46 protein-coding genes, 1 tRNA gene and 3 pseudogenes (2 of these 50 cut by a window edge) are annotated in these 57,671 nt (G+C 51.5%); 32 read left to right on the top strand and 18 right to left on the bottom strand.

The features are described 5' to 3' along the window. The 3 genes from LU633_RS18600 to LU633_RS18590 form a co-directional block, all read right to left on the bottom strand. On the bottom strand, positions 1 to 255 hold the 5' portion of the coding sequence (locus tag LU633_RS18600; protein WP_016190214.1) for a sulfotransferase family protein. It extends 795 nt beyond the left edge of the window; only the first 255 of its 1,050 coding nucleotides appear in the window; its start codon is at positions 253 to 255; its stop codon lies off the left edge, out of view. After that, the gene (locus LU633_RS18595; RefSeq protein ID WP_016190213.1) at positions 248 to 1,084 is read right to left on the bottom strand and encodes a TauD/TfdA family dioxygenase; all 837 of its coding nucleotides are present in this window, start codon (positions 1,082 to 1,084) and stop codon (positions 248 to 250) included. Before LU633_RS18595 ends, LU633_RS18600 begins: the two co-directional genes overlap by 8 nt. A gap of 159 nt (positions 1,085 to 1,243) precedes the next feature. Continuing rightward, complete coding sequence (locus LU633_RS18590; RefSeq protein WP_016190212.1) at positions 1,244 to 2,011, bottom strand: SDR family NAD(P)-dependent oxidoreductase; 768 nt, start codon at positions 2,009 to 2,011, stop codon at positions 1,244 to 1,246. A 662-nt stretch (positions 2,012 to 2,673) separates the two neighbouring features. Between LU633_RS18590 and LU633_RS18585 the strand changes: the two genes are divergently transcribed. The 8 genes from LU633_RS18585 to recD all read left to right on the top strand — a co-directional run bounded on the left by LU633_RS18585 (position 2,674) and on the right by recD (position 16,552). Further along, entirely contained in the window at positions 2,674 to 3,123 is a 450-nt protein-coding gene (locus tag LU633_RS18585; protein ID WP_016190211.1) for a prepilin peptidase-dependent protein, read from the top strand. Then, positions 3,114 to 3,665, top strand: a complete 552-nt coding sequence (locus LU633_RS18580; RefSeq protein ID WP_040465320.1) for a prepilin peptidase-dependent protein — start codon at positions 3,114 to 3,116, stop codon at positions 3,663 to 3,665. Before LU633_RS18585 ends, LU633_RS18580 begins: the two co-directional genes overlap by 10 nt. Beyond that, the gene (locus LU633_RS18575; protein WP_040465319.1) at positions 3,662 to 4,084 is read left to right on the top strand and encodes a DUF2509 family protein; all 423 of its coding nucleotides are present in this window, start codon (positions 3,662 to 3,664) and stop codon (positions 4,082 to 4,084) included. The genes LU633_RS18580 and LU633_RS18575 overlap by 4 nt, the downstream gene beginning before the upstream one ends. Next, entirely contained in the window at positions 4,077 to 4,373 is a 297-nt protein-coding gene (locus LU633_RS18570; RefSeq protein ID WP_016190208.1) for a prepilin-type N-terminal cleavage/methylation domain-containing protein, read from the top strand. Before LU633_RS18575 ends, LU633_RS18570 begins: the two co-directional genes overlap by 8 nt. Before the next feature lie 341 nt (positions 4,374 to 4,714). Then, the gene (gene recC / locus LU633_RS18565; protein WP_016190207.1) at positions 4,715 to 8,083 is read left to right on the top strand and encodes an exodeoxyribonuclease V subunit gamma; all 3,369 of its coding nucleotides are present in this window, start codon (positions 4,715 to 4,717) and stop codon (positions 8,081 to 8,083) included. Between the two features lie 203 nt (positions 8,084 to 8,286). Next, positions 8,287 to 11,175: a pitrilysin gene (gene ptrA, locus LU633_RS18560; protein WP_016190206.1), complete on the top strand. Its 2,889-nt coding sequence runs from the start codon at positions 8,287 to 8,289 to the stop codon at positions 11,173 to 11,175. Beyond that, complete coding sequence (gene recB, locus LU633_RS18555) at positions 11,172 to 14,708, top strand: exodeoxyribonuclease V subunit beta (RefSeq protein WP_016190205.1); 3,537 nt, start codon at positions 11,172 to 11,174, stop codon at positions 14,706 to 14,708. Before ptrA ends, recB begins: the two co-directional genes overlap by 4 nt. Then, positions 14,705 to 16,552, top strand: coding sequence for an exodeoxyribonuclease V subunit alpha (gene recD / locus LU633_RS18550; RefSeq protein ID WP_016190204.1), 1,848 nt, complete (start codon positions 14,705 to 14,707; stop codon positions 16,550 to 16,552). The genes recB and recD overlap by 4 nt, the downstream gene beginning before the upstream one ends. Positions 16,553 to 16,583: 31 nt before the next feature. Here the strand turns inward: recD and LU633_RS18545 are convergent, their stop codons facing one another. From LU633_RS18545 to argA, 3 genes are all read right to left on the bottom strand, one after another. Then, positions 16,584 to 17,021, bottom strand: coding sequence for a hypothetical protein (locus LU633_RS18545; protein WP_016190203.1), 438 nt, complete (start codon positions 17,019 to 17,021; stop codon positions 16,584 to 16,586). Continuing rightward, on the bottom strand, positions 17,018 to 17,722 hold the full coding sequence (locus LU633_RS18540; protein ID WP_016190202.1) for a hypothetical protein: 705 nt from the start codon (positions 17,720 to 17,722) through the stop codon (positions 17,018 to 17,020). Before LU633_RS18540 ends, LU633_RS18545 begins: the two co-directional genes overlap by 4 nt. Positions 17,723 to 17,886: 164 nt before the next feature. Next, a complete protein-coding gene (argA, locus tag LU633_RS18535) occupies positions 17,887 to 19,230 on the bottom strand; it encodes an amino-acid N-acetyltransferase (RefSeq protein ID WP_016190201.1) in 1,344 nt (447 codons plus the stop codon). 224 nt (positions 19,231 to 19,454) lie between these two features. On the opposite strand from argA, the gene amiC reads away from it, so the two are divergent. Next, complete coding sequence (amiC, locus tag LU633_RS18530; protein WP_040465318.1) at positions 19,455 to 20,684, top strand: N-acetylmuramoyl-L-alanine amidase AmiC; 1,230 nt, start codon at positions 19,455 to 19,457, stop codon at positions 20,682 to 20,684. An 86-nt stretch (positions 20,685 to 20,770) separates the two neighbouring features. On the opposite strand, the gene LU633_RS18525 is transcribed toward amiC, so the two are convergent. Next, positions 20,771 to 20,847 (bottom strand) — tRNA-Met (locus LU633_RS18525). Between the two features lie 204 nt (positions 20,848 to 21,051). Here LU633_RS18525 and mltA point away from each other — a divergent pair. Further along, entirely contained in the window at positions 21,052 to 22,194 is a 1,143-nt protein-coding gene (mltA, locus tag LU633_RS18520; RefSeq protein ID WP_016190199.1) for a murein transglycosylase A, read from the top strand. A 53-nt stretch (positions 22,195 to 22,247) separates the two neighbouring features. Next, positions 22,248 to 23,048 carry a tRNA cyclic N6-threonylcarbamoyladenosine(37) synthase TcdA gene (gene tcdA, locus LU633_RS18515; RefSeq protein WP_016190198.1) on the top strand — a complete coding sequence of 267 codons (801 nt, stop codon included), beginning with the start codon at positions 22,248 to 22,250 and terminating at the stop codon, positions 23,046 to 23,048. On the opposite strand, the gene csdE is transcribed toward tcdA, so the two are convergent. Together csdE and csdA are read right to left on the bottom strand one after the other, a co-directional pair. Continuing rightward, positions 23,049 to 23,492 (bottom strand): cysteine desulfurase sulfur acceptor subunit CsdE, encoded by a 444-nt coding sequence (gene csdE / locus LU633_RS18510; RefSeq protein WP_082103764.1) that lies wholly within the window; start codon positions 23,490 to 23,492, stop codon positions 23,049 to 23,051. A gap of 2 nt (positions 23,493 to 23,494) precedes the next feature. Continuing rightward, positions 23,495 to 24,700 (bottom strand): cysteine desulfurase CsdA, encoded by a 1,206-nt coding sequence (csdA, locus tag LU633_RS18505; protein WP_016190196.1) that lies wholly within the window; start codon positions 24,698 to 24,700, stop codon positions 23,495 to 23,497. Positions 24,701 to 24,910: 210 nt separating this feature from the next. Here csdA and LU633_RS18500 point away from each other — a divergent pair, with 210 nt between their 5' ends. After that, positions 24,911 to 25,108 (top strand): YgdI/YgdR family lipoprotein, encoded by a 198-nt coding sequence (locus LU633_RS18500; protein WP_016190195.1) that lies wholly within the window; start codon positions 24,911 to 24,913, stop codon positions 25,106 to 25,108. 88 nt (positions 25,109 to 25,196) lie between these two features. Here the strand turns inward: LU633_RS18500 and tnpA are convergent, their stop codons facing one another. After that, entirely contained in the window at positions 25,197 to 25,634 is a 438-nt protein-coding gene (tnpA, locus tag LU633_RS18495) for an IS200/IS605 family transposase (RefSeq protein ID WP_046371975.1), read from the bottom strand. A 446-nt stretch (positions 25,635 to 26,080) separates the two neighbouring features. Between tnpA and LU633_RS18490 the strand changes: the two genes are divergently transcribed. The 3 genes from LU633_RS18490 to rlmM are packed head-to-tail and all read left to right on the top strand — an operon-like array spanning position 26,081 to position 28,537. After that, a complete protein-coding gene (locus LU633_RS18490) occupies positions 26,081 to 26,998 on the top strand; it encodes a transcriptional regulator GcvA (RefSeq protein ID WP_016190193.1) in 918 nt (305 codons plus the stop codon). A gap of 50 nt (positions 26,999 to 27,048) precedes the next feature. After that, positions 27,049 to 27,444, top strand: a complete 396-nt coding sequence (locus LU633_RS18485; protein ID WP_016190192.1) for a DUF423 domain-containing protein — start codon at positions 27,049 to 27,051, stop codon at positions 27,442 to 27,444. Beyond that, on the top strand, positions 27,437 to 28,537 hold the full coding sequence (rlmM, locus tag LU633_RS18480; protein ID WP_016190191.1) for a 23S rRNA (cytidine(2498)-2'-O)-methyltransferase RlmM: 1,101 nt from the start codon (positions 27,437 to 27,439) through the stop codon (positions 28,535 to 28,537). Before LU633_RS18485 ends, rlmM begins: the two co-directional genes overlap by 8 nt. A gap of 34 nt (positions 28,538 to 28,571) precedes the next feature. Here the strand turns inward: rlmM and xni are convergent, their stop codons facing one another. The 3 genes from xni to queF form a co-directional block, all read right to left on the bottom strand. After that, positions 28,572 to 29,336, bottom strand: a complete 765-nt coding sequence (gene xni, locus LU633_RS18475) for a flap endonuclease Xni (protein WP_016190190.1) — start codon at positions 29,334 to 29,336, stop codon at positions 28,572 to 28,574. Between the two features lie 42 nt (positions 29,337 to 29,378). Continuing rightward, the gene (ppnN, locus tag LU633_RS18470) at positions 29,379 to 30,737 is read right to left on the bottom strand and encodes a nucleotide 5'-monophosphate nucleosidase PpnN (RefSeq protein WP_016190189.1); all 1,359 of its coding nucleotides are present in this window, start codon (positions 30,735 to 30,737) and stop codon (positions 29,379 to 29,381) included. Positions 30,738 to 30,927: 190 nt separating this feature from the next. Next, positions 30,928 to 31,773 (bottom strand): NADPH-dependent 7-cyano-7-deazaguanine reductase QueF, encoded by an 846-nt coding sequence (gene queF, locus LU633_RS18465; protein WP_016190188.1) that lies wholly within the window; start codon positions 31,771 to 31,773, stop codon positions 30,928 to 30,930. A 142-nt stretch (positions 31,774 to 31,915) separates the two neighbouring features. Here queF and syd point away from each other — a divergent pair, with 142 nt between their 5' ends. From syd to LU633_RS18445, 4 genes are all read left to right on the top strand, one after another. Beyond that, positions 31,916 to 32,491, top strand: a complete 576-nt coding sequence (gene syd / locus LU633_RS18460) for a SecY-interacting protein (RefSeq protein WP_040465418.1) — start codon at positions 31,916 to 31,918, stop codon at positions 32,489 to 32,491. 552 nt (positions 32,492 to 33,043) lie between these two features. Then, complete coding sequence (locus LU633_RS18455) at positions 33,044 to 33,367, top strand: YqcC family protein (RefSeq protein ID WP_016190186.1); 324 nt, start codon at positions 33,044 to 33,046, stop codon at positions 33,365 to 33,367. Then, positions 33,367 to 34,146: a tRNA pseudouridine(65) synthase TruC gene (gene truC, locus LU633_RS18450; protein ID WP_016190185.1), complete on the top strand. Its 780-nt coding sequence runs from the start codon at positions 33,367 to 33,369 to the stop codon at positions 34,144 to 34,146. Before LU633_RS18455 ends, truC begins: the two co-directional genes overlap by 1 nt. A gap of 21 nt (positions 34,147 to 34,167) precedes the next feature. Continuing rightward, complete coding sequence (locus tag LU633_RS18445) at positions 34,168 to 34,617, top strand: flavodoxin (protein WP_016190184.1); 450 nt, start codon at positions 34,168 to 34,170, stop codon at positions 34,615 to 34,617. 43 nt (positions 34,618 to 34,660) lie between these two features. Here LU633_RS18445 and LU633_RS18440 read toward each other — a convergent pair. From LU633_RS18440 to LU633_RS18425, 4 genes and pseudogenes are all read right to left on the bottom strand, one after another. Beyond that, positions 34,661 to 35,764, bottom strand: a pseudogene (locus tag LU633_RS18440) (UxaA family hydrolase); the annotation flags it as partial. A gap of 151 nt (positions 35,765 to 35,915) precedes the next feature. Beyond that, positions 35,916 to 37,130, bottom strand: a complete 1,215-nt coding sequence (locus tag LU633_RS18435) for an IS91 family transposase (protein ID WP_046371879.1) — start codon at positions 37,128 to 37,130, stop codon at positions 35,916 to 35,918. Between the two features lie 8 nt (positions 37,131 to 37,138). Next, positions 37,139 to 37,279 (bottom strand): hypothetical protein, encoded by a 141-nt coding sequence (locus LU633_RS18430; RefSeq protein ID WP_161796965.1) that lies wholly within the window; start codon positions 37,277 to 37,279, stop codon positions 37,139 to 37,141. A 316-nt stretch (positions 37,280 to 37,595) separates the two neighbouring features. After that, positions 37,596 to 38,105, bottom strand: a pseudogene (locus LU633_RS18425) (UxaA family hydrolase); the annotation flags it as partial. 506 nt (positions 38,106 to 38,611) lie between these two features. Here LU633_RS18425 and LU633_RS18420 point away from each other — a divergent pair. The 6 genes from LU633_RS18420 to LU633_RS18395 all read left to right on the top strand — a co-directional run bounded on the left by LU633_RS18420 (position 38,612) and on the right by LU633_RS18395 (position 45,582). Beyond that, entirely contained in the window at positions 38,612 to 39,955 is a 1,344-nt protein-coding gene (locus LU633_RS18420) for an MFS transporter (protein ID WP_016190181.1), read from the top strand. A 10-nt stretch (positions 39,956 to 39,965) separates the two neighbouring features. Continuing rightward, positions 39,966 to 41,303, top strand: a complete 1,338-nt coding sequence (locus LU633_RS18415; protein ID WP_040465316.1) for an enolase C-terminal domain-like protein — start codon at positions 39,966 to 39,968, stop codon at positions 41,301 to 41,303. Positions 41,304 to 41,330: 27 nt separating this feature from the next. Beyond that, positions 41,331 to 42,671, top strand: coding sequence for a glucarate dehydratase (gene gudD / locus LU633_RS18410; protein ID WP_016190178.1), 1,341 nt, complete (start codon positions 41,331 to 41,333; stop codon positions 42,669 to 42,671). Positions 42,672 to 42,688: 17 nt separating this feature from the next. After that, entirely contained in the window at positions 42,689 to 43,459 is a 771-nt protein-coding gene (garL, locus tag LU633_RS18405) for a 2-dehydro-3-deoxyglucarate aldolase (RefSeq protein WP_016190177.1), read from the top strand. A gap of 22 nt (positions 43,460 to 43,481) precedes the next feature. Further along, positions 43,482 to 44,366 (top strand): 2-hydroxy-3-oxopropionate reductase, encoded by an 885-nt coding sequence (gene garR, locus LU633_RS18400; RefSeq protein ID WP_016190176.1) that lies wholly within the window; start codon positions 43,482 to 43,484, stop codon positions 44,364 to 44,366. A gap of 70 nt (positions 44,367 to 44,436) precedes the next feature. Beyond that, positions 44,437 to 45,582, top strand: a complete 1,146-nt coding sequence (locus tag LU633_RS18395; RefSeq protein WP_016190175.1) for a glycerate kinase — start codon at positions 44,437 to 44,439, stop codon at positions 45,580 to 45,582. 42 nt (positions 45,583 to 45,624) lie between these two features. Here the strand turns inward: LU633_RS18395 and barA are convergent, their stop codons facing one another. Continuing rightward, on the bottom strand, positions 45,625 to 48,351 hold the full coding sequence (gene barA, locus LU633_RS18390; RefSeq protein ID WP_016190174.1) for a two-component sensor histidine kinase BarA: 2,727 nt from the start codon (positions 48,349 to 48,351) through the stop codon (positions 45,625 to 45,627). Positions 48,352 to 48,463: 112 nt separating this feature from the next. Between barA and LU633_RS18385 the strand changes: the two genes are divergently transcribed. The 7 genes and pseudogenes from LU633_RS18385 to eno all read left to right on the top strand — a co-directional run. Continuing rightward, entirely contained in the window at positions 48,464 to 48,853 is a 390-nt protein-coding gene (locus tag LU633_RS18385; protein WP_046371973.1) for a TRAM domain-containing protein, read from the top strand. A gap of 56 nt (positions 48,854 to 48,909) precedes the next feature. Further along, positions 48,910 to 50,232 (top strand): IS4 family transposase, encoded by a 1,323-nt coding sequence (locus tag LU633_RS18380; RefSeq protein ID WP_046371972.1) that lies wholly within the window; start codon positions 48,910 to 48,912, stop codon positions 50,230 to 50,232. A gap of 14 nt (positions 50,233 to 50,246) precedes the next feature. After that, a pseudogene (rlmD, locus tag LU633_RS18375) lies at positions 50,247 to 51,228 on the top strand (23S rRNA (uracil(1939)-C(5))-methyltransferase RlmD); the annotation flags it as partial. Between the two features lie 13 nt (positions 51,229 to 51,241). Further along, the gene (relA, locus tag LU633_RS18370) at positions 51,242 to 53,470 is read left to right on the top strand and encodes a GTP diphosphokinase (RefSeq protein WP_016190172.1); all 2,229 of its coding nucleotides are present in this window, start codon (positions 51,242 to 51,244) and stop codon (positions 53,468 to 53,470) included. Between the two features lie 201 nt (positions 53,471 to 53,671). Next, positions 53,672 to 54,454, top strand: a complete 783-nt coding sequence (gene mazG / locus LU633_RS18365) for a nucleoside triphosphate pyrophosphohydrolase (RefSeq protein WP_016190170.1) — start codon at positions 53,672 to 53,674, stop codon at positions 54,452 to 54,454. Positions 54,455 to 54,665: 211 nt separating this feature from the next. After that, positions 54,666 to 56,303 (top strand): glutamine hydrolyzing CTP synthase, encoded by a 1,638-nt coding sequence (gene pyrG / locus LU633_RS18360; RefSeq protein WP_016190169.1) that lies wholly within the window; start codon positions 54,666 to 54,668, stop codon positions 56,301 to 56,303. A gap of 76 nt (positions 56,304 to 56,379) precedes the next feature. Further along, on the top strand, positions 56,380 to 57,671 hold the 5' portion of the coding sequence (eno, locus tag LU633_RS18355; protein WP_016190168.1) for a phosphopyruvate hydratase. The gene runs 4 nt beyond the window's last position; only the first 1,292 of its 1,296 coding nucleotides appear in the window; it begins with the start codon at positions 56,380 to 56,382; its stop codon lies beyond the right edge, outside the window.

The following is a 57,671-nucleotide window of genomic DNA, read 5'->3' as shown; positions in this document are numbered from 1 at the left end:
ACAGGCGGGATGTTCATGCTGTAAACTTTTAAGCCCATTCTGAATTTCATCGCCACGTATTCCCTGTTTGCTCCAGTTTATGCCTGAAAGACGGTATTCGTTGACGAATGCCACCATTCTGGACAGCGTTTTCTTACTGATTGTCCTGGTGCCCAGATCCGCCTGCATCTGCAGCTGAAGATGCTCCCTCGGACATATCAGCCAACCTTCCCAACATGCCGTCAGGGCGGATTCCGCAATTGAAAAATTATTCATACTCTCTCCTCGATGACGTCACCAACATTGGGGCCTGAGTGAATAAACCACGCAGTAGTGTTCTTGGGTTACCGGGATCGTCAATATAAGCCTGACGCCCGTGAGATAATTTATCGTTGCGAAGAATCAGGGCTTGTCCTTTCATCAGAGGAAATTCCAGATAATAACGGCTGCCCGGCGTTGCCAGATGCGAAAGATATTCAACAGCCTCGACAGCGCGGGGATTAATCGTGCGTGAATAATCCCAGTCAGCCGTGGTATCGAGCGTAAATCCACCAATAAATCCCCCATTTTCATCGGGACGAAATAGGGGACCAATATGAGAATATTCTTTTCCAGAATGGGTCCACGTTGAACGTCGCCGGAAAATATTTTCTTGCAGTAAGATATCAGCCAAATCAGCGTGTCTGGCCTTTAGCTGTTGAAAGGCGGAGGTACTGTCAAATAAAACGGTCGTGCCACCCTGTGCTGCATGTTGTTTACAAAGAAGAATCGACGTTTTAATACTGCCAATGGGAATATAAGAACCATCGGTATGAAGAGAAAGGCGAGTGGTGCTGTTAAAAACCTCATGCGTACCCTGTGCCAGCCCACCAATTTGATTAATTCCCGAATCTCGTACACCTTCTTTGTGCTCCAGGTAATTGAAATCCGACTGATAAATCTGACCTAATGAATAAAGTGTGGACATTTTTTGGAAGTCGGATTCATCATATTTCCATTCACTGCTGACGACGGCAAAGCGGTGGTTTACAATATGTGAAATCACTGCCCGTTCATCCTCACAGTCAATAACTTTTGGTGACCATCCATCAAAGCAACTTTGCATCAGAATTATTCCTTAATTAAAGTAACTGAACAGGCTCATAAATAAATATTGTTGTCACGCGGCCTGTAATACAGCTCGCCTTCATCCGGCGTTGTTGAGCACGCTGAGAAAAATTACAAGCCTAGGATAATGACATGCTGCAAGGGCGTCAGATGGCACTCATTCCCCGTCAATCACCAGGATTTGGCCTGTTATATATTTACTGGCATTGGAGGCAAAAAGAATGGCGGCACCTTTCAAATTTTTATCATCGCCAATACGCCCGGGCGGCGCTCTCTGTGCTAAAAAATCCGTGCCGAGCCGACTGAAAAGATTACGCGGCATCGCAGAGGGGAAAAAACCGGGAGCCAGCACATTCACGGTAATATTAAACTCACCCCATTCACCCGCCAGAGCGCGGGTAAAATTCACCATTGCCCCTTCGCTGGTGCTATAGGCGATACCCTCCAGCCAGCTGGGTATATTTCCTTGTAAACCCGCGACGGAAGCGACATTAATAATTTTCCCACAGTTACGTGGGATCATCCTGCGCTTACCGATGATTTGCGTCAGTAAAAAATGGCTGCGAATATTGAGGTTCATCATGCGGTCCCGCCCTTCAACGGTATGATCCTCCGCCGTTGCGCCAGAGACTATTCCGGCATTATTAACCAGAATATCTATTTTTCCTGTTTTCGATATTGCTTCCTCAGAAAGGTACTCTGTATTGCCATTAATCGTATTATCAGCCACAATCCAGTCCGCCTCAATGTTCATTGACGAAAGATGCGACTGTGTTTTTCGTAATTCGTCATGATGGTGGGCGGAAATAACGAGATGGGTGTCTTGAATATCCAGCGCTTCGGCAATGTGTAGCCCTAATCCACGTAACCCACCGCTTATTAACGCTGTTTTCCCTGACAGATGAAAAAAGTATGGTGTGTCCATGTCTATCCTTTTAAGTACCGTTTGAAGTACAGAGATTTTTTTGGGTAAATTGCACGTAAGTATAGAAGCTATTACTTAATTAACTCAGGTGAAAACAGGTTTTTATTAAAGTATAGCCAGTTTTTTTAATGGAAAAGTTTTGTCTGACGAGATTTTCAGCTAAGTGCCAGTCTGTAGTGATATTAAAAATAATAAAGTATTTCTTGATAAGAATTTTCTGAATTTGTTTTTTTATTTAAAAGGAAATGAAAATAACATTGATCGACTGAATATTTCACATGACCGATAAAAATGGCCCGGTAAGCATTGTTTAATAATTACAAATAGCAGCGTCACCTCTCTATTGCTCTGGCCAGATTGAGAGGAATTATGTGTCTGAATGCGCTTTTGCTCGTATTTTCATATCAGAGCTAACTTTTGGCACTTCTTTATGAAAATAGATATTGAAATTATCTTATCTTCGCTGTCATACCCCCCTGAAATTATCCTTATCCTGCTGTAATATTCAGAGAAAACTGTTAACAAAAAGCATTTCGCAATTGTGACAGCCGCCGCATTGATTTTTCTTCTGTTTTCTTATTATCGCGATCCTCTGTAAACGGCCACGCAAAACTGTGATTACTCACTCGACGTTTTTGCTTAAAAATCTCAAATTGAAGGCCATGAAAAAGTTAAACGGATTCACACTAATCGAATTACTGATTGTAATAGTGATAGCCAGTGCGCTGACGTTAACGGCGGTCAGCGGCTGGCAACACTGGCAGCAGCGACAGCGGCTCAATGCCAGTGCAAGGCAGCTTCAGCATTTTCTGTTGCAGTTACGTAACGAAGCAAACTGGCACAATCAGCAGGCGCTGTTATGGCAGCGGCCTGGTAAAATATGGTGCATAGGCAGTGGGCCATTTCCCGCAACGTGTTCAGCGCAACGGCAGGTATTTATCACTCAGTGGCCGGAGATTCAGCTGGATTCACTGACCGAAGGCATGGGGTTTTATGGTCGTCGCAATGTGGCCAGAGCAGGCAGGATTATTATTTCTAACGACGCTGGAGAACGTCATCTGATCGTTTCATCTCGCGCCAGAGTGCGTATTTGTGAGAGGTTGTGCCAGTGAAGCATTCAGGCTTTACTTTGCCGGAGATACTGATTGCGTTGGCAATCACCAGCGTGCTTTTGTTGGGCGCGGCCCGGTTTGTGCCGCAGTTACAAATTGCCGATTTACGTATGCTGATGATGCTACAGCTGAATGAGGAACTGCGACTGATAATGGGAACCCTGGAAAAAGCGGTGCGTCGGGCAGGCTACTGTCGTGGAGAGTGTGGCGAGGGCGCGTTGAGCATTGTGCAACAGAGCGGAACCTGTCTGCTGCTTCGCTGGGATGAAAACAGCAATGGCAAATGGGAAGACGTCGAAAACCAGAATAGTGATTACTATGGCTATCGATTGCGTGAAGGTTCTCTGGAGGCGCAGCGCGGCGTGGACAGCTGCACCTCATCCGGGTGGGAAAAACTGAACGATCCTTCTGCAATTACCATCACGGCGTTTCAGGTTTTACGGGTTAACAGGCAAATTCGTTTGAAACTCAGCGGTACTGCACTGGCTTTTCCTCAGTCGTCCGTCACCCTTGAAAGCTGGGTAACGGCAGAAAACTTATGATACTCAGGGAACGGGGGGGCGGAGCGATGATCATGGTAATCATGCTGTTGCTGATGTCAGCAGCAATGCTTAACGCGACGAGAAAGCAAATGGAAGGTGCACTCAGCCTGCTGGCAGGGGAACGAATTTTTTATCAACAGTCCAGCCAGGCCACGTCAGCGATGAACTGGGGAGGGCAACAGCACTGGTCCGCATTAACGGGATGGCAATGTAAAAAAAATGAAGCTTCAGGCTGGCGCGCCTGCCTGCTGCAACAGAATCATCAGCCTGCACTGGTTCGCGCCGACAGCGGTGAAAATACCCTTGCATTCTGGCAGTGGATGGAGCGAAGCGAAGCGGGTGAGTTGAAAAAAGTTCCTCATGGCTGGTTGGATTTTTGTCCGCTTGCTGAAGAAAAATGGTGTCAGCCCGATGACTAGCCAACAGGGTTTCAGCCTGCCAGAAACGCTGGTGGCGCTGTTGCTGTTTACTCTCAGCTTTACCGCCTTGCTGAATTATCAGCTTATGTTAGCCAAAAACGCTCAACAACAGCTGCAGCAAAGAGAAGCCTGGCGACGCGCATGGCTGCAATTTGAAGGCTATCAGAGCGCTGACTGGCAAATGTCACTGAGCCAGCGCAGCGAGCAGGGCTGCATTATGCTTACATCCGGCGCGGTGAGCAATGAAGGTAAGTACGCGGTATTGTCGCGATTGCATTGCGAAAACTGAAAACAACAAAATTTTACACACAAATTGCGTGGAGCAGGAAGCTGACGCTGGGTTGAAAAAAATCAACGACGTTATTCTGTCAGCGGCAGGTGATTGATACACCGATCATAAGATAGAGCAGCCTTTACAGGCTACTGAAAGCAATGTTTATCATAAGGTTGGCAATATTGAGCCGGGATTTTCATCGATTGCTGGTGGGCGAGGAGGGACGATAATGAAATCGGCGTACGGTGCTAAATGTCCACATTCATACGTTTACGGGGCGTACCCTGACGTTTGCAATGATTCCCGGACGGGGTAGAGTGTCCGCCTGATGCTATTCCCGGGGAACAGGAGTAAAGATGTTTACCATTTACCATTCAAATCAGCTGGATATCCTTAAATCGCTGGCAGCCTGGCAGATTGAAAATCAGCCACTTCGGGATCCCTTCCAGTCTGAGGTAGTACTGGTGCAAAGTCCGGGGATGGCGCAGTGGTTGCAAATTACCCTGGCAGAGCAGTTTGGTATTGCTGCCAATATTTCCTTTCCGCTTCCCGCCTCCTTTATCTGGGATATGTTTGTTCGCGTTTTGCCGGATATTCCTGATGAAAGCGCGTTTAACAAACCTGCAATGAGCTGGAAACTGATGGCGCTGCTGCCTGATATGCTGGCCCGCGGTGAATTTGCTATGCTGCAACATTATCTGAACGATGACAAAGACCGGCGCAAGCTGTTTCAGCTGGCTTCACGTGTGGCGGACCTGTTTGACCAGTATTTAGTGTATCGCCCTGAATGGCTTAACAGCTGGGAGAAAGGACAGACTATCGAAGGGCTGGGCCAAGCACAGCAGTGGCAGGCGCTTTTATGGGCAAGGCTGGTTGAATACACCCGAGAACTTGGCCAACCCGCCTGGCATCGTGCAAATCTTTATTCGCGCTTTATTACTTCTCTGGAAAAGAGCCAGAAGCGGCCTGCTAACCTGCCGGATCGCGTTTTCATCTGTGGTATTTCTGCACTGCCTCCGGTGTATTTGCAGGCCTTACAGGCGCTGGGGAAGCATATTGATATTCATCTTTTATTCACTAACCCCTGTCGCCAATACTGGGGGGATATCCAGGATTATGCTTTTCTGGCGAAATTACAGGGGCGACGACGTCAACATTACCGCACCAGGGATGAAAGAGCATTGTTTCGCCAGTCCGATGTCGCAGGGATGTTTAATGCGTCTGGCGAACAGCAACTGAGTAACCCACTGCTGGCATCCTGGGGAAAGTTGGGACGTGATAATCTTTATCTGTTGTCGCAAATGGCGTGTCAGGAGATTGATGCTTTTGTTGAAACAGAACCGCTGAATTTGTTGAAAACCTTACAGCGCGATTTACTGGAGATGGAAGATCACACGGTTATTGGCCTGACGCCGGAAGAGTGGCAAACAAGCCGTAAAAAACGGTTATTGCATGCTGACGATCGTTCCGTCAGCATTCATCTTTGCCACAGCCCGCAACGTGAAGTTGAAGTGTTGCAGGACAGACTGTTGACAATGATGGCGCAGGATCCCGCGCTTTCACCGCGCGATATCATTGTGATGGTGGTAGATATCGATGCCTACACGCCTTTTATTCAGGCTGTATTCGGCAATGCCCCGCTTGAGCGCTATTTGCCCTTTGCCATTTCTGATCGGCGGGCCAGTCAGGCCCATCCTGCCTTGCAGGCTTTTCTCACCTTGTTAACTCTGCCAGACAGCCGTTTCACCTCAGAAGAGGTACTGGCACTGCTGGAGGTGCCTTCGATAGCCGAACGGTTTGCCATTGATGAAGAGGGGCTACACCGGCTCAGGCACTGGACTGGTGAAGCCGGCGTACGCTGGGGATTGGATGACGATACCGTCAGGGAATTAGATCTGCCTGCTACCGGGCAACATACCTGGCAGTTTGGTTTGTCACGGATGCTGCTGGGCTATGCCATGAACAGCAAAGCAGGCTTGTGGCAGGGGGTCCTGCCTTACGACGAATCAACCGGGCTGATTGCGGTGCTGGCCGGAAATTTGGCGGAGTTCCTGATGCGTCTGCGGCGCTGGCGTCAACAGTTGACCGAAGCGCGCCCGCTGGAGAACTGGCAGCCGCTCTGTCGTGAGTTACTTAATGACTTCTTCACGGGAGATGCGGAAACCGAAGTCGCACTGGCACTGATTGAAGAACAATGGCAGCAGGTCACTGGCTACGGCATTCAGGCTCGCTATCAGGAGGCGGTTCCATTAACGCTTTTACGTGACGAGCTGACATCTCGTCTGGATCAACAACGAATCAGCCAGCGCTTTCTTGCCGGGCCGGTTAACTTCTGCACGCTGATGCCAATGCGTTCGATTCCCTTCAAAATGGTTTGTCTGCTGGGTATGAACGATGGAGTGTACCCGCGCACGCTGCCGCCGTTGGGATTTGATCTGATGAGCGAACAGCCCAGAAAAGGCGACAGAAGTCGTCGTGACGATGACCGCTACCTGTTTCTTGAGGCGCTCAATTCGGCGCAGCAGCAGCTTTATATCAGCTATATTGGCCGGACTATTCAGGATAATTCGGAGCGTTTTCCTTCCGTGCTGGTCAGTGAACTGGTTGCCTATATCAGCCAGAGCTTTTGCCTGCCCGGGCATCAGGATCTTGATGTGGATGCCAGTGCAGCGGCGGTAGAAAAACATCTGCAACATTTGCACAGCAGAATGCCCTTTGCCGCAGAAAATTTTGTTGCGCAGGCTGAATATCAAAGCTTTGCTTCAGAATGGCTGCCCGCAGCAAATGGGGATGGTGTATCGCATTCTCCATTTATGCAGCCGCTGCCCGCACTGGATATCGGTGAACTGAATTTTGAACAGCTCGTTAGATTCTGGCGCCATCCGGTACGGGCTTTTTTCAGCCAGCGCTTAGGGGTCAGTTTCCATATGCCGCTTCCTGAACTGCCTGATACGGAACCCTTTGCGCTTGATAATCTCAGCCGCTATCAAATCAACAGCGAGCTGCTTAATTCTCTTATTAACGAGCTGCCCGCTCAACTGTTTTACAACAGGCAGCGTGCGGCAGGAGCATTGCCTTATGGTGCCTTTGGGGAGCTTTTCTGGCAGGAGCAGCTGACGGACATGGCGGCGCTGGCAGAGCAGGTAAGAGCACGCCGTAAAACGCCCGACAGCCTTGAAATTAACCTTCAGATTGATGGTTTACAGCTTAATGGCTGGCTGGCGGCCGTGCAGGAAGACGGACTGCTTCGCTGGCGGCCAGGAAAACTGAATTTCACTGACGGCCTGACACTCTGGCTGGAACATCTGGTTTATTGCCTTTTGGGCGGCAAAGGGGAAAGCCGCATGCTTGGGAGGGAAAAAAGTCAGTGGTGTTTCCCCCCCCTTAATACGGAACTTGCTGGTAACTGGTTGAAACGTTATATCGCAGGTTACCGACAGGGAATGTGTTCGCCTCTGCTACTGCTTCCCCGTTCAGGAGGTGCCTGGCTGGAAAGCTGTTTTGATAAAAAAACGCTTACGCTATTTGATGATGAAGCCACCCAGGCGAAAGCGCGTATCAAGCTGTTGCAGGCCTGGCAAGGAAATATGCAGATGGAAGGTGAAGGAAGCGATCCTTGTCTGGCCCGGCTTTTTCGCACGCTGGATGAAGCCACTCTTCAGGTGATAACCGATAACACGAAGGCCTGGCTGCTGCCGTTGCTGGAGCTCAATGACATCGAATGAGACATCCTGTAGTATTTGTCACTTTATCACTTTATCACTTTATCACTTTATCACTTTATCACTTTATCACTTTGTCACTTTGTCACTTTGTCACTTTGTCACTCATTCGCTACCTTTCAGCGCGTTTCGTCGGCGTTTGTAGTGTGAACTATCGGTGCTGTCCGGCATTGTGGGACCAAGAAAGAGATTATTGAGGAGTTTGAATGCGTTATTTTGCCGCCTGGTTTACCGCTTTAATCCTTCTTGCCACCGGCTGGAGCCAGCTGGTTCAGGCTCAGTCTGGTTGGCAAGTACTCCCTGACACTGTTCGTAAAAGCGACAGGGACCCGCGTCAGTACCAGGCGGTTCGTCTTGACAACGGTATGACAGTGCTGCTGGTTTCCGATCCTCTTGCCAGCAAATCGCTTGCTGCTCTGGCTATCCCGGTTGGTTCGTTAGAAAACCCGCGCAATCAGCAGGGGCTGGCGCATTATCTGGAACATATGCTGCTGATGGGTTCTGAACATTATCCGGAACCCGATAATCTTGCTGAATTCCTTAAAAAGCACGGTGGGATCCATAATGCCAGCACGGCGTCTTATCGTACGGCATTCTATCTTGAAGTCGAAAACGATGCGCTGCAGCCCGCCGTTGACAGACTGGCTGATGCCATTGCTGCGCCACGCCTCGCCCCGGTCAATGCCGATCGTGAACGTCATGCGGTCAATGCCGAGCTGACAATGGCGCGCTCCCGTGATGGACTGCGCATGGTTCAGGTGGGGGCAGAAACGCTTAATCCTCAGCATCCTGCATCGCTATTCTCCGGCGGTAATCTGGAAACGTTAAAGGATAAGCCGGACAGCAATTTACACGATGCGCTCAAGGCGTTTTATCATCGTTACTATTCGGCCAACCTGATGAAAGCGGTCATTTACAGTAATAAACCGCTGGAAGCACTGCAAAAAATAGCGGTGACTACCTTTGGCCGGGTGGAAAACCGCAACGCTACCGTGCCCGAAATTACCGTGCCTGTGGTAACAGATAAACAAAAAGGGATCATTATTCATTACGTGCCAGCACAGCCGCACCGGCAGCTGAGAATTGAATTTCGTATTGATAATAACAGCGATCAATTCCGTAGTAAGACCGATACCCTGATTGCTTATATGATTGGTAACCGCAGCAAGAATACCCTCTCTGACTGGCTGCAAAATAACGGCCTGGCCGATTCCATTGATGCAGGGGCAGATCCGTTGGTTGACCGTAACGGCGGCGTCTTCTCCATTTCGGTATCCCTCACGGATAAAGGGCTGACCGAGCGCGATCGCGTGATCGCCGCAGTGTTTAGCTATCTGAACTGCTTACGCACAGGGGGAATAGATAAGCGATATTTCGATGAAATGGCCCATGTGCTGGATCTGGACTTTCGCTACCCTTCAATCACACGCGATATGGACTACATTCAATGGCTGGTGGATACCATGCTCCGTGTACCGGTGACGGACACGCTGGATGCCGGTTACATTGCGGACAAATTCGATCCGCAGGCGATTCAGGCAAGACTGGATGAAATGACGCCCCGCAACGCAAGGTTCTGGTTTATCGGTCCTAATGAGCCGCATAACAAGATGGCCTATTTTGTTAATGCCCCCTATCAGGTTGATACCATTTCTGCACAACGCTTTGCTGACTGGCAGGCCGAAAGTAACAAAATATCGCTTTCTCTCCCGGTGCTTAATCCCTGGATACCCGATGACTTCACATTGATTGCGCCACAGCATCAATACGATCACCCGCAAGCATTAGTTAGCGAACCAGGGCTTAAGGTGTTTTACATGCCCAGCCAGTTTTATGCCGACGACCCCAGGGCGAACATTACGCTTTATTTACGTAATCAAGCGGCAAGGAGCACGGCGAAGAATCAGGTCTTGTTCAGCCTTAATGATTACCTGGCAGGGCTTGCGCTGGATGAGTTAAGCTCGCAGGCTTCCGTGGGCGGCATTGGTTTTTCCACCAGCCAGAATGATGGTGTTGCCTTCAACGTCAGCGGTTTCACCCAGCATCTGCCTGAGCTGATGAAAGCGTTGCTTAAAGAGTATGCCCACTTTCAGGCAACTGAGGCGCAGCTTGAACAGGCCAGATCATGGTATCTGGAGCGGCTGGATTCCGCAGAGAAAGGCAAAGCGTTTGAAGAGGCTATTCAGCCCGCACGGCTTCTGTCGCAAATCCCTTATACCCAACGTGATGAACGGCGCAGGCTGTTAAAGAGCATTACCCTGCAGGATCTTAATGCATACCGGCAGATGCTGTTGCAAAACGCCACCCCTGAACTGCTGGTGGTGGGCAATATGACAAAGGAAAGTAGCAAGACGCTGGCCAGTGATATCAAAACGCAGCTTGGCTGCCAGGGTGAAAGCGGATGGCGCAGCAGTTACCCTGACGTGGATAAAAAAACCTTTGCGAATATGCAAAAAGCGGGAAGCAGTACTGACTCTGCGCTGGCGGCGCTTTACGTGCCTGCTGGCTACGATGAGTATGCCAGCATTGCCAGCGCCGCGCTGCTCAGTCAGATTGTTCAACCATGGTTCTATAATCAATTGCGCACGGAAGAACAGCTTGGCTATGCGGTGTTTGCTTTTCAGATGTCGGTTGGGCGGCAGTGGGGTATAGCGTTCGTATTGCAAAGTAATGTGAAGCAACCTGCTTATCTGCTACGCCGTTTCGACGCGTTTTATCCAACAGCAGAGCAGCGCCTGCGTGCCATCAGTAAAGAGGATTTTGCGCAGTACCAGGCGGCGATGATTAATGAGCTTAGGCAGCGTCCACAAACCCTGGATGAAGAGGCAGGTCGATTCGCCAAAGACTTTACCCGGGAAAATTACCGCTTTGACAGCCGGGCAAAAGTGATTCATCAAATCGAAGCGCTGTCGCCGGAAAAGCTGGCAGCATTTTTTCATGATGCGGTCATCGCACCTCGCGGGCTGGTTCTGCTGTCGCAGATCTCCGGGAGTCAGCATGGGAAGGAAGATTACGCTGTGCCAGCAGGGTTCACGACTTGGCAGGATGTCTCCAGCCTGCAACAGTCCCTGCCCGTAAAAAGTGATAAGCCATGACGCAAGCCGCCTGCCGTCTGGACCCTATGACGCTTCCGCTGCAAGGCGTAAGGCTGATTGAAGCGTCGGCAGGAACAGGGAAGACCTTCACCATCGGGCTGCTCTATTTAAGGTTGTTATTGGGCCTGGGCGGTGAAGCCGCCTTTTCACGTCCGCTGACGGTGGAAGAAATCCTTGTGGTGACCTTTACCGAAGCCGCCACCGCAGAACTGCGTGGTCGTATTCGCCAGAATATCCACCAGTTGCGTATCGCCTGTGTGCGCGGTCATACCGCTGACAGCATGCTGGCCCGATTAATGCAGGAACTGGATGACTTGCCCAGGGCGGCCGCTCGCCTGCTGGCTGCTGAAAGGCAAATGGACGATGCGGGGATTTTTACTATCCACGGCTTCTGCCAGCGCATGCTCAATCTCAACGCATTCGAGTCGGGAAGCCTGTTTGAACAGCGGTTGATTGAGGATGAAGCGCCGTTACGCAGGCTGGCGATTGCGGATTTCTGGCGGCGTCATTGTTATCCGTTATCTTTGCCGGTTGCCAGAGTTATCGCTCAAATGTGGACGGGTCCTGAACAGCTGTTGGCTACGCTCTCTCCGTGGCTCAACGGTGAGGCACCTGCATTAAAATACGCACTCGATTTACAGGAAAGTTTTCTCCAGCGGCATGAGAAAATTGTTGCCTGCATCGATCAGATGAAAGCCAGCTGGCGGGCAGCAGGTAACCTGCATGATTTGCTGGCCGGATCGGGCGTTGATAAGCGAAGTTATAACAGTAAGCACTTACCTGTCTGGCTGGAAAAACTCAGCCAGTGGGCGCAAAGCGAAACGGAAGATTATGGTTTGCCCGCGGAACTGGAACGGTTTGGCCAGCAAACCCTGGTGGAGAAAACCAAAAAGGGCGAGCCGCCGCGCCATCCGGTATTTGAGCAGGTGGATCGTTTTCTGGCCGAGCCGCTGTCTTTTCGCGACCTGGTTATCGCAAGGGCACTGAGTGAAATTCGTGTTGCGACTCAAAAAGAAAAACAGCGCCTGGCGCTGATGGGTTTTGACGATTTGTTGGGCAGGCTGGACAGCGCGTTGCAGCAGGCTGGCGGAGAGGCGCTGGCCTGTGCGATTCGCCATCGGTATCCGGTGGCATTAATTGATGAGTTTCAGGATACGGACCCGCAACAGTACCGTATCTTCCGTACGCTATATGGCCAACAGGCCGGGCATGCACTGCTGTTGATAGGCGATCCCAAACAGGCCATTTATGCTTTTCGCGGTGCAGATATTTTTACCTATATGCGCGCGCGCAATCAAGTCAGCGCCCACTACACGCTTGAAACTAACTGGCGCTCCTCACCACCGATGGTTAACAGTGTTAATCAACTCTTTAGCGGCCAGGCCGTTCCTTTTATTTTCAGTGAAATTCCGTTTATTCCCGTTCAGCCAGCCGAAGCTAATTCAGCATTACGCTTTGTGCTTGAAGGGGAGGAACAGCCGGCATTACGCTTCTGGTTACAACCCGGTAAAGGCGTGGGAGTAAGCGATTACCAACACTTTATGGCGAGGCAGTGTGCGGCTGATATCTGCCACTGGCTCACCGCAGGGCAAAACGGGAAGGCACTGCTTGGTAATGGAGAAGACCTGCGCCCGGTGCAGGCTTCTGATATCACTATTCTGGTGCGTAGCCGTACAGAGGCCGCGCTTATGCGTGAGGCGCTCAATAATCTGCGTATTCCTTCTGTCTATCTTTCTAACCGTGACAGCGTGTTTACGACGACTGAAGCTCGTGAAGTGCTCTGGCTGCTTCAGGCCGTACTGGCACCGGACCAGGAAAGAATTTTACGCAATGCTTTGGCGACCAGCATTTTTGGTTTGGATGCGCTGGCGTTGGAAACGCTGAGTCAGGATGAACGTCAGTGGGATGCCCTGGTCGATGAATTTGACGGGTACCGCCAGCGCTGGCTAAAGCGTGGCGTGCTGCCAATGCTGCGTGACATGATGTTCAGGAGGAAAATTGCCGAAAACTTACTGGCTTCTGAGAGCGGTGAGCGTCGACTGACGGATCTCCTGCATCTTGGAGAATTACTGCAGGAAACGTCAATAAAGCTGGACAGTGAACATGCACTGGTGCGCTGGCTGGCGCAGGAGGTCGCACAGCCTGACGGACAGTCTGCCAGCCAGCAGCTGCGGCTGGAGAGCGATCGCCATCTGGTGCAAATTGTTACCATCCACAAATCCAAAGGGCTGCAATATCCGCTGGTCTGGCTGCCTTTTGTTGCCAACTTTCGCGAGGCTGGGCAGGGCATTTATCATGATAGGCAGAGCTTTCAGGCGCTGCTGGATCTGCGTGAAGACGAAGAAAGTCTCGAGCTGGCTGAACAGGAGCGGCTGGCGGAAGATCTTCGCCTGCTTTACGTCGCACTGACCCGATCGGTATGGCACTGTAGCGTCGGTATTGCGCCCTTGGTGAAAGGTAACAGGAAGAAAGAGGGGGTGAGCGATCTGCACCACAGTGCGTTGGGCTATCTGGTGCAGCAGGGTGAAGCAGTGGACGCCGACGCCCTGCGTCAACAGTTGCTGTCAATGAGTAATGGTGTGCTGGCGGTTACTTTAGCGGAAGTACCTGATGCTCGCGTATGGCGAACTGGTGAACCGTCTTTATCAGCCCTGCGTAGTCAACAAATGTTCCGTAATCTGCGAGATGACTGGCGGGTAACCAGCTATTCGGGATTGCAGCAGCATGGCCACACATCCACCTTTGACCTGTTGCCCCGTCTTGATGTGGATGCCGCCGGAGAAGCCCGTGGGCTGCAGGATATTCAGCTGACGCCACATCACTTCCCACGGGGTGCCGCACCCGGAACCTTTCTTCATGGTCTGTTTGAACAGATTGATTTTACTCAACCCATAGATGAAAAGTGGTTGAGCGAACGGCTGATTGCTGGGGGGCATGACATCGTCTGGCTGCCGACTATCATGTGCTGGATTACGCACGTATTGCAAACTCCGTTAAACGAGAGCGGGGTCAGTCTGGATAAACTGGCACCTGCCTGCTGCCAGGTAGAGCTGCAGTTTTTTCTGCCCATTCAATCGCTGCTCAGTGCAGAAAAGCTCGATCGTCTGATACGACATTACGATCCGCTTTCTGCGGCCTGTTCGCCGCTCAACTTTCAGCAGGTACAGGGCATGTTAAAGGGGTTTATCGACCTGGTTTTTCGCTGGCAGGGAAAATATTACCTGCTGGACTATAAATCCAACTGGCTGGGGGAATCGGCGGCGGATTACACCCCGGAAGCAATGACACAGGCCATGTGTGCTCATCGTTACGATTTACAGTATCAACTTTACACCCTCGCACTGCACCGCTATCTGCGTCACCGACTGGTGGATTATGACTACCAGCAGCATTTTGGCGGGGTGATCTATCTTTTCCTGCGTGGTGTTGAGGGGATAACCAGTGGTAATGGCGTCTGGCATACCCGGCCGGATGCCGGATTTATTGCCGAACTGGATGCACTTTTTTCTGGTAACGAAGAGAAAACCTTATGAGCAGGATGGTTGAACTGTTAAACATCGCCTGCGAACGGCGAGTGCTACGGGCGCTTGATGTACAGTTTGCCAGACTGATTGCGGGTGATGAACGACCCGCCCTGATGCTTGCTGCTGCCTGGGTGAGTGCCGGAGCAGGTGAAGGCCACGTTTGCCTGCCGCTGGTGCACTTCACCGAACAGCAGCTGTTCGCGGGACGCTATCCTGAACTGGCAAGGCAGATCTGGTTTGAGGCGGGTGAACCTGACTGGCAAACGCTGCTGCCTCAGGAAGAGGCGGTCGGCGATGGTTCCGGTCCCACCCCGCTGGTTCTCTGGCAACAAAGGCTTTATCTGCACCGCATGTGGCAGTCAGAAGGGGAAGTGGCACATTTTTTTGCCCATGACACGCCCGTTAGCCTGCAAAATCCCGAACGACTGCGTGCAATCCTCGATGATTACTTTGGTGTGCAGTCAGACAACGGGCAGAAAATCGCTGCAGCGGTGGCTATCACTCGACAGATTGCGGTCATTTCAGGCGGACCCGGCACGGGTAAAACCACCACCGTGGCGAACCTGCTTGCCTCACTGCTGGAACTTTCCGGCGAAAAACTGCGAATCTGCCTTGCTGCGCCTACCGGCAAAGCGGCGGCCCGTCTGACGGAATCGCTGGCTAAAGCGCTAAAGGCGCTGATGGTCAGTGAGGCAACCAGGCAACAGCTTTTAACTGAAGCCACGACCTTACATCGCCTGCTTGGCGTGCTTCCCGGCAGTCAGCGAATGCGTTATCACGCCGGTAATCCACTGCATCTGGATTTGCTGGTGGTGGATGAGGCATCTATGGTGGATCTGCCGATGATGGCGAATCTGATTGCTGCCCTGCCTTCCCGGGCCAGGGTTATTTTTCTGGGTGATCGCGATCAGCTGGCGTCGGTGGAAGCTGGGGCGGTACTTGGCGATATTTGTCGCTGTGCGGAAGTCGGTTATAGCCCTGCACGCGCACAGGAACTGAGGCTGCTGACCGGGTGTGATGTTGCGGCAAACGATGTGCAGCAGGCTGGCGTGCATGACAGCATTTGCCTGCTACGCAAGAGCTTTAGGTTTGGTGCATCGTCCGGTATCGGGCAAATGGCACAGGCGGTAAATGCCGGAGACAGTCATCAGGTGGACCGGCTGTTTGCCGCCGGATTCACGGATATTGAGCGATTTTCGCTGCAAACTGGCGAGCAGTACCAGTATTTGCTGGGTGTTTGCCTGGCGGGTTACCAGGAATATCTGTCGCTGTTACGAAATAAGGTCCAACCAGAGCAGGCGATTGAAGCATTTGGACGTTTCCGCTTGCTTTGCGCGCTACGTGAAGGCCCCTTTGGCGTTATCGGGCTGAACGAGCGTATCGAAGCTTTTTTGTCCCGGCAGCGGCTTATTCAGCGTGCACCGGGCATCGGCGGAAAGTGGTATGCGGGACGTCCGGTGATGATCTCCCGTAATGACAGTGCGCTGGGACTGTTTAACGGCGATATTGGCATTACCATGTACAATGATGAGGAAAAACTGAAGGTCTTTTTCCCTCTGGCGGATGGCACAATCAAGGCGGTGCAGCCGGTCCGCTTACCCCCTCACGAGACGGCTTTTGCCATGACCGTGCATAAATCCCAGGGTTCTGAATTTGATCATACGCTGTTGGTTCTGCCTGACCAGTTTACGCCGATACTAACGCGAGAACTGATTTATACCGCCATTACCCGCGCCCGCTCAAAGCTGACACTCTTTGCTGAACAGACGGTGTTTAATCAGGCGGTCAAAATACGCACATTACGCCGAAGCGGTTTGATAGCGCGTCTCAACCTGTCGGAAAATCAGCAATAGCGGGTCTGAACGGACCCGCTATTAGCAGGATTCAGTTGCGCGGTGGCGGTGGCCTTCGATATAGCTGAACGCCGACCGTGTCTGGTGAAGAGTAAGTATAAAGTGTAACGATATCTTCTTCAGATTTGTCAGACAACCAGCATTCCGCTTCAATATCACAATGTGTCTGTGGCTCGTATCCAGCTGATTTGAGATAATGACGAATGTTCTGCGTGTCCCGAGTTCCATAAAATCTGATGCCGTAGACGAAAGCCTGTGGACCGCTGATATTTCCAAATTCGAAGGAGTAGTCGTTGGTGATGCGGGGCATATTTTTCAGCAGTTCGGGTGTGTAAAAATCGTATTCTCTTTTATCCTGCTGTCGGTAATATGCGCTTTCGGCAAAACCTATTTTTAGCCACGGCCAGCCGTAAAAATACAAAACGCCTCCGACAGCAGCCATAGCGAGCAGCAGCATACATTTTTTCACAGTCCCATCCTTCCGTTACCTGTACCTGCGATGGCAAATGTTTTAATGCGACCGGGCGGAATAACGTTACCGGATAAAAAATCGTTATAGGGGGATACGGCACGCATAAACGGTGGGAGTTCACCCAGGCGCGGTCTTGCAGAAGGACAGATTTCGGGGTCTGGAAACAGCAGTGGTCGGAAAGTGGTGTTTTTCCACTGGCCGATTTTACCGTAATGATCCCAGCGTTTTAGCGCGTCTGCTTTGCTGACCGGACGCAATATTTCGAAAGGAATGTGGGGATAAACAACGCGGTAGAATCCCAGTAAATCAGAGACCAAATCTTCGCCGCTGAATCCACTATCCGTCAGCCAGTTAAGGGGAAATGTATCCTGTAGCGCTTCAAATTTACCTGCCACAGCCATCATCATGGCCAGCGCAATACTCTTCTGCTCCCAGGAAGGTCGACCACGTTTAATACGCCATGTCGTCATTTTTCCCATACGAAATAGTCCGAATGGATCGTTCATTCCTTGTGAATAGACTATGTCATAAAATTTTCTGCCAGAAGATTCTTCCCGCGCTATCCTGCTGAGAAAATTCTTGATATCAGTGCCTCTGGCATGCCCCAGATCTATCCATCCAAGTACTTCCGTATAAACCAGACCTCTGGTTAATTTTCCAGCAGTGTGGCCTTCAACAATATCCGAACGTTTACTCATTCCTGACTTCCTGTGTCCCTGTTTTCCATTCAGTGCATCATCATGCAGGAATCGCGCATCCTGAGATGTGTCAGGGCGCGCAATTTCAACTTTTCAGGTAAGGTGGCATCAGCGGCTACAACATGCCGGGAATGATGCGGGTTTGTATTAGTGTGAGACCAGTTTCAGACAAGATGGGCATCACGCAGATCGATCATCAACACTTTTGATCGACGCTGATAATTGTACATTTGCTTTTTACTCTCGGGTAATTGTTCAATATCAACTGGCATAAAGCCCCTTTCCTGAAACCAGTGAATGCTGCGTGTGGTCAGGACAAACAGCTTTTTTAATCCCATTTGGCATGCCTGAAGCGCGACGCGCTCGAGCAGGGCTTCGCCACGGGATGAACTGCGATAGTCCGGATGCACGGCAACACAGGCCATCTCGCCAATTTGTTCTTCAGGAAACGGATAAAGTGCAGCACAGCCAATAGCCAGATTATCGCGCTCAATAATAGTAAATTTATCAATTTCCATCTCCAGCTGTTCGCGGGAGCGACGCACCAAAATCCCTTGTTGCTCAAGCGGTCGAATCAGCTCCAGTATGCCGCCGATATCATTGATGGTGGCGCGGCGAATCTGTTCTGCGCTATCCATCACAATTTGAGTACCGATACCATCGCGAGAGAACAGTTCCTGTATTAAAGCGCCGTCTTCCTGATAGCTAATCAGATGGCTACGACGAACACCACTGCGGCAGGCTTTCACTGCACCGCGTAAAAACTGCACGGTACCAGAGAGATAGTCATCATTCTGTTCAAACGCTTCTATGCGCTGTTGCGCATCATTTGGGAATAGTTCAGAAATGGTGGTCCCGTTACTGTCCGTTACGCCCTGCCCGGAGCAGAAACCTATCATTTTCTCGGCCTTCAGCTTGATCGCCAGATGGGTCGCAACTTCTTCGGAAGTCAGGTTAAAACTTTCACCAGTGACCGAAACGGCCACCGGACCGACCAGCACAATGGCACCGCTGTCCAGCTGGCGGTGGATGGATTCTTCATCAATACGGCGGATGCGTCCGCTGTGGCAATAGTCAACGCCGTCATCTACGCCCAGCGGTTGAGCAATAATAAAATTGCCGCTCACCACATTAATGTGTGCGCCTTGCGAAGGCGTATTATTCAGACTCATGGACAAGCGTGCGGTAATATCAAGTTGCAGGCGGCCTGCAGCCTGTTTGACCAGCTCCAGCGACTGCTTATCGGTAACGCGAGTGTGTTTGTGATAAACCGGCTCCAGATGATGTTCATCCAGATTGGCATCGATTTGCGGGCGAGCACCGTATACCAGTACCAGCCGGATGCCAAGGCTGTGCAGCAGGCCAATATCATTGATAATACCCGAGAAGTTTTCATGACAAATCGCTTCACCACCCAGCATAATGACAAAGGTTTTACCACGGTGGGCATTGATGTAGGGCACCGTATGGCGAAACCCCTGAACCAGTTCGGTACTGCGTTCCTTCATGGTAAGTCCTCAGTGAATGGTTATTCGATGAAAATGTATTTTTATTCTTTTTCGGCAGGGGTGCAAGGGGCAAATGATGGCACCTTGTTTTTACTATAGTCACCTGCTATCGCGTTGAGCACATGTTTTAATCATGGTACGATTAGTTAAAATCGCTAAAAAATAAAATTATTAAGTTTTTTATATCAATTTTTTAATTTAAATCAGCAATAAAACGGAGTCTTATGTCTGTTCTACCTTCGCCCGGCAGGCGCCGATGGTTGAAAAGTGCGGGGGCTGTTTTGCTACTGGGTGCCAGCAGAGTTGGTTTCGCGGCCCGAGCCGATGTGGTTGCAATCCGCATCTGGCCTTCAACGACCTATTCGCGCATGACTCTTGAATCCACTGCACCCCTTAAATTCCGGCAATTTACACTCGATAACCCCGTGCGCGTGGTGATTGACATCGCGAATCTGCAGCTCAATCCGGTACTAAAAAATGTTGCAAGTCTGGTACGTGATGACGATCCCCGGGTGCGTAGCGTCAGAACAGGTCAGTTTGATCAAAATACTGTGCGGCTGGTGGTGGAGCTGAAGCAAAATGTGACGTCTGAAATTTTTACACTGACACCGGTTGCAGAGTTTAAATACCGGTTGGTGCTGGATCTCTATCCAGAGCATACAACACGCAGTCAGCATCAGGATGATCCTCTGCTGGCTTTGCTGGAAGATTATAACAAAGGAAATCTGGCTCAGAACCAGCCAGCAACAGCTGCCTTATCGGGCAAAGCGGGTAAGGATCGTCCAGCTTTGATTGTGCTCGATCCCGGTCACGGGGGCGAAGATCCTGGTGCAATTGGTAAGAATAATACGCGGGAAAAAGATGTTGTGTTACAAATTGCCCGACGGCTGAAAAATCTTATCGAAAAAGAAACGACTCTGCGTGTCTTGATGACCCGTAATGAAGATGTATTTATTCCACTGAAGGTGCGGGTGGCAAAGGCGCGGCGTCTTCGTGCTGACCTGTTTATCTCTATTCATGCCGATGCTTTTACCAATCGGGCCGCCCGCGGCTCTTCAGTTTTTGCGCTCTCGACTACGGGAGCGACCAGTAACGCAGCACGCTATCTGGCAAAAACCCAGAACGAATCCGATATGATCGGTGGGGTAAGCAAGAGCGGTGATCGCTATCTCGATCATACTCTCTTTGATATGGTGCAGAGCCTGACTATTAATGACAGCCTCAGAGTTGGCAAGGAAGTGTTGTTACATATGGGTCGTATCAACCCTCTGCACAAGAAAACGGTCGATCAGGCAGGTTTTTCGGTGTTAAGAGCGCCTGATATTCCGTCCATTCTGGTGGAAACCGCTTTTATCAGCAATCCGGAAGAAGAACGTAAGCTGCGCACCAGTCATTTTCAGCAGCAGGTTGCCCGGGCTATTCTGTCAGGAATAAAAGCGTATTTTGCGCAGTAAGCGAGGCGAAAGACGAATAAATATGTTGGCTAAAGACAGAGAGTTTTTATAAAGGACAGAAAAAAACACCCATAAGGGCGCTTGATTGGTTGCGGGAGCCGGATTTGAACCGACGACCTTCGGGTTATGAGCCCGACGAGCTACCAGGCTGCTCCATCCCGCGTCCGTGGATGCGCACTATACTCGCCGTAAGTTTTGTTGCAACCCCTTTTTGTATGAAAGTCATTAAATTCGAATCTTCTGTCTAATTTTTCCACCATCTGTATTGTTGTTGCTCAGTACCGGACAATCTTTATTCGCCCTCATTTCATTCTCAAGGCTGCTTTGCTATCTTCGCCCGGGCATTTTGCAGAGAAGTCGGAAAGTAATGAAAGGATATTGGGCGAGGCATGTATTTTTTGGGACATTGATTACTCTGTTGGCAGCATGTTCTTCAAAACAGACGGATCGTGGGCAGCAGTATAAAGATGGAAAACTGGATGAGCCTCTGGGACTGGTTAATCAGCCCAACGTGAAAGGGCGTCCGGCTAACGGCAAAGACTTTGCCGATCAGGTTTCGGAAATAAAATACGCTTCGCCCAGTATGTTTGCCCGCCAGAAGAATACCTACAGCGCGATTAAAAGCTGGTTGCTGGCCGGAGGCGATACCCGACAATTGCGTCAGTTCGGTCTGGATACGTATCAGATTGAATGCACGGACAACTACGGTAACGTGCAATTTACTGGCTACTATACGCCGGTGATCAATGTGCGCTATACGCGTCAGGGCGAGTTTCAGTATCCCCTTTATCGCAAGCCAGCCAGCAAGCGTCGACTGCCCAGTAGGGCACAGATCTACAGTGGCGCGCTGGACGAACGCTATGTTGTCGCGTGGAGCAACTCACTGATGGATAATTTCATTATGGATGTTCAGGGGAGTGGCTATGTCGACTATGGCGATGGTCGCCCTCTGATGTTTTTCGGCTACGGTGGTAAAAATGGTCACCCTTATCGCAGTATCGGTAAGGTGCTTATCGAGCGTGGCGAAGTGAAGCGTGAAGACATGTCGATAGAGGCTATCCGGCAGTGGGGGGCGCAGCATGGTGAGCCGGAAGTCAGGGAATTGCTGGAGCAAAATCCCTCATTTGTTTTCTTTAAGCCGGAAAATTTTGCGCCGGTTCGGGGAGCCAGCGCCGTCCCGCTGGTGGCTAAAGCGTCGGTTGCGGCCGATCGCTCACTGATTCCGCCGGGAACAGCGTTGCTGGCCGAAGTGCCGTTGTTGAATAATAATGGTAAATTTAGCGGAAAATATGAAATGCGTATCATGATTGCGCTGGACGTGGGGGGCGCAATTAAAGGCCAGCATTTCGATATTTATCAGGGTATTGGGCCGGAAGCTGGCCATATGGCAGGCTGGTTTAATCACTATGGTCGCGTCTGGGTGCTGAAAACTGCACCGGGTAGCGGCGCACCGATTTTCTCGTCTGCCCAAAATGCTTCTGCTGGCTCCACACTGTTAACGTTGCAGTAATGCCCGATGGCGGGCTGGTTTTTCCAGCTTGCGGGCAATTTCAGAGGTAATCAATGAGTTCTCTTTCTGACGCCTGGCTGCAACGCTTTGGCGGCACTGCCCGTTTGTACGGTCAGCCTGCCTTAAAACTGTTTGCGCAGGCGCATATTTGTGTAGTGGGCATTGGTGGTGTAGGTTCCTGGGCAGCGGAAGCGCTGGCACGAACCGGTATTGGCGCTATTACCCTTATTGACATGGATGATGTCTGTGTCACCAACACCAACCGGCAAATTCACGCCCTGAAAGAGACGGTTGGGCAGTCAAAGACCGAGGTGATGGCGCAACGGATTTTGGCTATCAACCCGGAATGCAGCGTCACCTGCGTAGATGACTTTATCACCACACAAAATACCGCTGAGTTAATAAACCACAGTTTCACCTATGTTATTGATGCGATTGATAGCGTGCGCCCGAAAGCGGCATTGCTTGCTTTTTGCCGACGAAATAAGATCCCGCTGGTTACCACAGGCGGGGCAGGCGGGCAAATCGATCCAACGCAAATCGAGGTTGCTGATTTGGCAAAAACTATTCAGGACCCACTGGCGGCTAAATTACGTGAGCGCCTGAAGCAGGATTTTAATGTGGTTAAAAACAGCAAGGGCAAGCTGGGTATAGATTGCGTGTTTTCGACGGAAGCTCTGATGTATCCGCAAACCGATGGTTCCGTTTGTGCCTCCCGCAGCACGGCAGAAGGCTCCATGCGAATGGATTGTGCCTCAGGCTTTGGTGCCGCCACCATGGTGACCGCAACCTTCGGCTTTTTCGCGGTATCGCACGTGTTAAAGAAAATGATGGCGAAAGCGGCACGCGGGTAGTCAACCCGCTTTCTGAGCCGCCTCTTTCACTGCCGTAGCCAATGCATGCAACCCTGCGCTGCGTGAGGTACTGAGCTGGTCGCGTAAGCCCAAATCGTCAAATAAAGATAAGGGTTCCAGCCGGGCTAATGTCGCAGGAAGCTGTCCTTCCACCGCAGTTAACAACACCGCCAGCAATCCCCGTACAATGCGCCCTTCGCTATCACCATAGAAGTGCAGGCTGCCATCGGAAAACTGCTGGTGCCCCAGCCAGACCCGGTTTTCACAGCCGCTCTGTTCATTTTCTGCCGTTTTCAGATCCTCAGGCAGGGCGGGGAGCTGTTTCCCCAGTAAGATCAGCTGTCTGTAGCGATCTTCCCACTGAGAATAAGCAGCAAATTTTTGTCGTAACGCGTCTGCGGTAATGTGTTTTCCAAAAGGATGGGGTGCCACGATCAAAGTCATATTCAGTCTGCCAGTAATTCCAGTGCACGGGCCATGCTATTGACCAGTGCGTCAACGTCGTTGTGCGTATTATAGGGAGCGAATGAGGCGCGCAACGTACCGCTGATGCCCAGCGCCTGCATAAGCGGTTGGGTGCAATGTTGTCCGGCCCGTAATGCAATGCCACTTTCTGCAAGCAGCGTCACTATGTCGTTGTGATGAACGCCTGCTATTTCAAACGATAACAGGCTTGAGCGGCTGGCACGAAAGCTGCGAAAGCCGGGAAAAGTGGCAAGGCGCTCCTCGGCAAGATCGGCCAGTCCGCAGCTCCATTTCTCTGCTCCCGAACGGTCCTGCTCTTCCAGCCATGTCAGTACGGCACTCAGACCAATTACGCCAGCAACGTTAGGTGTTCCGGCTTCAAATCGCCACGGAACGGGTTGTGCCGTGAATCCTTCAAAGGTGACAGCTGATAGCATTTTTCCGCCGCCATGCCAGGCCTCCATGGTTTCCAGCAGCTCCGGTTTGCCGTAAAGGACACCAGTCCCCATCGGGCCATACAGTTTGTGGGCAGAAAAAGCATAAAAGTCGATATCAAGTGCCTGCACGTCAACGGCTGCATGTACCACGCCCTGAGCGCCGTCGATCATGACTTTTGCCCCAGCATGATGGGCGAGGGCGGTTGCCAGCGCCAAATCCGCGCAGCCCCCGGTCACATTGGACATCTGGCCCAAAGCTACCAGCCGTGTGCGTGTGGTGAGCAACTCCGGCAGCAGCGCAATATCGGGCAGGTGATTTTCTGCCAAGGGCCAGCGAATAACCTTAGCGCCTGTTTGTTCTGCGACTATCAGCCAGGGAACCAGATTGGCATGGTGTTCCGCCTCGCTGACCACGATTTCATCACCCGGCCGCAGACGAGGGCGTAGCCAGGACTGGGCCACAAGGTTAATGGCTTCAGTGGTGCCTTTTGTCCAGATGATACTGTTGGCTGTTGTTGCACCAAGCAGATGAGCGACCTGAGCGCGGGCATTTTCATAACGCCCGGTCAGCTCACGAGCGCTGGCATATTGACTACGGTGAACCGTGCCAGCACTCAGGCTGTAAAATTGTTGTGTAGCCTCAATGACGGCCTTTGGCTTTAACGCCGTAGCGGCACTATCAAGATAGATACCGGCATCGGCTAGTGCCGGGAATTGCTGGCGAAACTGTGCGGGAATAAATGGCCTCATACTCTCCTCAAAGGGATGCTGGATTAATGCTGCTTGTTTCCGAACCACTCTGAATTACGGGTGTCCGGCTGGCAATGTTGAAAAAGCGCGTTATCCTGAATTATGCAAGGTTTAAACTATCACCCGCAAATAAGCGATCAGTTAACAATGGGTTTTTCGATCATCGAGGCGAGGGTTTATCGCACCAGTACTGCAAGGAGAAACAAAAAGATGAAAAAACTCGCTGCTATTATGGCTGCATGTTCCAGTAACTATGTGATGCACACCAATGACGGTCGGACCATTGTCTCCAGTGGTAAACCCGTGGTGGGCAGTGATACTGGCATGATCAGCTACAAAGATGCGAATGGCAACAAACAACAGATTAATCGCGCTGATGTGAAAGAAATGGTAGAAATGGGTCAGTAAATCCCGAGTAAAAAACCACCTGCATAGCAGGTGGCATTGATATCGCCCCACAGGGGCGCACTAAGTCCAGACTCAGAGAGCCTTCCCTTCACACTTCTTTCAGTGGAAGCTGGCTCTCTTCAACTTCATGTTTTTCCTGATACTTCACGTACTTTATTATCATTTCTTCGTTTATACCTACGGTATCGACACAATAACCTCTTGCCCAAAAATCATTCCCCCACTGCTTGTTCTTACGCAGGCAGGGAAATTTACTGAACAATCGAAGGACTGTTTTACCCTTTAAGTCGCCTGTTACATGGGAAATCGAAAGCCATGGAGGCACTTTTACCCGCAAATGGACATGGTCTGTCTGGACATTCAGCTCCACTACTTCTATCCCGGGCTGCTCACCTGAGATCCTTATCGGCTTACAGACCTCTTTACCAACATTGTTCCTGAGAATGCGAAACCGGTACCTGGGTGTCCATACGATATGATATTGACAACACCAGAGCACATGAGATGCTTTCTGGAATCTGCTCATGGTTAAATCCCTGGCAGTTATGGGGATAACAGATTCGGATTTTCCCATGAGTAGCATGACTGGCAGAGCCAGCTTATTGCTGACCACCTCCACAGGAGGTGGTGTTCATGCAGGGATAAAAAAGCACCGCAGTTGCGGTGCTAATAATCTTTGTGGACAGACAGGGTGAATCTGAAGAATAAAAGTAGCGATGCTACCAAGTCAGCAAAATGCCGGACCAATTGCAAACACAACATCACCGCCACAAGCCAAACGCCCGCAAAAATCTCACCTGACTGACTTAATTTCACGCAGCTTTTCGTTACGGCTCTGGAAGTGCGGCAACTATAGGTATTTGCTGGTGCATCCGCAATGGACAAATTATAATGCCCCGGATAAAAAAAACTAATGCGTAAATCTCCTCGGAGCGTTGCGCCCGTCGTCGATGAAAACTTCACCCGGTAACCATGTCAAAACGTCTTCCCCCGCTGAATGCCCTGCGTGTCTTTGATGCTGCCGCGCGACATCTCAGCTTTACCAAAGCTGCTGAAGAGTTGTTTGTTACTCAGGCTGCTGTGAGTCATCAAATCAAATCTCTTGAGGATTTTCTTGGGCTTAAGTTATTTCGTCGCCGTAACCGCTCTTTGCTGTTGAGCGAAGAGGGGCAAAGCTATTATCTTGATATCAAGGAGATTTTTTCTGCATTGAATGATGCCACGCGTAAACTCCAGGCGCGAAGTGCAAAAGGTGCACTGACCGTCAGTTTACTGCCAAGCTTTGCCATCCAATGGCTGGTTCCAAGGCTGTCCAGCTTTAATTCAGCTTATCCGGGGATCGATGTGCGGATTCAGGCCGTGGATCGCGATGAGGCGAAACTGTCTGATGATGTTGATGTGGCGATTTTTTACGGACGTGGTAACTGGCCAGGTTTGCGAGTGGAAAAACTGTACGCAGAATATCTGCTGCCAGTATGCTCGCCGCTGTTATTAACCGGCGATAACCCCATCAAATCGCCACAGGACCTTGCGAGCCATACGCTGTTGCATGATGCCTCGCGCCGGAACTGGCAATCTTATACCCGTCAGCTTGGCGTGGCGCATATTAACGTGCAACACGGCCCGATTTTCAGCCATAGCGCAATGGTTTTGCAGGCCGCTATTCACGGGCAGGGCGTCGCGCTGGCTAATAATGTGATGGCACAGACAGAAGTTGAAGCGGGGCGACTGGCCTGTCCTTTTAATGACGTTCTGGTAAGTAAAAATGCTTTTTATCTGGTTTGTCATGACAGTCAGGCAGAACTGGGTAAAATAGCCGCTTTTCGTCGATGGATTCTGGCAAAAGCGGCCAGCGAACAGGAAAAGTTTCGTTTCCGTTATGAAAATTGAACCCGGAACGGGCCAGGCATGCGGTGCGTGCAATCTTTAAGGGGAAGTGAATGTCGGGTCGTGCAATGCTGATATTTGTTGCCATTAGCGGCTTTCTTTTTGTGCTGCTGGGGGCGTTTGGTGCCCATGTGCTGAGTAGATCGCTGGGAGAAGACGAAATGGCCTGGCTGAAAATCGGCCTGGAGTATCAGGGGTTTCATACTTTAGCGATTCTTGGCATGGCGGCGGCGATGTTACGTCGGGCTAATATCTGGTTTTACTGGAGTGGCGCGTTTCTGGCGTTGGGAACAGTATTATTTAGCGGCAGTTTGTACTGCCTGGCACTTTCTTATCTCCGACTGTGGGTTTATGTGACGCCTGTCGGTGGCACATGTTTCCTTGTGGGGTGGATGTTGATGTTGGTTGGCGCACTGCGTCTGAAAAAAAAGGCGGATCGCTATGAATAAAGTTTTACTTTACTGTCGCCAGGGCTTTGAGAAAGAGTGTGCAGCTGAAATTACGGCTAAGGCGGCTATCCGCGAAGTGTATGGATTTGCCCGGATAAAAGAAGACGCAGGTTACATATTATTCGAATGTTATCAGCCGGAAGAGGCGGAAAAGTTGGTCAGCGATCTGCCGTTCAGGGAACTGATTTTTGCCCGTCAGATGGTGGCCGTTGGGGAACTGCTCCGTGATCTCTCCCCGTTTGATCGTGTCTCGCCAGTTGTTAATGCGCTGACAGGCGTGGTAGAAAAAGGCGGTGAATTGCGCGTCGAGGTGCCTGACACCAACGAGAGCAAAGAGCTGTTGAAGTTTTGTCGGAAATTCACCGTGCCTTTGCGCGGTGGCCTGCGTGCCGCGGGTATCCTGCTTAATAACGAGAATGCTGCCCATCCGGTAGTGCATGTTTTTTTTATCGCCTCGGGCTGCTGCTACGTCGGGTATTCCCTCACGCAAAATAATTCGCCTTTTTTTATGGGTATCCCCCGGCTGAGGTTTCCCGCCGATGCCCCCAGTCGCTCAACATTGAAGCTGGAAGAAGCATTCCACATTTTTATTCCTGCAGATGAATGGGATGAACGCCTGGCAAGTGGGATGTATGCGGTTGATTTGGGGGCCTGTCCCGGTGGTTGGACTTATCAGCTGGTGAAGAGAGGTATGATGGTTCATGCCGTTGATAACGGACTAATGGCCCCTGCGCTGATGGATAGCGGTCAGGTTTTTCATCATCGGGAAGACGGTTTTAAATATCGTCCGACGCGCAGCAATATTTACTGGCTGGTATGCGATATGGTGGAAAAACCGGTACGTGTGGCCAGTCTGATGGCGGACTGGCTGGTTAATGGCTGGTGTCGTGAGTCTATTTTCAATCTTAAGCTGCCGATGAAAAAGCGTTATGAAGAAGTGACGCAAAATCTGTCCATGCTCGACGAAAAATTGAAGGCTAACGGCATAAACGCGCAAATCCAGGCACGGCAGTTGTACCATGACCGAGAGGAAGTCACGGTGCACATTCGTTGCTTATGGGGAGCTACCCCCGGCCGTCGCGATGAGCGTTAGTTGTCTGGATCTTGTAATAACGACGTAACCATTATCAGGCCGTTGATGGCGGCAACCTCAGCTCTTTCAGGTTTCCCGCCAGCACCAGATCGGTTTTCAGGGTGGCAACCTGACGGCAAATAAGAGCCATCTCCCTGCTGTGCTCCAGCTTTTTCCGCCACTTTTCTGCAACCGCGGGTAAATTTTCATAAAGCGCCTCCAGCGTGCCGAATTCCTGAAGCAGGTGCGCGCCGCTTTTTGCTCCGATCCCCGCCACGCCGGGAATTTTGCTGCTGGCAATGCCGGTGAGCCCCCAATAGTCCGTTAGCTGGCCGGGATTTACCCCAAATTCCTGGCTTATAAAGGAGTGGTCCAGCCAGCGTTTTTGAAAATAGTCACGTATTCTAATTTCTGGCATTAGCAACTGACAGTAGCCCTTATCTGTGGACACAATCGTCGCCTGATGCCCATTACGGACCACTTTTGTGGCAAGGGTCGCGGCCAGATCGTCTGCCTCCTCACCGCGGGCGTGCCAGCAGGCGACCCCTTTCGCAGTAAACGCTTCCCGCAGTCTGGGCATTTCCTCCCGCAGAGTTTCAGGCATGGGTGTTCGTCCTGCCTTGTAGTCAGCTAGCAGGTGATGACGCCAGCTTTTATGGCGTTCCTCGTCATCAAATACGGCGACAGCATGAGTTGGCTGGCTGTGAAGGATAAGCTGTTGCAGTGCATTGACGCAGGCTTGCAGGCAGGATGTCCCCTGCACCGAGTGGATACGGCGAATCAGATTAAGTGCATCAACAATTAATAAATGAACAGTCATTTTCGGCTCAGAAAGGAGCGGCCCGGGCCCCTTCGGTTGAGATTATTTAATGATTTCATAGCAGGGAATGTAAGCCGTTCCTGGCAGCTTCATTCGATGTTGGGCAACAAATCCCTGTAGTAAATCGTCCATGCGGCGCATTATTTCCGGTGCGCCATGTAGCCTGTAGGGACCTTTCTCCTTAATCGCCCTGATGTCCACGTCCTTAACGTTGCCAGCCACAATCCCTGAGAACGCCCGGCGCAGTGAAGCGGCGAGCTGTTCGGCGGGCTGATCCGGGGAAAGATTGAGATTGGCCATATTTTCGTGCGTCGGAATAAAGGGAACCTGAAGATCCGGGGCAATGCGTATCGCCCAGTTAAAACTGTAGGCATCCCCGGTTTCACGGCGGTGCTCTTTAACTTTAGGCATGGCTTTTTTCATCTGCCGGGCCACTTCAGGCGCATCATCAATAATGATGGTGTAGTGCTGACGTGCGGCCTCACCCAGCGTATTCACGATAAACTTATCCATCACCCGGAAGTAATCTGCACTCTCTTTTGGCCCGGTCAGAATCAACGGGAGCACCTGGTCGTGATTATGCGGATTAATCATGATGCCCAGCAAGTAGAGCAGTTCCTCCGCCGTTCCCACGCCACCGGGAAAGATGATAATACCGTGTGCGATACGTACAAACGCTTCGAGACGTTTTTCAATATCTGGCATGATAATCAGTTCGTTCACCAACGGATTGGGTGGCTCTGCGGCAATAATGGAAGGTTCCGTCAGGCCAATAAAACGTCCCTCTTTATAGCGCTGTTGTGCATGGCCAACTGCTGCTCCTTTCATCGGTGCTTCCATCACGCCGGAACCACAGCCAGTACAAATATTTAACTCACGCAGGCCAAGCTGGGATCCGACCTTTCGGCAATACTGATACTCAATTTCATTAATTGAATGACCGCCCCAACAAACAACGGTATTGGGTTCTTCACCGACGTGAAGCGCTCTGGCATTGCGCAGGATAGAAAACACAAGGTTGGTTATCTGCACTGAATCATCATTCTTCTGGTGCTGGACGGCACTGTCCATCTGTCCGTTTACAAACAGGATGTCGCGCAATACTGCGAACAGGTTAGCCTGAAGGGAACGAATAATACGCCCATCAACAAAGGCTTCTTCCGGGGGATTATGCAGTTCAAGCTTAACGCCTCGCTCACGCCGCAGTATGTTGATGTCGAAATTTTCAAAGCGTGACAGAAGTTCATGGCTGCTGTCGGTTTGGCTTCCGGAATTAAGCACGGCAAGCGAACAGTTGCGGAAGAGTTGGTAAAGGTCGCTGCGGGCAGTCCTTTTTAGCATGTCGACTTCCAGCTGGGATAACAGATCCATTGAGCCTAACGGGCTAATTTGTGTAATCAATTTAACTCCTTTACATCCATCCGGGTGGCGATTGCTCCCGACGACAGCACGACTTATCGTCCGGCTGTGAAGAGAAAATATAAGTAAGGCAGGAAAATCCATCGCCCGCACTGAGAGTAGCCTTGTCTGGCAGGATTTAACAATAGCGTACCTTGCGCTTATGCGTAACGGTACGCAAATCTGCACCAGATTACTGGCGTACCAGACGGGAGCGAGCGGGTATAAATGGGACGTTGCTGCGCCATGGATTTATATCGAGCCCGCCTCGCCGCGTATATCTTGCATAGATGCTCAGGTTTTCGGGCTGACAAAAGTGCAGAATATCGTTGAAAATGCGTTCCACGCACTGCTCATGAAACTCATTGTGCTGACGGAACGAAATCAGATAGCGTAACAGTGCTTCATGACAAATGCGCGGACCTCGGTAGTTTATCTGCACGGAACCCCAGTCGGGTTGATGGGTAATCAGGCAGTTTGATTTCAGCAAGTGACTGACCAGTTTTTCTTCCACCTTGTAAGATTGCGTCGCCTTTGACAGCCAGTCGGTACTGAATGCATAGCTGTCAATTTCAATATCCTGCTCGTCAATACATTTACCATCGAAATGACTGACAGGTTGGCCCTCTAACTCTTGCAGACGGAACAAGGCGACACTGACTTTTCCCTGAGCGCAGTGACTGAGATCGCGCTCCAGCGCCTGACGAACGTCCTCCCAGCTGGCGAAGCGGGTTTGGTTAAAACTATTGAGATAGAGCTTAAAACTTTTTGACTCAATCAAATTGATGCTGCTGGCCTCAAGGGTTACCTCGCCGACAGCGACCTGTGGTAAACCTTTGGCGTTGAGCCATGACAGCTCATAGAGCGTCCAGATATCCGCTCCGTGAAACGGTAGATTTTCTGGAAAAAGACCAAGGGGCTCCCGGTTCATACTTCGCGGTACGGCTTGCAGTAAAGAAGGCTGGTAATTATCGTGGTATTGTGTTGGTTTTCCCAACGTCAGACTGCTGAGTACCTGATGTGAATCTTTTAAAGACATGGTTTGACCTTATGCCCTGCAGCAGGCGTGTGATAACAAATGGTCAGACAGCCTGCGTTACGGAAAGCCCGAGTAATAAAGCGGGTTGCCTGCTATAAACTTAGCCTTAGTGTAACTCAGGCTATAACGAGTGAAAAAAACAATGATCGACGAGACGGCTCGCGCCCTGACTGATTTTACCCGGTGTTACTGTGACGCCTGGCTGGGGAAATATGGCCATCCCCCAGCCAGCAGTGAACTTTATACTGTGCCATCGCCGTGCGTGCAGGAAAGTACGGAGGGCCGCGTTTTTTGGCTGCCGCAGCCTTTTACGCTGGCTAAAAATCTTGATGCGGTGGAACGGGCGCTGGAATTACGTATTCAACCCTCGGTAGTTGCCTGGTATACAGCGCAATTTGCTGGTGATATGGAGATCACTGTAGACGAACTATCCTGTACTCTGTTGCAGACCTGGAGCGAAGATGATTTCGTACGTTTGCAGGAAAACTTGATTGGGCATCTGATAATGCAAAGGCGTCTTAAGCTGTCACCGACATTGTTTATTGCAACTACACCCTCAGAGCAGGAAGTTATCTCTGTCTGTAATCTGTCAGGGGAGGTCGTTTTGGAACAGACAGGCAGCAAAAGACGAAAAGTGCTGTCTAATCATATTATTGATTTTCTTTATAATATTAAATATTTCAATCAATTTTGCGGAGAACGGACAGTTATTTTGTGAGATATCTCTTACGCACCTTGTAAGAGATCGCTATTTAAGTTACGGATTACTCTCAATGCTTTAGATTAAAATCATTGTAAATCATAGTCTTGATTAGTACAGTATTCTGTAAAGTGATCGTCTTATTTAAAAATACACCTGAGCCGTATTGTTTGCTTATGATATTAGGGCAGAATAAACCTCATCGGAAAGGATGCTGTGATTCATGGATTGGATCAGGACACATCTGGATGATGCTGCAGGGACGGTCTTCAGGATGAAGATAAAGGGACCTCTCAGGAAGAGATAAGGGACACCTCCAGGACGGAGATCGTGAGCTATCAGTAAGATAGCGAGCTGGGATGCTCAGGGAGTATCACCATAGACGGTGAAATGTAGGAAACAATCAGGGACAAAGTTATCAAGGATGAGCAGGGAGCATTAATGTAGCTGGATTGCTGCGAACGAATTGGGGGCACTGTTATTACAGTGCCCCCTTTTTTCGTTATTTTTACGCGCAATGGCGAAAATGTTATCCTTACCGCCACGCTTTATGCTGACGGAAAATGAAAAATGAGCAAAGAGATGCAGGTCAGGCAAGCTTTAAAAGCCGTTGAACAAACATTAAAGGATGCCGGGTTATGGCAATCCTGTGCGCCAGTGGCCAGTGCATTTGAAAGCCAGCAACCATTTTGCGTAGATACCATGATGCCTTTGCAGTGGTTGCAGTGGGTGTTTCTGCCCAGAATGCACGCCCTGCTCAGTGCAGGCGCTGAATTGCCGCTCAAGCTCGCTATCGCGCCATACTATGAAGTTGCGCTCGAAGGAGATATTCTTCACCGTGCCGCGCTGCTGTATGCCCTGAATCAGATTGACAGCCTTTTTGAGCACGACTGATGCTTGAAATTATCTATCAGGATCAATGGCTGGTAGCCGTCAACAAACCTGCAGGTTGGCTTGTGCACCGAAGCTGGTTGGACCGCCACGAATCGGTGTTTGTGATGCAGACGTTGCGGGACCAGATTGATCAGCATGTCTACACTGTCCACCGCCTGGATCGTCCCACTTCCGGGGTACTGTTGCTTGCGTTATCCAGTGATGTTGCCCGGCAGTTGTCAGAACAGTTCGCACAGCATCAGCTACAAAAGACCTATCATGCGGTAGTGAGAGGCTGGCTGTCAGGCGAGGAGTCGCTTGACTATGCCCTCACTGAACAGCTGGATAAAATCGCTGATAAATTTGCTCAACCGGAGAAAGCACCGCAGTCGGCAATTACTCACTGGCGCTCGCTGGCGACAGCTGAACTGCCTGTTCCGGTCAGTCGTTATCAGACATCGCGCTACACCCTGGTGGAATTGCACCCCCAAAGCGGTCGCAAACATCAGCTACGCCGTCATATGCGTCATCTTCGCCACCCCATTATTGGTGATACCGCACATGGCGATCTGCGCCAGAACCGCAGTGCGGCAGAAAACTTTGCCATGAGCAGGCTGATGCTGCATGCAAGTGCGCTAACGTTGACACATCCGATTACCGGCGCACCGTTATTTTTACGTGCCGGGCTCGACAGCACCTGGCAGAACGTCATTCGTGCTTTTGACTGGCAGAGCGCTTTTCCTGGTTTTGACGGGGTTGAGTTTGATCTCGCTTGCCCTCAGGATAGACCCCACAAATAAGCGCCAGAATGGGAGAAAAGCATGGCTCGGGTAGGAATTTTTGTTGGTACGGTTTACGGTAACGCGCTGCTGGTGGCTGAAGAGGCTGAACCATTGCTGACAGAGCAGGGGCATGAGGTGAAAATTTTTGAAGATGCCACGCTCGACGACTGGCAGAACTACAGTGATGGCGTGGCTTTAATCGTCACCTCTACGACCGGCCGGGGCGATCTGCCAGACAGCATCGCGCCGTTATTTCACAGCATCAGGGAGAAGCTGGGGCATCAGCCGGGTGTCCGCTATGGCCTGATTGCATTAGGTGACAGCAGTTATGATGATTTCTGTGGTGGCGGTAAACAGTTTGATGCGCTGCTGCAGGAACAGGCCGCACAGCGGCTGGGAGAAGTGCTGACGGTGGACGCTAGCGAAAACCCGGAGCCGGAAGAAATCACTTCGCCCTGGATTGAGCAGTGGGCGAAGCATCTGCACTGAGCATGACGGGTTAATCCGACACAGGTCGCCGTGGCGTTTTTTATCAGGTAACCGGCGCTGGATTAAACACCGACAGCGCATTATGAATCCCCCAGCGGTCAGACCAGGTCTGCTTACGACCGCTGGCAATGTCCAGAATAAGTTCGAACAGTCGCCAGCCAACCTGCTCAATGGTTTCCTTACCGGTGGCGATGGTCCCCGCATTGATATCCATCAGGTCGTGCCATCTTTCCGCCAGCGCGCTGCTCGTGGCCATTTTGATTACCGGAATTGCCGCCAGCCCGTAAGGCGTGCCGCGTCCGGTGGTAAAAACCTGCAAGGTGATACCGGACGCCATTTGCTGTGTACCGCAGACAAAATCGCTGGCCGGTGTGGCGGCATAGATCAACCCGCGTCGGGTTGGGCGTTGTCCGGGGGAAAGCACCTCCACAATAGGACTACGGCCTGATTTGGCAATCGACCCCAGAGCCTTTTCAACCACGTTTGCCAGCCCACCTTTTTTGTTGCCGGGGGAAGGATTAGCACTGCGATCGGTTTTGCCCAAACTGAGATAGTCATCATACCAAGCCATCTCCTCCAACAGTCGCTGCCCGGTTGCCACATCAATTACCCTTGGAGTAAGCAGGTGAACCGCATCGCGAACCTCGGTGACTTCCGAAAACATCACAGTGGCACCACAGCGCACCAGCAGGTCGGACGCAAAGCCCACCGCTGGATTGGCCGTTACGCCGGAAAACGCATCGCTGCCGCCGCACTGCATTCCCACCATCAGTTGTGAAGCCGGTACCGTTTCGCGCTGGCGTTGATTGAGTCGTTTCAGATGGCGTTCTGCAACCTGCAGAATATCGTTCACCATGGATTCAAAACCAACATGCTTTTCATCCTGCAAACGCACTACATCCTCGTCATCAAGGAAGATAGCCTGTACATCAGGCGTTCCTTCCAGCAATCGTTCCGGCTGCAATTTTTCGCAGCCCAGGCTAACGATCATTACCTCTCCGCCAAAGTTGGCATTCAGCGCCAGATTGTGGATGGTGCGGATTGGCACGACGGCTGCAGGCGCATTAATCGCCACACCACAGCCATATAAATGATTGAGGGCCACCACGCCATCGACATTGGGATAGCGGGGCAGCAGCTCGCGTTCATGGTTAGGAAACTGAATCATCGTTTTAAAAATTTCCTGACCATGAGCAGCAGTGTCTGTAATGCAGTAATGATGTGCCATCGGGAACGTTATGGTCATAAAATGGCATTTGCGGCGCGTTTTTAACCTGAAAGCTGTTTTTCAGACGCACTTATCCCGCAGTCTGTGCCAGAAGCCATCGTTTCCGGTCGATGTTATGCAGTCTTTCTGCCACCAACTCCGACGCGTGCCTCCCGGCCTGCGCACTGCTGAAGCGCAGTCGGTTGCCGCACAGAATGCATTTGTACGGATCCGTGCGCAGAAATTCTTTCATCAGCGCGGCGAAGCCGGGCTTCTCCGGTTTTTTCCGCGCTTCCATCTCCAGGGCTTCATACACCTTCGGCAGCAGGCTACCCCGTTTACGGTTTGATAAAAAACCGTAATAACGCACCATCTTAAAATGCTTCGCCGGGATATGGCTGATATAACGTCCGATCATATCTTCCTGCGTCAGCGTCTGCTGCCGGTACTGCTGCGTACGGTGGTCGTAATAGTGGTGCACCACCGCGCCGCCGCTGTAGTGCCTCAGCTTCGCCGCCGACACGGGGGGCCGTTTCAGGTACCGGCCCAGATATTTGACGCTCCGCCAGGCCCCCCGGGTCTTCTTCGCGAAGTGGACCTTCCAGCGGCGCCCGTACTGCGCCTGCAGATAGCGCAGCCACTGTTTTTTGTCGTGGATATGCCCCAGCCCCGGCAGCCTGCCGGGGTTAATCAGGTCATAGCTGTGGCGCAGCAGCCGGATGACGGCTCCGCGCCAGATTTCCTCCACGGCATGCTTTTTAAAGAAGAGGTCGCGCCATACGCCGTGTTTAATATCAAGCCCGCCGCGGGTGACGGAGAGATGAATGTGGGGATGCTGGTTGAGCTGGCGACCGTAGGTGTGCAGGGCGCAGAAGATACCGACTTCCACACCCTGTTTTCTGGCCCAGCGGAGCATGGCGCGGGTGGCTGCGCGGAACAGGGCATTGAGCAGAGGCCAGTTATTGTTGAAAAAGGGCCACAGCAGATGGGGCATGGTGAAGGTGATATGCTGCCAGTCGCAGTCGGGCAGAATTTGCTGTTGCTCTGTAATCCACTGCTCCGTGGCCTTATGTCCGCAGGAGCTGCAGCCTTTTGATTTACAGGTCTGGCAGAAGAAGCGGGTGTGGGTGCAGTCCGGGGAGGCGCAGCAGTATCGCTTCACCCCCATGGCAGCAGTGCCGCAGGCGAGCATGCGCTCGACGCAGAGTACGGTCCAGGGGCTGAGGGTGTCCCCGTGTTTATCCATATACCGGTTCCAGGCGTCATCAGTGGTGAACAGCAGTTTTGCCGGGCGCGGGATATACATGCGGCGGATTATCGCTCTGCAGTGGCACCGGTATTATAGTGCCAGTCGTCACAGTCATCGGCCCAGTTGTCGGTGTGTTTATCCCAGGGAGCGAAGGTCACCGGCAGCATGCCGGATTCTGTGGCGATAATAAACACATCGGCTGGCATGGACTCAAGGACGACATCGCCGTCGGGTGAGTCAGGCGGCTCAAAGCCGCGGATGATGCAGACGAGAGGCGGGTCGAAGTGTGTATCGAGGAAAAACTGTGGCCCCAGGTGGACACAGTGACGAATGGCATCCTGCGGAGTGTCGTAAAAAACTCGTCGGGGTCGTCATAATCGCTCCGGGGCGGAATGGACACCAGAAAACGCTTAGGATATCCGGGTATAGCGCGTCGGGACGAGGGCGTGGGTTTACGCTTTCTGGGGGCTTTGCTACGGGCCATGTGAATGATTTCCTGAGAAATTAACATACCGCAGAGTATAAAGCTGTGAGCCGGTCATGAACACCCTCGGAACGGCAGAGCCGTGACGCTCGAATGATTTTCACCACATAATCCAGCACGCCTGCCACACAGTGCACGCTGGTGGTGATGCCGAGGAGGTTACGCGTGCCCACGCTGCCATCGGCATTGCGGTAGCCTTCAAAGGTATAGCCGGTTAGCGGCGGCAGGTGCGGGGGAACCTGCGTTGCCAGCGGCAGGCTGGAAAGCAAGGGGGCTTCCGGCAGTGTAACCAGTGATTCATCAATCCAGCAGCCACGATCAATATCGCGAACGGCATAACCAATAATTTCACCATAACGTACGATATTGCCGCCCTGAAGAATGTCGGCGAGGGCCACTTTATGGCCCTGTGGAATATGTTCTTTCAGGCGCAGGCCGCATGAAAACTCACTTCCGGCAGGGAGGCCATTGTCATTGACCACAATGGCGACATTATCGTTCTCATGAACCTGAATATAGAGTGGGGGATGGTTTCTGGGAATGTTCATTTCTCGACAAGTCCTGGCTAAATAAATGTAGGTTTTATCTCTCCATAAATGATGAAAATCCTTCGTCAGCGTTAAGACTCTCTGCGATTCACAGTATAAAAAGCGCATGAGACAAAAACATTATGCGAATGTCCGACAAAAAAATAACTGAAAGGTTACTTTTTTGGCATAAGCCCTGGTTCAGGTGAGCCACCTCACAAAGGCGGACAGAGTGTGACTGCTTTCGCAGAATGCAAATGTTCCGTGAGCCAGGGCGCAGTAAATAAGGCAAATGCTGCAATAAAACCTGATTTTAACCTTTTACATTGTGCATTTTACCGATGTGCTGCCAATGCCACGTTTCTATACTTTTGCTCACTGATGATGGATCGCCACGCTGCGTTTCGAGTTTCTCTGCCAGTCAATCTTAATCGCTGTGTTTAACCCAACATCATTCTGATACCCAATGCGATGTGTATGCCGTTCAGAGTGCCAACAGCCTGCGAGCTGGATTTCAGGAGTGCATTATGAATTCAATCACTGGTACCGCGAGTGACGTGCAAAAAAGAACGCACGCACGCTACTGGATCGTGGTGATGCTGTTTATTGTCACCTCTTTTAATTACGGAGACCGTGCGACTATTGCCATTGCCGGTTCCGCTATGTCGAAGGATATCGGTCTCGATCCTGTCGGACTGGGTTATATCTTCTCTGCGTTCTCATGGGCTTATGTTATTGGGCAGATTCCCGGCGGCTGGCTTCTTGACCGTTTTGGCTCAAGGCGCGTCTATTTCTGGAGCATTTTCCTTTGGTCGCTGTTTACCCTGCTTCAGGGCTTTGTCGATTTGTTTAGCGGTTTTACCGTGATTGCCGTGCTTTTTATGTTGCGTTTCCTGGTTGGGCTGGCCGAGGCACCTTCGTTTCCCGGTAACAGCCGGATTGTTGCCGCCTGGTTTCCTGCACAGGAAAGAGGCACTGCCGTGGCTATCTTTAACTCGGCACAATATTTCGCCACGGTGATTTTTGCACCCATCATGGGATGGCTGGTGTCAGCAGTGGGGTGGGCGCACGTTTTCTGGTTTATGGGCGGACTTGGGATCATCATCAGCCTCATCTGGTTGAAGGCAATCCGCGATCCGAACACACATCTTGGCGTCAACAGTGCCGAACTGGCTTATATGGAGCAGGGCGGAGCGCTGATTCATATGGATCAAAAGCAAACAGTACGGAAAGTCAGCTGGGCTGAAAAAACGCACCAAATCAAGCAGCTTATTGGTTCCAGAATGATGATCGGCATTTATCTGGGGCAATACTGTATCAATGCCTTGACCTACTTTTTTATTACCTGGTTCCCGGTTTATCTGGTGCAGGCGCGCGGCATGTCCATTTTAAAAGCCGGGGTGGTGGCTTCTGTGCCCGCCATCTGTGGTTTTCTCGGCGGCGTGCTGGGCGGCATCATTTCGGACTGGCTGATGCGCAGAACCGGATCGCTGAATATTGCCCGTAAAACGCCCATCGTATTGGGGATGCTGCTCTCCATTATCATGGTGGTGTGTAACTACGTCGATACGGAATGGGTTGTGGTGTTCTTTATGGCACTGGCGTTCTTTGGAAAAGGGATTGGTGCGCTGGGCTGGGCCGTCATGGCGGATACCGCACCGAAAGAGATCAGCGGTCTGAGCGGCGGCCTGTTCAATATGTTTGGCAATATCTCCGGCATTGTTACGCCTGTCGCCATTGGCTACATCATTGCCACTACCGGCTCATACAACGGCGCACTGGTGTACGTCGGCATCCATGCTTTTGTTGCGGTGCTGAGTTATCTGGTGCTGGTAAAAGACATTAAACGTATTGAGCTCAAGCCGCTCTGAAGGAGACGTGATGAGTACGCAAAGCACGCCCGTGATCACCGACATGAAGGTTATCCCGGTGGCGGGTTATGACAGCATGCTACTGAATATCGGCGGTGCGCACAGTGCTTATTTCACCCGCAATATTGTGGTGCTGACCGACAGCGCCGGCCACACTGGCGTGGGTGAAGCGCCAGGTGGCGAGACCATTTTTCAGACGCTGCTGGCCGCGGTGCCTCAAGTCATAGGGAACGAAATTGCGCGGATGAACAGCCTGGTGCAACAGGTACATAAAGGAAACCAGTCGGCGGATTTCGATACTTTTGGTAAGGGCGCATGGACCTTTGAACTGCGGGTGAATGCGGTTGCTGGGCTGGAGGCGGCTCTGCTTGATCTGTTAGGGCAATACCTGCAGGTGCCAGTGGCAGAACTGTTGGGGCCGGGTAAACAGCGCGATGCAGTGGCTGTTCTGGGCTATTTGTTTTACATCGGGGATCGTCGAAAAACCGATTTGCCCTATTTGGCCGGCGAACAGGCAGACCATGCCTGGTATCACCTGCGCCATCAGCCGGCGATGGACAGCGCTGCTATGCTGCTGTTGGCGGAGGCCGCACAGGATAAATACGGGTTTAAAGATTTTAAACTAAAAGGCGGTGTGCTGCCGGGTGAACAGGAGATTGAGACGCTAAAAACGCTGAAAAAACGGTTCACCGATGCGCGAATTACCGTCGATCCCAATGGTGCCTGGGGGCTGGATGAAGCCATTTCGCTGTGCAAAGACCTGCGAGGCATCCTGGCCTACGCAGAGGATCCCTGTGGCGCAGAGCAGGGCTATTCAGGGCGGGAGGTGATGGCCGAATTTCGCCGTGCAACCAGTTTGCCGGTAGCGACCAATATGATTGCCACCAACTGGCGTGAGATGAACCACGCCGTCATGCTGAATGCGGTCGATATCCCGCTGGCCGACCCGCATTTCTGGACGCTGAGTGGCGCAGTGCGCGTTGCCCAACTTTGTGATGACTGGGGTCTGACCTGGGGCTGCCACTCCAATAACCATTTTGATATCTCGCTGGCGATGTTTACCCACGTCGGTGCGGCTGCACCGGGGCAACCTACCGCTATTGATACTCACTGGATCTGGCAGGAGGGCAATCAACGCCTTACCCGGGAACCGCTACAAATTCGTGGAGGTAAGATCGCGGTGCCGGACGCACCGGGTCTGGGGGTTGAGCTGGACTGGGAAAGGCTTGAGCAGGCCCACGCACTGTATAAAACACTGCCGTGCGGAGCGCGCAATGATGCCCTCGCCATGCAGTACCTGATCCCCGGTTGGACATTTGATCGCAAGCGCCCGGTTTTCGGGCGTTAAATTCGGGTTATTGAGAAGGAACACGCTATGAATCATGCGACAGCCACACCCATCATCATTGATATGCAGGTTATTCCGGTGGCGGGTTATGACAGCATGCTGCTCAACCTCAGTGGGGCACATGCACCGTTTTTCACCCGTAATATTGTCATTATCAAGGATAACTCCGGGCATACCGGCGTGGGAGAAATTCCTGGCGGCGAGAAAATTCGTAAAACTCTGGAAGAGGCGGCGGCGTTGCTGACAGGGCATACCCTCGGTGAATATAAAAATCTGCTTAGCCAGGTACGCAATGCCTTTGCCGACCGCGATGCTGGTGGTCGTGGCACGCAGACCTTCGATTTGCGCACCACTATTCACGTGGTGACCGGTATCGAGTCTGCGCTGCTCGATCTGCTGGGGCAGCATCTGGGGGTCAATGTTGCTTCACTGCTGGGGGAGGGGCAGCAGCGCGATCGCGTGGAAATGCTGGGCTATCTGTTTTATATCGGCGATCGCCGTAAAACCTCGCTGCCTTACCAGTGTCAGCCCGATGAGGCATGCGACTGGTATCGCCTGCGGCACGAAGAGGCACTGACGTCTGAACGTGTGGTTCGGCTGGCAGAAGCGGCTTATGAAAAATATGGCTTCAACGACTTCAAACTAAAAGGCGGTGTGCTGGCGGGTGAGGAAGAAGCAGAGGCCATCACCGCGCTGGCAAAACGTTTCCCGCAGGCGCGCATCACGTTGGATCCAAACGGTGCCTGGTCGCTGGAAGAGGCGATTGCGTTGGGGGAATCACTGCGTGACGTGCTGGCCTATGCGGAAGATCCGTGCGGTGCGGAGCAGGGATATTCCGGGCGTGAAGTCATGGCGGAGTTTCGTCGGGCGACCGGGTTGCCTACCGCCACCAATATGATTGCCACTGACTGGCGACAGATGGGACACACCTTGTCTCTGCAATCTGTCGATATTCCCCTCGCCGATCCCCATTTCTGGACCCTGCAAGGTTCGGTGCGCGTCGCACAAATGTGCCACGATTTCGGTCTTACCTGGGGCTCGCATTCCAATAACCATTTTGATATCTCGCTGGCGATGTTCACCCATGTGGCTGCGGCGGCCCCCGGAAAAATTACCGCCATTGATACCCACTGGATCTGGCAGGAGGGCAATCAGCGTCTGACCCGTCAGCCGCTGCAAATTAAAGGCGGCTGCGTTCAGGTTCCTGAAAGACCCGGCCTGGGGGTTGAACTGGATATGGACCAGGTGATGAAGGCCAATCGACTGTATCTGCAGCACGGTCTGGGTGCGCGTAATGATGCGCAGGCCATGCAATTTCTGGTGCCGGGCTGGGCCTTTGATAATAAGCGCCCCTGTCTGGTGCGCTAACGTTTCAGGAGAAAGTGATGAGCTATGTAAACGTCCCTAACCGTTTCCGTCAGCGTCTGTTGGCCGGAGAGACCTTAATCGGTAGCTGGTGTGCACTGGCAAATCCAATCACTACCGAAATCCTGGGACTGGCTGGTTTTGACTGGCTGGTTCTGGATGGGGAGCACGCCCCCAACGATATCACCACTTTTATTCCACAACTGATGGCGCTGAAAGGCAGCGCCAGCGCGCCAGTGGTACGGCCACCCTGTAATGAACCGGTCATCATTAAACGCTTGCTGGATATTGGGTTCTCCAATTTTCTCATTCCCTTTGTGGAAACAGCCGAAGAAGCCAGCAGGGCTGTGGCATCCACACGTTATCCGCCGCAGGGCATTCGTGGGGTGTCCGTTTCTCATCGCAGCAACATGTACGGCACCGTGCCGGATTACAACCGCATCATTAACGATAACGTCAGCTTACTGGTGCAGATCGAAACCCAGCGGGGGGTGGACAATATTGATGCGATTGCGTCGACAGAGGGCGTGGATGGGGTTTTCGTTGGCCCGGGCGATCTCTCGGCGGCACTGGGCTACCTGGGACAACCAGCCCATCAGGCGGTGCTGAAAGTCATTAAGCATATTTTTGAACGGGCGAAAGCGGCTGGCAAACCCAGCGGCATACTTGCACCAGTTGAGGCCGATGCCCGACGTTATCTGGAATGGGGCGCTGGTTTTGTCGCAGTCGGGAGCGATGTCGGTATCTTCCGAGGTGCCACGCAGGCTTTATGCGATCGCTTCAAAAAATAATTCATCGTTAAGGAGAAAAAACATGAAAATCGGCTTTATTGGTCTGGGCATTATGGGCAAACCCATGAGTAAAAACCTGCTGAAAGCGGGTTACAGCCTTGTGGTACGCGATCGCAATCGGGAAAGCGAAGCGGAGCTGGTCAGTCTGGGCGCTGGCGTGGCTTCTTCTGCCAAAGCCGTCGCCGAGCAGTGTGAGGTGATTATCACCATGCTGCCCAATTCGCCTCAGGTTAAAGAGGTGCTATTGGGCCAGGCAAGTGTTATTGAGGGCGCGAAAGCAGGTACCATTATTATTGATATGAGTTCGATTGCGCCGCTGGCCAGCCGTGAAATTTATCAAGCGCTGGCAGAAAAAGGGATTGCCTTGCTGGATGCGCCCGTAAGCGGCGGTGAACCAAAAGCAATTGATGGCACGCTGTCAGTGATGGTCGGGGGTGACAAGGCACTGTTCGACAAATGTTACGACATTATGAAAGCAATGGCCGGCTCAGTAGTGCATACGGGCGATATTGGCGCAGGTAATGTGACCAAACTGGCCAATCAGGTGATCGTCGCACTGAATATTGCGGCGATGTCAGAAGCGCTGACCCTCGCGACCAGGGCGGGCGTAAACCCGGAGCTGGTTTATCAGGCTATTCGCGGTGGGCTGGCCGGTAGCACCGTGCTGGATGCGAAAGCGCCGATGGTTATGGACCGTAATTTCAAGCCGGGATTCCGTATCGATCTGCATATTAAAGACCTGGCTAACGCGCTGGATACCTCCCACAGTGTAGGTGCGCAGTTGCCGCTGACCGCAGCGGTGATGGAGATGATGCAGGCATTACGCGCCGATGGGCTGGGTACAGCCGATCACAGCGCCCTGGCCTGTTACTATGAGAAATTAGCCAAAGTTGAAATCAGCAAATAGCCGCGCGATCCGGCTTGACGGCACCTGCTCCCGCCGGGTCGGGAAGAGCTTAACAGCGAACGGATAATATATGAAAATACTCATCGCTCCCGATTCATATAAAGAAAGCCTGACCGCCCGGCAGGTTGCCAGACACATTGAGCTGGGGTTCCGCGAAATTTTCCCTGATGCAGATTACGTCAAACTACCCGTAGCCGATGGGGGCGAAGGCACCGTCGAGGCAATGGTGGCCGCGACAAAAGGTAGCCTGATCCGCCTGACGGTGACTGGCCCGCTTGGCGAGCCGGTAGCGGCATTTTACGGCTTGTCTGGCGATAAGCGCTGCGCCTACATTGAAATGGCGGCGGCGAGCGGGCTTGAACTGATGGCGACGACAGATCGCGACCCGCTGATCACCACATCATGGGGGACCGGAGAGCTGATCCTTAGTGCGCTCGATCAGGGCGTCAGGCATTTTATCATTGGTATCGGTGGCAGCGCGACCAACGACGGTGGTGCCGGGATGGTGCAGGCACTGGGTGCGAAATTACTGGACCATCACGGTCAGCAAATTGGTTACGGCGGTGGCCAGCTTGTACAACTGGCTTCTGTTGATATGAGTGATTTCGATTCACGCATTCAATACTGCCGTTTTGAAGTGGCCTGCGATGTGACCAATCCGCTGGTGGGCAAAGAAGGTGCCTCTGCGGTGTTCGGCCCGCAAAAAGGCGCCACTTCTGAGGGGGTTAAACAGCTGGATAAAGCGTTAGCGCACTATGCAGACGTTATCCTTCGGGAACTGGATATTGACGTACTTTCCCTGGTGGGCGGTGGTGCGGCTGGGGGAATGGGCGCGGGACTATACGCTTTCTGCCATGCAGAACTGCGCCGGGGCGTGGAGATCGTGACCGAAGCGCTGGGACTTGATCGCCTGGTAAAGGAGGCCACGCTGGTCATTACCGGTGAAGGTCGCATCGACAGCCAGACCATTCATGGCAAGGTGCCCATTGGGGTAGCGAAAATAGCTAAACGCTACAATAAGCCGGTTATTGGTATTGCGGGAAGTCTGACGCCGGATGTGGCGGTAGTCCATCAGCACGGGCTGGATGCCGTTTTCAGCGTGATCTACCGAATCACCACACTGGAAGAGGCCTTGTCATCTGCGGCAGAGAATGTGCAAATGGCCGCGCGCAATATCGCGGCTTCCATTGCCGTGGGGCAAACCATAGGCAAATAAGTTGACCAACGGGGCGGCACTGATGCCGCCTTTGGAAATGACTCAATCACTCAGTCCCAGCCTCTTTCTGGCTAAGGTTGTGACATTCTCAGTCTCATCCAGCAGTTCGTACAATTCTGGTTCAACGGCTGCAATATCATTATTTAACCGCAGATTTTGCTCAATCTGTTGGCACAGTTTTTTCAGTCGGGGAACACCGCTGTAACTGGCGCTACCATGGAGCTTGTGGATAATATCGCGCAGCGCCTGTGGATTGTTTTCCTGCATATAACGGTTAACCAGACTTTGTACATCCGGCAGGAAATCAACCAGCATCTGTAATAAATCCAGGGCCAAATCCGGCTTATTGGCTGCCTGGCGAAGTGCCAGCTGCCAGTCAAGCGAGCCGGTCGTATCCGGCAGCGTCATCACTACAGGTGCAGGCGAGTAACGAGCCAACAACTGGCTAAGTTTGCCTTCATCAATGGGTTTCGCTAGGTACTCAACCATGCCTGCTTTAAACAACTGTTCCTGCTCGCCATTGAGCGCATGGGCGGTGACGGCGACAATGGGCGTTGTTAAATGCTGTGGCAGTTGACGAATTAACTCACTGGTGCGCAGACCGTCTATTTCTGGCATCTGGATATCCATCAAAATTATGTCGAGTGCCTGTTTTTGTGCTTCTTCGATGGCGGTAAAACCATTGCCACAGAGGACAATATGCTCTACCTGTTCTTCCAGCAGCGCACCGATCAATTTCAGATTGGCAGGGTTATCATCAACGGCCATGACCGTCAGCGGCAGACGACGTTTCTCTGTCCGAAGACCGGAATCCTGCATGTGATAATCGAACAGCACGGGCAACAGACGCGTAAGAGACACAGGCTTAATTAAACAGGCACTTACCCCTCGCGCTTTGAGATCTTCTGCATAGGTTTGCATCTGGCAGGGCAGTGCCATGATCACGTTGTCAGCACGTTGTAAAATGGGTAGCAGTTCGTGGTTGGCTATTTTGCCGCCCTGTTCTTTTGTCACTGGCAGCCCGATAAGCAAAACGTCATAGTGCCCGGGAGGAAGCTCCTCCAGGTTGGGACTGTAACTGACGGTCATTTTGGTAGCAGCCAGCAAATCCTGCGTTGATTGAGCGGCGGCTGGATTCGCTTCAATGTAGGCAAGGCTCCTGTTTTGCAGACAGTCAGCAATGCGCAGATCGCTGGCGGCATTCGGATTCAGTGCAAGATTGATATGAAACCAGAAGGTTGATCCCTGATTCAATCGGCTATGGAACGATACTTCTCCACCCATTTCATGCACCAGCTTTTGGGTAATCACCAGGCCCAGGCCTGTACCTCCATGGCGTCGGGAAATACTGGCATCGGCCTGACGAAACGCCTGAAACAACTGCGACTGCTGTTTCTCTGAAATACCGATGCCCGTGTCGTGGATCTGCACCTCCAGCTCGATGCGGTTGTTGATCAACGCGCGTTTTTCCACACGGATATTAATATGTCCGTACTCAGTAAATTTGATGGCGTTACCCAGCAGGTTAACGATGATCTGTTGCAGTCGGAGCGGATCGCCGATGGCATTGTCCGGCACGTCATGCTGAATATTCAGTGTCAGTTCCAGCCCTTTCTCATGAGCAGATTGCGCCAGTAAAACCACGACTTCGTCGAGCGTGGCACGCAGCGGGAAGGGAATCGTTTCCAGCACCAGTTTGCCGACTTCAAGCTTTGAGAAATCCATAACGTCATTAATAATGCTCAACAGATTATTTGCCGAGCGCTCAATGGTGTGCAGATAATCGCGTTGGGTCGAATTGAGAGAGGTCTTGAGCGTCTGACGGGTAAAGCCAATAACGCCATTAAGAGGGGTGCGCAGCTCATGGGACATATTGGCAAGGAATTCTGATTTGATCCGTGCGGCTTCCTGAGCATGCTTCTTGGCCAGATCCAGCTCCACATTCTGGATCTCCATCTGTTCAAGAGTTTCTCGCAAATCCGAGGTGGCCTGATCGATATTTTGCAGCATTTCTTCATGATAAGCGGTCAGCGACATAGCCATGGAGTTAATGCCGTTTTTCAACATGTCCAACTCACCTAACATATGTCCGGACACTCTGCTATCAAGCTGCCCACGACGAATGCGATCAACCGTATTGACCATATTTCGAATAGGCCCGGTGACGTCGCGCATCAAACGATAGGCGAACAGCATCGCCAGACACAGGCAGAGCAACAGCAGCAGGGTTGAGAGAAAAACTTCCTTATATTGCTGTAATCTGATCGACTGTAAATCCAGTTCAATGGCAACGTAGCCCAGCGGATTGCCGCTGGGCTTGGCATTTTCATTGGCCGCCTCATCTGGATAGTAGCTTTCTGACCGTATTGGCGTGCGTAAAATTATCGCGTTTCCCAGGCGTTGAGTACTAATGCCAGAAATAAATCGGGCGCTCTCCGGCATTCGCAGTTTTTCAATATTAAGATGGTAATTAGAGGTGACAAAAAGCTGATCTTTCGTGTCGAACACGGCAAGAACACGGACGATATTCGAGTGACGACGGTGCAGCAGGTTGACCAGCTGGCGTACCGATGTTTTGCTTTGGAAGGTTATGCCATATTCACTGGCGGTAGCCAGGGGTTCAATAATATTTGCCCCCGCATTCATAAGCTGATGTTGCAGCTCGTTATAGCGATGTACGATAAAAAAAGTGCTTAATAAAAGCCCGATCATCAACGTGGGGGCCAGAATCAAAATTATCATGCGCGCCCGCAGGCTGTATTTAGTCATAATTATCCTGTAGCACGGTGGTGTGAGCGGGCTACGCGGGTCGTATTTTCTTAATCCCTGGTGTAGGCTACGCACGCTTTTTCGCTAACTATGTTACGGATGAAACTGAATAATGGCGCAATTCTACTCTGCAAAACGGTGCGTGACGACCCGCCAGATCATAAGAGTGATGATTGATGAACTGGATGGACTGGGGCAGGGAGTGGGACGAATAAACGGTAAAGCACTGTTCATTAGTGGGGCATTGCCGGGCGAGTGCGTCGAGGTGGAGATCGTCCAGGAAAAAAGTTCATGGGCGCGGGGCAAAACAACCCGAATTCTTTCTGCCAGCTCTGAACGCGTGGCACCACGCTGTCCGTATTTTGGCCGCTGTGGTGGCTGTCAGATCCAGCATGCATCATCCACCTTGCAGCAGCAGAGCAAAGCTAACGCCCTTTCGCGCATGCTGAGTCAGAAAAACGGTGTCCCGGTGGTTAATGCCGATCATTTAAGGATCGGTTGACCGATCCGGTTTATGCGGTAAAAAGGGTTCTATGTTCATCATGGAACCCTTTTTAAATGGAACTTTCCCAGGCCCTCGGCATCATCAATGCCGCCACTCCTGAGCGCGCCCGTAGTCTCGCGGACCTTATTCCTCCCGAGCTTATTCAGCAGGCGCTCACCCTGACCGATACCGTTACTTTGCGTAAACGTAAACTTTCCCTCGAATCCATGATTTGGCTTGTCGTTGGGATGTCCATTTTTTGCGATCATCCGATGACCGAAATCGTCAATCTGATGGATATTACTGACCGGACCGGAGCTCCTTTTACCGCACGCAGCGCTGTCATTCAGCGCCGTAAGACTCTGGGTGAAAATGCAGTGCGGGAGCTTTTTGATATCACACAGCAGCACTGGAATCAGCAGGCTGCACATCCAAAATGGCACGGTCTGAATCTGTTTGCTGTCGACGGCGTGGTCTGGCGTACCGCCGATACGCCGGAAAACAGAGCCGTCTTCAGTAAACACAGCAGCCAGTACGGCGAAGGCGGCTATCCTCAGGTGCGAATGGTTTGTCTGATGGAGCTGAGCAGCCATCTGATCGCCGCCAGTGCATTCGACAGTGAAAAAGTCAGTGAAATGCGGCTGGCTGAGCACCTGACGGAGAAAACCCCGAATAACAGTACCACCCTGTTCGATAAGGGATTTTATTCGATGGGTCTGCTTCATCACTGGCAGACAGCAGGAGAACACCGTCACTGGTTGTTGCCGTTGAAAAAACACGTACAGTATCAGGTGGTTCGCCGTTTGGGGCGTGGAGATGAACTGATATGCCTGAAAACCAGTCCACGAGCCAGGAAGCAATGGCCAGGGGTCCCGGAAGAAATGGTGGCAAGACTGCTGACCCGCAGGGTAGACGGTAAAGAGAGGCAGGTGCTGACGTCACTGACAGACCCGAATCGCTATCCGGGTAAAGATATCAGCGAGCTATATCGCCACCGCTGGGAAACAGAACTGGGCTACCGGGAAGCAAAGCAGGGTATGCTGGACAGCCGGTGGACATTACGCAGTCGCCTGCCGGAGCTGGTGAGACAGGAGCTATGGGGGGTACTGCTGGCTTATAACCTGGTGCGATATCAGATGGTGCAGATGGCGTTCCATCTGAAAGGAGATTACCTGCCTTACCAGCTGAGCTTCAGTGGAGCGATAAGCGAAATAATCCGGATGCTGATAACCCTGCCCTGGGCTTCGCCGGGAAAAATGCCGGGAGAACTGAGAACCCTGTATGAACAGGCGAAATGGCTTGTGTTACCGGGTAGAAGAGAGCGAAGTTACCCGAGAGAGTTGAGGGTAAAGAGCAGGAAATATCCGGATAAAAAGGTTGCTGGTCACCTTAAGTGACCAGCATTATCCCGGTGGTAATAGACAATATTATTGCGGGGGAGCCGTACGGCTATCGGCGACGGGCGCGATTGAGCTTGTACTTTGATAAACGTAGCCAGACAGTGCAAATGGGATTTCGTCAGGTGGCTTCATCAGGTGAGCTGGTCACTGTTATGCAGTGTCCCGTTTTGAAACCTGAGCTTAATGCCTTAATCCCGCATCTGCACCAATTGTTAAACAGTTTGCAGGTAGCCAGGCGTCTGGGCCATGTCGAACTGGTGCTGGCAGATAATGGTCCATTGCTGGTTCTGCGCCATCTTGATGCCCTGAGCAGGGCGGATAAAGAAAAACTGGAACAGTTTTCGCATAATAATCATGTTGCCCTGTTTCTGGCACCCGACAGCGATGCACTATTGCAGGTCAATGGCGAGCTTCCCTTTTTATCGAATAAACGATCTGACGCTGACATTCAGCCCGCGCGACTTTATCCAGGTTAACGGCGAGCTTAATGAAAAAATGGTGAATCAGGCGCTGGTATGGCTCGATATTCAACCAGAGGATTGGCTATTAGATCTGTTTTGCGGCATGGGGAACTTTACGTTGCCTGCCGGAAAACAGGTTAAGAATGTTACGGGCGTAGAAGGCGTTGCTACATTAGTGGGGCAGGCTGTTCGCAATGCTGAAAAGAATAATCTGAATAATGTTGATTTTTTTCAGCATAATCTGGACGAGGATGTAGTGAAGCAGCCGTGGGCTGCAAAAGGATTCAATAAAGTGTTACTGGATCCGCCCCGTGCTGGGGCGGCAGCGGGGATGTCACATATCATTAAACTTGCCCCGCAAAAGGTGGTCTACGTTTCCTGTAATCCGACTACACTTACCCGGGATAGCCAAACTCTTTTGGCATCAGGATATGAATTGGAAAGGGTTTCGTTGTTTGATATGTTTCCGCATACCGGGCACGTGGAGTCCATGGTGCTATTTAGCCGAAAACAGGCTCCCACAGGGGAGTAAGCCAGGAGAGGTTATGGTTGCGGTAAGAAGTGCACATTTGAATACGGCTGGCGAGTTTGCCCTTGATCAATGGATCACCAGTTTGGGGATTTCCAACCAGCAGTCATGTGAACGTCTGGCTGAAACCTGGCGTTATTGTCAGGAAGCAACGCAACATCACATCGACGCCGCACTCCTTTTATGGCGTGGCGTCGAGATGGTGGAAATTCTCTCCATGCTGAGTATGGACAGCGAAAGTTTGCGTGCCGCGCTCCTGTTTCCTCTGGCTGATTCTGGTGTGGTCCCTGAAGCAGTGCTGGAAGCAACGTTTGGCAAGGCTATCGTCTCACTGGTCCACGGCGTGCGAGATATGGACGCAATCCGGCAGCTAAAAGCTACCCACAATGATTCAATGGCTTCTGAACAGGTTGATAACGTTCGTCGTATGCTGTTGGCGATGGTGGAAGACTTTCGCTGTGTGGTAATCAAACTGGCCGAACGTATTGCCCACCTTCGTGAAGTGAAAGAAGCACCGGAAGATGAGCGGGTGTTGGCCGCCAAAGAGTGCACCAATATTTATGCGCCGCTTGCCAACCGTCTTGGCATTGGACAGTTGAAATGGGAGCTGGAGGATTTTTGCTTCCGTTATTTGCACCCCGATGAATATAAGCGCATTGCTAAATTGCTGCATGAGCGTCGCATCGATCGTGAACAGTACATCGACACTTTTGTTCAGTCGCTGCGTGATGAGATCGTAAAGCAGGGCGTAAAGGCTGAAGTGTACGGGCGACCCAAACATATCTACAGTATCTGGCGCAAAATGCAGAAAAAGTCGCTGTCTTTTGACGAACTGTTTGATGTGAGGGCAGTTCGAATTGTGGCGGAGCGTCTGCAGGATTGCTACGGCGCGCTGGGTATTGTTCACACGCTTTACCGCCACCTGCCCAGCGAGTTTGACGACTATGTTGCCAACCCCAAACCTAATGGCTACCAGTCAATCCATACCGTTGTACTTGGACCTAAGGGCAAAACGGTGGAAATTCAGATTCGAACCCGGCAGATGCATGAAAATGCTGAACTGGGTGTGGCCGCGCACTGGAAGTATAAAGAAGGGGGGGCTTCGGGCAGCTCTCGTGGCGCATCAGGCCATGAAGAGAGAATAGCGTGGCTGCGCAAGCTTATTGCATGGCAGGAGGAGATGTCCGATTCCGGTGAAATGCTGGATGAAGTGCGCAGTCAGGTGTTTGACGATCGTGTTTATGTGTTTACCCCGAAAGGTGATGTGGTGGATCTGCCCGCTGGCTCGACGCCCCTTGATTTTGCCTACCATATTCACAGCGATATTGGCCACCGCTGTATTGGGGCTAAAATCGGTGGCCGTATCGTGCCTTTTACTTATCAATTACAGATGGGCGATCAGATCGACATTATTACCCAGAAGCAGCCTAATCCAAGCCGCGACTGGCTTAATCCTAACCTGGGCTACATTACCACCAGTCGCGGGCGTTCGAAGATTCATGCCTGGTTTCGCAAGCAGGATCGTGACAAAAATATTGTTGCCGGTCGGCAGATTCTCGATAGCGAGTTGGATCATTTAGATATCAGCCTGAAAGAAGCGGAGAAGCTGCTTCTGCCGCGTTATAACTTCAATTCCCTTGATGAGCTACTGGCGGCGATTGGAGGCGGTGACATTCGCCTCAATCAGATGACCAATTTTCTACAATCGAAGCTGAACAAGTCGAGCGCGGAGGAAGAAGATCGTGAAGCATTGCGACAGCTGACACAAAAGTCGTCTGCCCCTCGCAGTAAGGAAAGCGGCAGAGTGGTCGTTGAGGGTGTTGGCAATCTGATGCACCATATCGCCCGCTGCTGTCAGCCTATTCCCGGTGACGAAATTGTCGGGTTCATCACGCAGGGTCGCGGTATTTCTATTCACCGCGCCGACTGCGATCAGTTCAGTGAACTGATGTCCCATGCGCCGGAACGGATTGTTGATGCTGTTTGGGGAGAAAGCTATTCGAGCGGTTACTTGTTGGTGGTTCGGGTTACGGCTAACGATCGCAGTGGGTTGCTGCGTGATATCACCACCATCCTTGCTAATGAAAAAGTTAACGTATTGGGCGTTTCCAGCAGAAGCGACACCAAAAGACAGCTGGCAACGATTGATATGGATATTGAAATCTACAACCAGCAGGTACTGGGACGTGTGCTGGCGAGACTCAATCAGGTGCCGGACATCATTGATGCGAAAAGGCTGCATTGAATCTGATTTGCCGATCATTTTACATCCTGAGAGCGTTGCCCCCGAACAGCCGCTAAAATGGTCTGCCGGGGATAACGCTCTTCTCTTTCGTCAGCTAACAGCGATCATAACTTCTGGCAGTCTGGCGCTGTTAACGCCAAAAAACACGCGCGTCAGATATTTTATCTGTGGTATTGCAACAAAATTTCTCAGGAACTGATTATGAATGGATTAGATCGCCTGCTGGGCATAATGAAAACCCTGCGCGATCCGCATAAGGGCTGTCCGTGGGATCGCCAACAGACTTATGCCAGCATTGCCCCTTACACGCTTGAAGAAACCCATGAACTGCTTGATGCCATCAGCCGTGGAAACATCGACGACATGCAAAGCGAACTGGGCGACCTGCTATTTCAGGTTGTGTTTTATGCTCGTATAGCCGAGGAAGAGGGAAGATTTAACTTCGACGCTGTTTGTAACACCATCAGCGATAAGCTGCAGCGTCGCCACCCACATATTTTTGGTGCGGTAAAAATTAGCAGCAGCCAACAGGTCTTGCCCGACTGGGAGCAGATTAAGACTTTTGAGCGTGCTGAAAAACAACAACATTCTGCGCTGGGCGACATACCTCGTACGTTACCTGCCCTGATGCGCGCGCACAAAATTCAGAAGCGTTGCAGCAATGTTGGTTTCGACTGGCAAACACTGGGGCCGGTGCTGGATAAAGTGTATGAAGAAATTGACGAGGTCATGCATGAAGTCCGGCAACCCGTGGTAGACCAGCAGAAACTCGAAGAAGAAATCGGCGATTTTCTCTTTGCCGCCGTTAATTTTACCCGTCATCTTGGTAGTAAAGCAGAAATGACGCTGCAGAAAGCCAATGATAAATTTGAACGGCGCTTTCGCCGGGTGGAGGAAATTATTGCCGCTCAGGGAATGGCGATGCAGGATACTTCGCTCGAGCAAATGGAGGCGGTATGGCGACAGGTCAAATCACGTGAATAACGTCCTTTCAGGAATAATAGCTGACTCGATTCAACAAAAGTGTGGGCTGAATCAACCCATAGCACTGCATCATCGCGTAGTCTCATAGTGGTCTGTGCGATGGCTGGCTGATAACTAAAAACGATTAATTGTGGCGACGCGGCGATTCAAGTATACTGTTTTCCCGTCCTGGTTATTCCATCGTCTTTAAACCTACATTCTCAGGTTCAGCATGACAACGAACTATATTTTTGTGACCGGCGGGGTCGTATCCTCTCTGGGTAAGGGCATTGCCGCCGCCTCCCTGGCCGCCATTCTCGAAGCGCGCGGTCTCAATGTGACCATCATGAAGTTGGACCCATATATTAATGTGGATCCGGGTACGATGAGTCCAACTCAGCACGGCGAAGTGTTCGTTACCGATGACGGTGCTGAGACTGATTTGGATCTCGGTCACTACGAGCGCTTTATTCGCACCAAAATGAGCCGCCGTAATAATTTTACTACCGGGCGTATTTACTCCGAAGTGCTGCGTAAAGAGCGCCGTGGCGACTATCTGGGCGCGACCGTCCAGGTTATCCCGCACATCACCAATGCAATCAAAGAACGCATCATTGAAGGTGGTGAAGGCAATGATGTTGTGTTGGTTGAGATTGGCGGCACCGTGGGAGATATCGAATCCCTGCCGTTTCTTGAAGCCATTCGTCAGATGGCCGTAGATGTAGGTCGCGAACACACTATGTATATGCATCTTACACTGGTGCCCTATATGGCGGCGGCTGGTGAAGTTAAAACGAAGCCTACCCAACATTCTGTTAAGGAACTGTTGTCTATCGGTATTCAGCCAGACGTGCTGATTTGCCGTTCCGATCGTGCCGTGCCAGCGAATGAGCGTGCCAAAATTGCGCTGTTCTGTAACGTGCCGGAAAAGGCTGTTATCTCTCTTAAAGATGTTGATTCCATCTATAAAATTCCCGGGCTGTTGAACTCACAGGGGCTGGATGATTATATTTGCAAACGCTTTAATCTGAACGCGCCGGAAGCCAACCTGGCTGAATGGGAGCAGGTGATTTATGAGGAGGCGAATCCCGGCGGTGAAGTGACCATTGGTATGGTCGGCAAGTATGTTGAACTGCCGGATGCGTATAAATCGGTGATTGAGGCGCTGAAACACGGTGGTTTGAAAAATCGCGTAACGGTTAATATCAAGCTGATTGACTCACAGGATGTGGAAAGCCGGGGCGTTGAGTTATTAAAAGACTTGGATGCGATCCTGATCCCGGGCGGTTTTGGCTATCGTGGCGTGGAAGGGAAGTTAATGACCGCCCGTTATGCGCGCGAAAATAAAGTGCCTTTTTTAGGTATTTGCCTCGGCATGCAGGTGGCACTGATGGAGTTTGCCCGTAATGTCGCCAGCATGGAAAATGCTAACTCAACAGAGTTTGTGCCCTACTGCAAATATCCGGTGGTGGCTTTGATCACCGAATGGCGTGATGAAGAGGGTAATGTTGAGGTCCGCACTGAGAAGAGCGATTTAGGTGGTACTATGCGTCTGGGTAGCCAGCAGTGCCAGTTGACCAGTGACAGTCTGGTTCGTCAGCTTTACGGCAGCGATATCATTGTTGAGCGGCACCGCCATCGCTATGAGGTTAACAACCTGCTGTTGAAGCAAATTGAAGCGGCGGGATTGCGCGTAGCCGGTCGCTCCGGGGATGATCAGCTGGTTGAAATCATTGAAATCCCTGAACATCCGTGGTTTGTGGCCTGTCAGTTCCACCCGGAATTCACCTCGACGCCGCGTGATGGTCACCCGCTGTTTGCTGGCTTTGTGAAAGCAGCAAACGAGCACCAAAAGCGTTTGGCAAAATAAGTGTTTTCATAACAACGCGCGAACTTTCCGCGCGTTGTTTGTCTGAGTTTAGATAACTTGTACTGAGGAAAAACTAATGTCCAAAATCGTTAAAGTCATCGGTCGCGAAATCATCGACTCTCGTGGCAATCCGACCGTTGAAGCTGAAGTGCATCTGGAAGGCGGTTTCGTCGGTATGGCCGCCGCGCCATCAGGCGCATCTACCGGTTCACGCGAAGCACTGGAACTGCGTGATGGTGATAAATCACGCTTCCTTGGCAAGGGCGTAACCAAAGCGGTAGCTGCCGTTAATGGCCCCATTGCTGACGCGGTTACCGGTAAAGATGCAAAAGATCAGGCAAACATCGATAAGATCATGATCGAGCTTGATGGTACCGAAAACAAATCTAAATTTGGCGCTAACGCTATTCTGGCGGTTTCTCTGGCAGCGGCGAAAGCAGCCGCTGCGGCAAAAGGTATGCCGCTTTATGAGCACATTGCAGAACTGAATGGCACTCCGGGTAAATTCTCCATGCCGTTACCGATGATGAACATCATCAACGGTGGTGAGCACGCTGACAACAACGTCGATATCCAGGAGTTCATGATCCAGCCAGTGGGCGCAAAAACCCTGAAAGAAGCCATTCGTATGGGTTCTGAAGTGTTCCACACTCTGGCAAAAGTGTTGAAGTCTAAAGGCATGGGTACGGCAGTGGGTGACGAAGGTGGTTATGCACCAAACCTGGGTTCAAATGCAGAAGCGCTGGCTGTTATCGCTGAAGCGGTAAAAGCGGCAGGCTATGAGCTGGGTAAAGATATCACCCTGGCGATGGACTGCGCGGCTTCTGAATTCTATAAAGACGGCAAATACGTGCTGGCGGGTGAAGGCAACAAAGCATTCACTTCTGAAGAATTCACCCACTTCCTGGAAGACCTGATCAAACAGTACCCTGTCGTATCTATTGAAGACGGTCTGGATGAGTCTGACTGGGCGGGCTTCGCTTACCAGACTAAAGTGCTGGGCGATAAAATCCAGCTGGTGGGCGACGACCTGTTCGTTACCAACACCAAAATTCTGAAAGAAGGCATTGATAAAGGCATTGCTAACTCTATCCTGATCAAATTCAACCAGATTGGTTCGTTGACCGAAACCCTGGCGGCGATCAAAATGGCTAAAGATGCTGGCTACACTGCCGTTATCTCCCACCGTTCAGGTGAAACAGAAGATGCCACCATCGCCGACCTGGCGGTAGGTACAGCGGCGGGCCAGATTAAAACCGGTTCTATGAGCCGTTCCGACCGTGTTGCCAAATACAACCAGCTGATCCGTATTGAAGAGGCGCTGGGTAGCCGTGCGCCATTCAACGGTCTGAAAGAGGTTAAAGGTCA

It is taken from the genome of Erwinia tracheiphila (genome assembly GCF_021365465.1).
GTDB lineage: Bacteria > Pseudomonadota > Gammaproteobacteria > Enterobacterales > Enterobacteriaceae > Erwinia > Erwinia tracheiphila.
The sequence above is the reverse complement of the archived record's forward strand: the minus strand, read 5'-3'. Positions and strand labels throughout refer to the sequence as shown.

What these genes read in the sequence shown, in the direction of transcription:
- garR (WP_016190176.1), top strand. Translation starts at nt 43,482, where the DNA reads ATGAAAATCGGCTTTATTGGTCTGGGCATTATGGGCAAACCCATGAGT.
- queF (WP_016190188.1), bottom strand. Translation starts at nt 31,773, where the DNA reads ATGTCTTTAAAAGATTCACATCAGGTACTCAGCAGTCTGACGTTGGGA.
- LU633_RS18385 (WP_046371973.1), top strand. Translation starts at nt 48,464, where the DNA reads ATGGCGCAATTCTACTCTGCAAAACGGTGCGTGACGACCCGCCAGATC.
- LU633_RS18585 (WP_016190211.1), top strand. Translation starts at nt 2,674, where the DNA reads ATGAAAAAGTTAAACGGATTCACACTAATCGAATTACTGATTGTAATA.
- LU633_RS18570 (WP_016190208.1), top strand. Translation starts at nt 4,077, where the DNA reads ATGACTAGCCAACAGGGTTTCAGCCTGCCAGAAACGCTGGTGGCGCTG.
- xni (WP_016190190.1), bottom strand. Translation starts at nt 29,336, where the DNA reads ATGACTGTTCATTTATTAATTGTTGATGCACTTAATCTGATTCGCCGT.
- LU633_RS18455 (WP_016190186.1), top strand. Translation starts at nt 33,044, where the DNA reads ATGAGCAAAGAGATGCAGGTCAGGCAAGCTTTAAAAGCCGTTGAACAA.
- LU633_RS18575 (WP_040465319.1), top strand. Translation starts at nt 3,662, where the DNA reads ATGATACTCAGGGAACGGGGGGGCGGAGCGATGATCATGGTAATCATG.
- rlmM (WP_016190191.1), top strand. Translation starts at nt 27,437, where the DNA reads ATGAATAAAGTTTTACTTTACTGTCGCCAGGGCTTTGAGAAAGAGTGT.
- LU633_RS18490 (WP_016190193.1), top strand. Translation starts at nt 26,081, where the DNA reads ATGTCAAAACGTCTTCCCCCGCTGAATGCCCTGCGTGTCTTTGATGCT.
- LU633_RS18380 (WP_046371972.1), top strand. Translation starts at nt 48,910, where the DNA reads ATGGAACTTTCCCAGGCCCTCGGCATCATCAATGCCGCCACTCCTGAG.
- LU633_RS18590 (WP_016190212.1), bottom strand. Translation starts at nt 2,011, where the DNA reads ATGGACACACCATACTTTTTTCATCTGTCAGGGAAAACAGCGTTAATA.
- mltA (WP_016190199.1), top strand. Translation starts at nt 21,052, where the DNA reads ATGAAAGGATATTGGGCGAGGCATGTATTTTTTGGGACATTGATTACT.
- pyrG (WP_016190169.1), top strand. Translation starts at nt 54,666, where the DNA reads ATGACAACGAACTATATTTTTGTGACCGGCGGGGTCGTATCCTCTCTG.
- relA (WP_016190172.1), top strand. Translation starts at nt 51,242, where the DNA reads ATGGTTGCGGTAAGAAGTGCACATTTGAATACGGCTGGCGAGTTTGCC.
- barA (WP_016190174.1), bottom strand. Translation starts at nt 48,351, where the DNA reads ATGACTAAATACAGCCTGCGGGCGCGCATGATAATTTTGATTCTGGCC.
- csdA (WP_016190196.1), bottom strand. Translation starts at nt 24,700, where the DNA reads ATGAGGCCATTTATTCCCGCACAGTTTCGCCAGCAATTCCCGGCACTA.
- LU633_RS18445 (WP_016190184.1), top strand. Translation starts at nt 34,168, where the DNA reads ATGGCTCGGGTAGGAATTTTTGTTGGTACGGTTTACGGTAACGCGCTG.
- tcdA (WP_016190198.1), top strand. Translation starts at nt 22,248, where the DNA reads ATGAGTTCTCTTTCTGACGCCTGGCTGCAACGCTTTGGCGGCACTGCC.
- LU633_RS18395 (WP_016190175.1), top strand. Translation starts at nt 44,437, where the DNA reads ATGAAAATACTCATCGCTCCCGATTCATATAAAGAAAGCCTGACCGCC.
- garL (WP_016190177.1), top strand. Translation starts at nt 42,689, where the DNA reads ATGAGCTATGTAAACGTCCCTAACCGTTTCCGTCAGCGTCTGTTGGCC.
- LU633_RS18500 (WP_016190195.1), top strand. Translation starts at nt 24,911, where the DNA reads ATGAAAAAACTCGCTGCTATTATGGCTGCATGTTCCAGTAACTATGTG.
- gudD (WP_016190178.1), top strand. Translation starts at nt 41,331, where the DNA reads ATGAATCATGCGACAGCCACACCCATCATCATTGATATGCAGGTTATT.
- LU633_RS18430 (WP_161796965.1), bottom strand. Translation starts at nt 37,279, where the DNA reads ATGCCAGCCGATGTGTTTATTATCGCCACAGAATCCGGCATGCTGCCG.
- recD (WP_016190204.1), top strand. Translation starts at nt 14,705, where the DNA reads ATGAGCAGGATGGTTGAACTGTTAAACATCGCCTGCGAACGGCGAGTG.
- recC (WP_016190207.1), top strand. Translation starts at nt 4,715, where the DNA reads ATGTTTACCATTTACCATTCAAATCAGCTGGATATCCTTAAATCGCTG.
- amiC (WP_040465318.1), top strand. Translation starts at nt 19,455, where the DNA reads ATGTCTGTTCTACCTTCGCCCGGCAGGCGCCGATGGTTGAAAAGTGCG.
- LU633_RS18540 (WP_016190202.1), bottom strand. Translation starts at nt 17,722, where the DNA reads ATGAGTAAACGTTCGGATATTGTTGAAGGCCACACTGCTGGAAAATTA.
- LU633_RS18595 (WP_016190213.1), bottom strand. Translation starts at nt 1,084, where the DNA reads ATGCAAAGTTGCTTTGATGGATGGTCACCAAAAGTTATTGACTGTGAG.
- csdE (WP_082103764.1), bottom strand. Translation starts at nt 23,492, where the DNA reads ATGACTTTGATCGTGGCACCCCATCCTTTTGGAAAACACATTACCGCA.
- truC (WP_016190185.1), top strand. Translation starts at nt 33,367, where the DNA reads ATGCTTGAAATTATCTATCAGGATCAATGGCTGGTAGCCGTCAACAAA.
- recB (WP_016190205.1), top strand. Translation starts at nt 11,172, where the DNA reads ATGACGCAAGCCGCCTGCCGTCTGGACCCTATGACGCTTCCGCTGCAA.
- LU633_RS18485 (WP_016190192.1), top strand. Translation starts at nt 27,049, where the DNA reads ATGTCGGGTCGTGCAATGCTGATATTTGTTGCCATTAGCGGCTTTCTT.
- tnpA (WP_046371975.1), bottom strand. Translation starts at nt 25,634, where the DNA reads ATGAGCAGATTCCAGAAAGCATCTCATGTGCTCTGGTGTTGTCAATAT.
- mazG (WP_016190170.1), top strand. Translation starts at nt 53,672, where the DNA reads ATGAATGGATTAGATCGCCTGCTGGGCATAATGAAAACCCTGCGCGAT.
- ptrA (WP_016190206.1), top strand. Translation starts at nt 8,287, where the DNA reads ATGCGTTATTTTGCCGCCTGGTTTACCGCTTTAATCCTTCTTGCCACC.
- LU633_RS18415 (WP_040465316.1), top strand. Translation starts at nt 39,966, where the DNA reads ATGAGTACGCAAAGCACGCCCGTGATCACCGACATGAAGGTTATCCCG.
- argA (WP_016190201.1), bottom strand. Translation starts at nt 19,230, where the DNA reads ATGAAGGAACGCAGTACCGAACTGGTTCAGGGGTTTCGCCATACGGTG.
- LU633_RS18435 (WP_046371879.1), bottom strand. Translation starts at nt 37,130, where the DNA reads ATGTATATCCCGCGCCCGGCAAAACTGCTGTTCACCACTGATGACGCC.
- LU633_RS18420 (WP_016190181.1), top strand. Translation starts at nt 38,612, where the DNA reads ATGAATTCAATCACTGGTACCGCGAGTGACGTGCAAAAAAGAACGCAC.
- syd (WP_040465418.1), top strand. Translation starts at nt 31,916, where the DNA reads ATGATCGACGAGACGGCTCGCGCCCTGACTGATTTTACCCGGTGTTAC.